This window comes from Nocardia sp. BMG51109 (assembly GCF_000526215.1).
Lineage (GTDB): Bacteria > Actinomycetota > Actinomycetes > Mycobacteriales > Mycobacteriaceae > Nocardia.
Genome location: NZ_JAFQ01000004.1, coordinates 8262430 through 8320100, shown reverse-complemented (window position 1 = coordinate 8320100; position 57671 = coordinate 8262430). Strand labels below are relative to the sequence as shown.

The 57671-nt window shown below is 67.9% G+C and carries 36 protein-coding genes, 1 tRNA gene and 7 pseudogenes; 36 read left to right on the top strand and 8 right to left on the bottom strand.

The features are described 5' to 3' along the window. Window positions 1–30: 30 nt before the first annotated feature. Both D892_RS49930 and D892_RS0138900 read left to right on the top strand, forming a co-directional pair. Window positions 31–243, top strand: a pseudogene (locus tag D892_RS49930) (transposase); the annotation flags it as partial. Window positions 244–265: 22 nt separating this feature from the next. Continuing rightward, entirely contained in the window at window positions 266–859 is a 594-nt protein-coding gene (locus tag D892_RS0138900; RefSeq protein WP_156959891.1) for an IS3 family transposase, read from the top strand. Between the two features lie 102 nt (window positions 860–961). On the opposite strand, the pseudogene D892_RS49925 reads toward D892_RS0138900, so the two are convergent. Then, a pseudogene (locus D892_RS49925) lies at window positions 962–1162 on the bottom strand (nucleotidyl transferase AbiEii/AbiGii toxin family protein); the annotation flags it as partial. A gap of 7 nt (window positions 1163–1169) precedes the next feature. Then, a complete protein-coding gene (locus D892_RS0138890; protein ID WP_024806428.1) occupies window positions 1170–1481 on the bottom strand; it encodes a hypothetical protein in 312 nt (103 codons plus the stop codon). Between the two features lie 144 nt (window positions 1482–1625). On the opposite strand from D892_RS0138890, the pseudogene D892_RS0138885 reads away from it, so the two are divergent. From D892_RS0138885 to D892_RS47445, 5 genes and pseudogenes are all read left to right on the top strand, one after another. Continuing rightward, window positions 1626–2192: pseudogene (locus D892_RS0138885) on the top strand (radical SAM protein); the annotation flags it as partial. A gap of 979 nt (window positions 2193–3171) precedes the next feature. Beyond that, the gene (locus tag D892_RS0138880; protein ID WP_156959889.1) at window positions 3172–3813 is read left to right on the top strand and encodes a hypothetical protein; all 642 of its coding nucleotides are present in this window, start codon (window positions 3172–3174) and stop codon (window positions 3811–3813) included. A 56-nt stretch (window positions 3814–3869) separates the two neighbouring features. Continuing rightward, window positions 3870–4646 carry a hypothetical protein gene (locus D892_RS0138875; protein WP_024806425.1) on the top strand — a complete coding sequence of 259 codons (777 nt, stop codon included), beginning with the start codon at window positions 3870–3872 and terminating at the stop codon, window positions 4644–4646. Further along, window positions 4643–6478: a DEAD/DEAH box helicase gene (locus D892_RS0138870; RefSeq protein WP_198037112.1), complete on the top strand. Its 1836-nt coding sequence runs from the start codon at window positions 4643–4645 to the stop codon at window positions 6476–6478. The genes D892_RS0138875 and D892_RS0138870 overlap by 4 nt, the downstream gene beginning before the upstream one ends. Before the next feature lie 174 nt (window positions 6479–6652). Further along, entirely contained in the window at window positions 6653–6829 is a 177-nt protein-coding gene (locus D892_RS47445) for a hypothetical protein (RefSeq protein WP_156959888.1), read from the top strand. Between the two features lie 36 nt (window positions 6830–6865). On the opposite strand, the gene D892_RS0138865 is transcribed toward D892_RS47445, so the two are convergent. After that, window positions 6866–8155 carry a DUF234 domain-containing protein gene (locus tag D892_RS0138865; RefSeq protein ID WP_232236271.1) on the bottom strand — a complete coding sequence of 430 codons (1290 nt, stop codon included), beginning with the start codon at window positions 8153–8155 and terminating at the stop codon, window positions 6866–6868. A 291-nt stretch (window positions 8156–8446) separates the two neighbouring features. On the opposite strand from D892_RS0138865, the pseudogene D892_RS43225 reads away from it, so the two are divergent. The 23 genes and pseudogenes from D892_RS43225 to D892_RS0138755 form a co-directional block, all read left to right on the top strand. Then, window positions 8447–9010, top strand: a pseudogene (locus tag D892_RS43225) (radical SAM protein); the annotation flags it as partial. Window positions 9011–9016: 6 nt separating this feature from the next. Then, a pseudogene (locus D892_RS43220) lies at window positions 9017–9493 on the top strand (transposase); the annotation flags it as partial. Between the two features lie 38 nt (window positions 9494–9531). Next, entirely contained in the window at window positions 9532–9678 is a 147-nt protein-coding gene (locus D892_RS47440) for a hypothetical protein (RefSeq protein ID WP_156959887.1), read from the top strand. A 47-nt stretch (window positions 9679–9725) separates the two neighbouring features. Beyond that, complete coding sequence (locus D892_RS0138845) at window positions 9726–10199, top strand: hypothetical protein (protein WP_024806420.1); 474 nt, start codon at window positions 9726–9728, stop codon at window positions 10197–10199. Window positions 10200–10893: 694 nt separating this feature from the next. Continuing rightward, a complete protein-coding gene (locus D892_RS0138840) occupies window positions 10894–11766 on the top strand; it encodes a ParB/RepB/Spo0J family partition protein (protein WP_198037111.1) in 873 nt (290 codons plus the stop codon). A 92-nt stretch (window positions 11767–11858) separates the two neighbouring features. Further along, window positions 11859–12338 carry a hypothetical protein gene (locus tag D892_RS0138835; RefSeq protein ID WP_024806418.1) on the top strand — a complete coding sequence of 160 codons (480 nt, stop codon included), beginning with the start codon at window positions 11859–11861 and terminating at the stop codon, window positions 12336–12338. A 19-nt stretch (window positions 12339–12357) separates the two neighbouring features. After that, on the top strand, window positions 12358–13749 hold the full coding sequence (locus D892_RS0138830) for a cytochrome P450 (RefSeq protein ID WP_024806417.1): 1392 nt from the start codon (window positions 12358–12360) through the stop codon (window positions 13747–13749). 76 nt (window positions 13750–13825) lie between these two features. Beyond that, entirely contained in the window at window positions 13826–15415 is a 1590-nt protein-coding gene (locus D892_RS0138825) for an aldehyde dehydrogenase (RefSeq protein ID WP_024806416.1), read from the top strand. Window positions 15416–15477: 62 nt separating this feature from the next. Then, entirely contained in the window at window positions 15478–16605 is a 1128-nt protein-coding gene (locus D892_RS0138820; protein WP_024806415.1) for an acyl-CoA dehydrogenase family protein, read from the top strand. A 12-nt stretch (window positions 16606–16617) separates the two neighbouring features. Next, a complete protein-coding gene (locus D892_RS0138815; protein WP_024806414.1) occupies window positions 16618–17928 on the top strand; it encodes an aspartate aminotransferase family protein in 1311 nt (436 codons plus the stop codon). A 12-nt stretch (window positions 17929–17940) separates the two neighbouring features. Continuing rightward, complete coding sequence (locus D892_RS0138810) at window positions 17941–18393, top strand: type II toxin-antitoxin system RatA family toxin (RefSeq protein WP_024806413.1); 453 nt, start codon at window positions 17941–17943, stop codon at window positions 18391–18393. A 51-nt stretch (window positions 18394–18444) separates the two neighbouring features. After that, window positions 18445–21315, top strand: coding sequence for a type I polyketide synthase (locus D892_RS0138805; RefSeq protein ID WP_051499393.1), 2871 nt, complete (start codon window positions 18445–18447; stop codon window positions 21313–21315). Then, window positions 21312–22307 (top strand): bifunctional lysylphosphatidylglycerol flippase/synthetase MprF, encoded by a 996-nt coding sequence (locus D892_RS0138800; protein ID WP_024806411.1) that lies wholly within the window; start codon window positions 21312–21314, stop codon window positions 22305–22307. The genes D892_RS0138805 and D892_RS0138800 overlap by 4 nt, the downstream gene beginning before the upstream one ends. Window positions 22308–22316: 9 nt before the next feature. Next, window positions 22317–22401: transfer RNA gene (locus tag D892_RS47435), tRNA-Arg, on the top strand. 41 nt (window positions 22402–22442) lie between these two features. After that, window positions 22443–23384, top strand: a complete 942-nt coding sequence (locus D892_RS0138795) for a diacylglycerol kinase family protein (RefSeq protein ID WP_024806410.1) — start codon at window positions 22443–22445, stop codon at window positions 23382–23384. A gap of 2 nt (window positions 23385–23386) precedes the next feature. Continuing rightward, the gene (locus tag D892_RS0138790; protein ID WP_024806409.1) at window positions 23387–24898 is read left to right on the top strand and encodes an NAD(P)/FAD-dependent oxidoreductase; all 1512 of its coding nucleotides are present in this window, start codon (window positions 23387–23389) and stop codon (window positions 24896–24898) included. Next, complete coding sequence (locus D892_RS47430) at window positions 24895–38301, top strand: type I polyketide synthase (RefSeq protein WP_051499391.1); 13407 nt, start codon at window positions 24895–24897, stop codon at window positions 38299–38301. The genes D892_RS0138790 and D892_RS47430 overlap by 4 nt, the downstream gene beginning before the upstream one ends. A 2-nt stretch (window positions 38302–38303) precedes the next feature. Beyond that, window positions 38304–39824: an MmgE/PrpD family protein gene (locus tag D892_RS0138780; RefSeq protein ID WP_051499390.1), complete on the top strand. Its 1521-nt coding sequence runs from the start codon at window positions 38304–38306 to the stop codon at window positions 39822–39824. Between the two features lie 40 nt (window positions 39825–39864). Next, complete coding sequence (locus D892_RS0138775; protein WP_036567806.1) at window positions 39865–40242, top strand: VOC family protein; 378 nt, start codon at window positions 39865–39867, stop codon at window positions 40240–40242. A 37-nt stretch (window positions 40243–40279) separates the two neighbouring features. Beyond that, window positions 40280–40960 carry an SGNH/GDSL hydrolase family protein gene (locus D892_RS0138770; protein WP_024806405.1) on the top strand — a complete coding sequence of 227 codons (681 nt, stop codon included), beginning with the start codon at window positions 40280–40282 and terminating at the stop codon, window positions 40958–40960. Next, on the top strand, window positions 40961–42592 hold the full coding sequence (locus tag D892_RS0138765) for an AMP-binding protein (protein ID WP_369801799.1): 1632 nt from the start codon (window positions 40961–40963) through the stop codon (window positions 42590–42592). A gap of 51 nt (window positions 42593–42643) precedes the next feature. After that, entirely contained in the window at window positions 42644–45823 is a 3180-nt protein-coding gene (locus D892_RS43215) for a non-ribosomal peptide synthetase (protein ID WP_024806403.1), read from the top strand. Between the two features lie 78 nt (window positions 45824–45901). Further along, entirely contained in the window at window positions 45902–47146 is a 1245-nt protein-coding gene (locus D892_RS0138755) for a cytochrome P450 (RefSeq protein ID WP_024806402.1), read from the top strand. A 19-nt stretch (window positions 47147–47165) separates the two neighbouring features. Here D892_RS0138755 and D892_RS0138750 read toward each other — a convergent pair whose 3' ends face one another. Continuing rightward, a complete protein-coding gene (locus D892_RS0138750; protein WP_024806401.1) occupies window positions 47166–48368 on the bottom strand; it encodes a cytochrome P450 in 1203 nt (400 codons plus the stop codon). Between the two features lie 90 nt (window positions 48369–48458). Then, window positions 48459–49886 carry a DHA2 family efflux MFS transporter permease subunit gene (locus D892_RS0138745; RefSeq protein ID WP_036567804.1) on the bottom strand — a complete coding sequence of 476 codons (1428 nt, stop codon included), beginning with the start codon at window positions 49884–49886 and terminating at the stop codon, window positions 48459–48461. A 114-nt stretch (window positions 49887–50000) separates the two neighbouring features. Between D892_RS0138745 and D892_RS49920 the strand changes: the two genes are divergently transcribed. After that, window positions 50001–50495 (top strand): hypothetical protein, encoded by a 495-nt coding sequence (locus tag D892_RS49920; protein WP_369801798.1) that lies wholly within the window; start codon window positions 50001–50003, stop codon window positions 50493–50495. A gap of 116 nt (window positions 50496–50611) precedes the next feature. Then, window positions 50612–51178 (top strand): annotated as a pseudogene (locus tag D892_RS46050) (23S rRNA (adenine(2503)-C(2))-methyltransferase RlmN); the annotation flags it as partial. A 261-nt stretch (window positions 51179–51439) separates the two neighbouring features. Here the strand turns inward: D892_RS46050 and D892_RS0138735 are convergent. Beyond that, complete coding sequence (locus D892_RS0138735; protein ID WP_198037110.1) at window positions 51440–52657, bottom strand: hypothetical protein; 1218 nt, start codon at window positions 52655–52657, stop codon at window positions 51440–51442. Window positions 52658–52766: 109 nt separating this feature from the next. Between D892_RS0138735 and D892_RS47425 the strand changes: the two are divergent. Then, window positions 52767–52968: pseudogene (locus D892_RS47425) on the top strand (23S rRNA (adenine(2503)-C(2))-methyltransferase RlmN); the annotation flags it as partial. Between the two features lie 491 nt (window positions 52969–53459). On the opposite strand, the gene D892_RS49325 reads toward D892_RS47425, so the two are convergent. Beyond that, a complete protein-coding gene (locus D892_RS49325) occupies window positions 53460–53585 on the bottom strand; it encodes a hypothetical protein (protein ID WP_255360284.1) in 126 nt (41 codons plus the stop codon). Window positions 53586–53812: 227 nt separating this feature from the next. On the opposite strand from D892_RS49325, the gene D892_RS0138725 reads away from it, so the two are divergent. From D892_RS0138725 to D892_RS0138710, 3 genes are all read left to right on the top strand, one after another. Beyond that, a complete protein-coding gene (locus D892_RS0138725; protein WP_198037109.1) occupies window positions 53813–55309 on the top strand; it encodes an MFS transporter in 1497 nt (498 codons plus the stop codon). Window positions 55310–55742: 433 nt separating this feature from the next. Then, window positions 55743–56327, top strand: a complete 585-nt coding sequence (locus tag D892_RS0138715) for a hypothetical protein (RefSeq protein WP_024806396.1) — start codon at window positions 55743–55745, stop codon at window positions 56325–56327. A gap of 99 nt (window positions 56328–56426) precedes the next feature. Beyond that, window positions 56427–57194 (top strand): LysR family substrate-binding domain-containing protein, encoded by a 768-nt coding sequence (locus D892_RS0138710; protein ID WP_024806395.1) that lies wholly within the window; start codon window positions 56427–56429, stop codon window positions 57192–57194. 61 nt (window positions 57195–57255) lie between these two features. Here D892_RS0138710 and D892_RS0138705 read toward each other — a convergent pair whose 3' ends face one another. Then, window positions 57256–57537 carry a DUF2631 domain-containing protein gene (locus D892_RS0138705; protein WP_024806394.1) on the bottom strand — a complete coding sequence of 94 codons (282 nt, stop codon included), beginning with the start codon at window positions 57535–57537 and terminating at the stop codon, window positions 57256–57258. Window positions 57538–57671 lie beyond the last annotated feature (134 nt).

The following is a 57671-nucleotide window of genomic DNA, read 5'->3' as shown; positions in this document are numbered from 1 at the left end:
GCACCGCCGACGGTCGAGTTCAGGAGTTGGATTCGATGGAAGTTATCGATTCCGGATAGATCAACGCCGCCCCTAGATACGGGAACGTCTCCGGATCGAGCAACTCGCCGTGGAACTTCAAACGGCGGTAGCCGCCACGGCGCAGCGCATCGGGTGATCGATTCCGGTCGCACTATCGCCGAAGTCGCCCGGGAACTGGGTCTTAACGACGGCCTGTTGAGCAATTGGGTGAAAAGACGAGCGGCGCAGGGTCGCCGCGGCCGAGGTGCACGGCGAGAAGCCCTCGGATGCCGCCGAGATGGCCGAATTGCTCAGGGTCCGAAGACAAGTCAACGAGATGAAGAAGGACCACGCCTTCCTCTCGAAAGCTTCGTCGTACTTTGCCGCGATGCAGAAGAACCGGCCCGGTTCGATCTGTCTGATGGTGAAGTACGCCGGCCTCGACGACATCACCGAGGCTGCAAGCACCGGTTCGCCCGAGGGGCAACGGTTCTCGATCACCCGGATGGCGCGGTTGCTGAAGGTGTCGACTTCCGGTTACTACCAGCACGTGAAACGCAGGGCAGCAACGGTTATCACACTACGTCAGCAGTGGTGCGCGGACTTGACGGTGAAAATCCTGGACGTACACGCCGACTCCGGCGGCACCCACGGCTCCCCGCGGATCACCGACGAACTACGCGAGCGCGGCGACACGGTCAACTACAAAACCGTTGCGAAGATCATGGCCGAGACCGGAATTGAGGGCATCGGCCCGCGCACGTTCAAAGTCCGCACGGCGGTCGTCGACCCCGAGGCGTCGTTCCCGCCTGATCTGGTGTCCCGCGCGTTCGATAGGGTGTGCTCGCCAGTCGCCTGACAGTTCCAGCTTGTCCGCGGCGGCGTCGGGCTCGGTGGGGGGCGAGACCAGTAGGCGAGCGAAGATCTCGCCGCTCATCGTGGTGTTGACAATGTATCCGTCTCGTTCGAGGGCGGCGATGACGGCCTCAACCGCTCCGGGGAAGTCGGCTCGGCGGTGCCAGTCGGTGAACAGGTCGACGTCGCCGCTGGGGCGGTCGCCCATACCGTGGGCGCGGATGGCGTAGCCGCCGGCGAGGGCGAATCCTTGGTCGCCTGCTACAGCGAGGGCGATTTCTGCCAGCTTGCGATGGCGAGGTTCCACGGGATGCCTATGCCGAGGCCAGTCGGCTGAGCTGCGCGAGTTCGGGAAACCGGCTTTCCCAGGCGCGCCTGATCTGGAAGGGAAGCCAGATGTAGGACCACAGCTGTTTGAGAACTGTTTCGTTGAGGTAGGAGTGCAGGTCGGTCGGGCTTGCCGCTTCGTTGATCACTGTGCGGTAGAGGTCGACGATCCTGCCTGGCCGGTCGAGGTCGTACTCGGCGTGACCGGACCAGTCGAGATGTGTCGGGAGATTGACGATGCCGCTGGTCGGGCCCGTGAGCAGGTGCAGGTCCTCGGGTACCGCGCAGGCTTGTGACATCTCTGCTGGTTGTGAACCGGTTCCGGCATCTTCCCTCCTCTCCGGGACGTTGCTTCCCGGTCAGTTTACCGTCGGCATAGGACGGGCGGCGTTGGGCAACACGTACCTATTTTCGCAGTTCAACGGGTTTGTATGAGGGTAGTTATCGGTGAACCGCTGGCCAACTACAAGCGCGTGGTGAACGCGGTGCGGCGTATCACCTCCCCCGCACCGGACGGGCTGGGCATTTCGCAGCGGAATGTGGTGGTGTCGACGGTGGGTTTGGCGCCCGCGATCCGCAAGCTGGCGGATGAGGGTCTGTCGGTGACTTTGACTGTGTCGCTGCATACTCCGGATGATGAGCTGCGGGATACGTTGGTGCCGGTGAACAATCGTTGGTCGGTGGCCGAAGTCCTCGATGCCGCAAGGTATTACGCGGACAGGTCGGGTCGTCGAGTATCGATCGAGTACGCCCTGATTCGCGATATCAACGATCATCCGTGGCGTGCGGACATGCTGGGTTCGAAGCTGCACAGGGCCCTCGGTTCCCGTGTGCATGTGAACCTGATCCCGCTGAACCCGACCCCGGGTTCGAAGTGGGATGCGTCCCCGAAACCTGTTGAGCGGGAGTTTGTTCGGCGTGTTGAGGCGCAGGGGGTGCCGTGTACGGTGCGGGATACGCGGGGGCAGGAGATCGCTGCGGCGTGTGGGCAGCTGGCCGCCGACGGCTGACGCAGTAGGCGTTCGGAGCAGGCTCGCGAGAAGTGCTCGGCCAGGCCGAACGCCACCGCCGTCGCAGTGTCGATTGAGCGTTCCGGCCGCGGTGTCACCGAGCCAAGAAGGTGACGATCACAGTGGACACCGTCGTAGTAATCGGGGTCAGTGTGACAATCCATAACCGGATCTGTTCTCCGCGAGACTGAAATTCGTGTCTCGGGGTACGAGCCTCGGAGGCTCCGGCAGCGTCGGATGGCTCTCCGGGGTATTCCGGCTGACCTGTGGTGCCGTTCGCGTCGTCCATGCGAACCCCCCTTTATGGTGGTCTCTCCACCGCGTCGGGACGGGGTAGCGCGGCAGAACAGCTTGCGTCGGCTTCCATCCGGTAGGAGTCTTCGGTCGCTGCTCGCAGGGTGGAGGATCGGCCTCGCACGCCACGCTGACACGAACCTAGGGTTTGTTATTTAGGTTGTCAACAAACTTTTGGTATGTTTTTCGGGGGAGGTTCTGTAGTTCCCCTCGTTCCTGTGGCCATCCTCCGTAGGGATGCAGTCCCGACTGTCCAGGCGAAGAGTGGCGGTCCTGAAAGCGCAGCCGGACCACTTGTTCGATGGGACGTCCCGAGGTCGGGCTCGGTGAGATCGGGTGCGAGATTGTCCCAGACTCGTTTGCTCACAGGTAAATTCAGGTCGACGTGGCGGCCGCACAGTCGACGAACGGTGGATGCAAAGCCGTGGAGGGCCAGCCGATTCGACCGGTCTCCACCGCCGGGTGTGGACGGTCACTGACCGAAAAGTCTTCAACAGCAAGGAGGCTCACCGCATCGAGTGTTCTGCGGGAGAGTGCGTCCTGGGTGCACGGCACAGTGCGGTGGCACGCCCGAATGGTCCGTATGTGTCAGCGGTTCAGTGTGTTTCGCCGGGCAGGCTGCGCTGCTCCAGATTTCTGTCGTACGCTCGAGGTACTGACCGGGGAGAGCGACGGGGGGGCGGGCATGCCCGCAGTGCGCAACGAACGTCGACGCCGCGCGGCGGTCGTCCGCTACTGGCGGGCTGTGGAGCTGTTCAGTCCGCAGCAGATCGACTCGGTGGATGCGCAGAAGAACATGTATCCGGCCGATTACGGCAAGCCACTGTCATGGGAGCCCGGCCATGCGATCGAACGGAAACCCCTCGAGCGCGGAAAGGTGTGGCAGCACACCGTTTACGCGGGTGTGTTCGACATTGCCAAAATGCGTGAAGTCGTGCGGCAGGTCTTCGGGATCGATGAAACCGACGAGAACTACGACGGTCGCCACGCAGGCCATACGGCGCTACTGGCTTTTACTGTGAATCAGAGCGGCCAGTTGATCCGGGACAGTCCGGTACTCTCCTCGTGCGCATGGGCCGTGGGTCGGGCGTTGTCACCTGGCCCGGACGACAGCGGCTGGCTGGACGGATTCGAGGACGATCAGGCCCACTGCCTCTCGACGCTCATGCAACTCGCCGACGGTCGACTGCCGGTGATCGAGCTGTCCGGCGAATCAGCCATCGCTCGAAGCACACTGACCGCGATAGCGGGAGTGGCAGCGAACGTCGTTCTGGGCGCCGCTACCGGCGGGATCGGAGCGCTGTCGACAAGGCCGAACAGGCTGTAGTCGACAAGATTTCGGGAACGACCCGGGTAGAGGCCGCTGACGAGACAGCTGCGCCGGTGCTCGGCGAGACGCCGTTGGACATTCGAGCTCTCGCCGCAGTGGTCCGCTGGGTGGCCGAACGTCTGGGCGTTGGCTCGGCCCTCGTCCCGGATGCCGTCCGTATCCAGAGCTACCAGGTCCGGGCCGATCGGGCGGATGAGAGCGTGCAGCAAGACTTCCTCAATAGCTTTATCGCAGAGGATCTCGACCGCGTCGCGGACTCTCTGACGCACAGCGACTGTGGGCCGGCGTTGCGGGAGTATTTGCGACCGAACGCATTGCTGGACGAAAAGTCGCGCATCGATGTCCGCCGTCGAACCAGCGTGCTTCTCGACGGCGTGCAACCGGTGGCAACACCGAGCGGCCGATGGCCGGAGGACCCGGAGAAACCGCTGGCACTGAGTCAGCAGTTCGCAGTCAACACTGCGCTGGCCCAGCTCGGCGGTACTGACGAGGCAGCCGGGGTTTATGCGGTGAACGGTCCGCCCGGTACCGGAAAGACCACCATGCTGCGGGATTTCGTCGCCGCGCTCGTCGTGCGGCGGGCCGAGCGGCTCGCGGAGCTTCCTACCGCCCGAGCCGCTTTCGGCACTCCGGTGAGATGGTCGGTTGATGGGCGTACCCACACCGTGTACCCGCCGGTGCCGGCCCTGACCGGGTTCGAGATGGTCATCGCCTCCGCATGGCCGCACAGCGGCAGGAGCTGTCGGACGTCAGGGAACGCCTCGGGAGAGCAACCGCAGTACTGGACGCCGCTCGGGATGAAATCAGAACTACCAGTGGCCTTCTCGTGACCGAGCGGGAGGCACTCGAATCTGCGCGGACAGCACTTGCGGACGCACGGACCACGTTCGAGGCAATAGACGAGGACAAGCGCACGGTCGAAGCGGATGTCGCTCGTCTGAACGACGAGTCCGATCTCTACCGAGACTTGTGTCGGACAGCTCAGAGAGAACTCGAGAACTTCGACAATGAGCGTGGCGCTGGGTGGTGGGGCAGGATCTTCGACCGAGGCGCCGGCGAACGCCAGTTCTCCGAGCGTAATGACCTGGTCGCCGAGATGCGGCAACGCGAGCGTGCCTGGGAAATCTGCAAGCAGAAACGTGATCAAGTGCGAAATGCACAGCTCGGTCCCCTTCTGGATCGGCACCGTGCCGCGGCAGCGGAACTGAAGGACGCGAAGGAAGCTGTAGGAGAACGGGAACGACGCATCAGCGATGCCGATGCCTCTGTTGCTCGGGCCCACGGCCGTTTGACACGTCAGCTGAAGAGTCGGGATACCGACCGGGACGTTCTGGAACGGGCACGTATGCAATGGGGCTCGGCCGTCCCCGGTGCCGAATGGTACGCCACACCGGATGATCAGCCAGCCGCCGAGGTGCGGGAGCTCTCGTCGCCGTGGATGGATGCGGAGTACGCCGAGGCACGCAGCGAGCTCTTCCTGGCGGCCCTCGACCTGCATCGGGCGCTACTCGCTGCCGAGCCATGGCTCGTACGCACGAGCATGCGCTCGGCCATCGAGGTGATCAGTGGTGGTCCTGCCAAAGATATGAAGCCACACCAGATTCAGGCGATATGGCAGCTGCTGTTCCTCATCGTGCCCGTCGTGTCCACAACCTTCGCGTCCCTCGGTCGGATGTTCAAGGGCTTGGAATCAGAATCGTTGGGATGGCTGTTCGTGGATGAGGCCGGTCAGGCCGCGCCGCAGCAGGTTGTCGGGGCACTATGGCGGGCACAACGTGCCGTTGTGGTCGGCGACCCGCTCCAGCTCGAGCCGGTGGTCACGCTTCCGTGGACCGCCCAGCAACGACTCTGCAGGCACTTCTCGGTCTCCACCGAGTGGGCTCCCGGGCGCACCTCGGTTCAACGTCTGGTAGATCGGCTCACCACCTTCGGTACCGCATTGCCGAGCCAGGACGGTGCTCCGGTGTGGGTCGGCTCGCCGTTACGAGTCCATCGGCGATGCGACAGCCCGATGTTCGAGGTCAGCAATACGATCGCTTACGACGGCATGATGGTGTTCGGCACCGGTGAGCGGGCCCGGTATCCTCTCGTCACCAAGAACGCCTGGATGGACGTCCGATCCGTGGAGGCGCAGGACAAGTGGATCCCGGCGGAGGGGCGCGTCCTGGCAAAATCACTCGATCTGATCGAGGCTCGGCTGCGTGGTGATCTCCACCAGGAACGTGCCGCCGAAGTCCCGCCCGAGTGGGCGACGCTGCGGGGACATGACGGACAGGAGGATCCGTTGGAAACCGAATTACGCTCTCGGATGGCCCAGTCCGTCTTCGTCATCAGTCCATTCCGCGATGTCAAATCGGGCTTACTACGGGTCACCAGGGGACGGCTACCCTACAGTCGAGTCGGCACCGTCCATACCACCCAAGGCAAGGAAGCCGACATCGTCATACTTGTCTTGGGGACTCGGGACAAGCAGCGCGGATCTCGCGATTGGGCGTCATCGTCCCCCAACCTCCTCAACGTTGCGGTCAGCCGTGCCCGCCGACGCCTTATCGTGATCGGCAACCGGGAAGCATGGTCGCGACACCGGTACTTCGCGGATCTGGCCGGTCATCCGGACTTCGGATCGACGGAGCCTCCTGCGGGATGGATCGCGCCCGAGTGATCTTGGGAACGACGTGGCTGGGCGGTGACAAGAGCCATTTTGTCGGCTCGGACAACGTTGCCCGGGCGCCGGGTAGGTCGGTCGGCGGTCGGCGGCCTTGGCCTGTGCCGAGCGCTCCCTCCCTCCGGTGAGGCGGTGCCGCGATCGTCGATGCCTGTGGTTCCCAGTTATCCGATGCTGCGGTTGCTGGCAGTGATGGCTTGCGGCACCCGCACCGTCGTCGATGTCGTGTCCGGTTCGTTGCGGGTGGCCGAAACGGTCTATGCGCCACGTCTTTTCGGGTGCCTGCGTCGAGGCATGCTCCTGGCCACCGACAAACCCAGGTCAGCATTTCATATCCTGCCCGGTTGACAAGCGGGCAGGAACCCAAACTGGGCGGCCTTGGTACTAAATCTCCTGGTCTGATCCTCTGCGGGACTGCCAGGCGCCGAGTAACTCCTCCGGAGTGAATACGGCATCGAGGTGTCCTGTGGTCACTCCCGACCTGGTTACGGCGATCAAGGGGATCGGTTCATCCGTGACGCGGTGCCGGTGGTGCTGGAGTTCGGACAGGTCGTGGCTGTCGAAGGGGGAATTTTCCAGCCACTTGATAGATCCGAAGAACGCCAAGTCGCGCGCGACGGGTTCGCGGTCGGCGCCCACGATGTCGATTTCGACGTCGTTGCTGCGTGTCCAGTAGCCGCCGACGGCGGGAACTGCCGGGATTCCGTGGCTGGGCAGTACGCGGGCCAGTGCTTCCCGGATGAGGGGTTCCACGGCGCGGCCCCGCCAGCTGGTCCATCGTCGGCAAATTCGTTCGAGGGTGAGGTCGGGTCGCATACGATCGAGCTCGGTGAGGTGCGGGCCGAGGAACGTCAGCCAGAATCGGAGGTACGGGTCGGTGATCCGGTAACGGCGTTCCTTCGACGGTGTCAGGCTGATCGGCAGCTCCGCGGCGACGATGCCCTTGTCCGTCAACAGCTCTGTAGCGCGTGACAGTGTCGAGTGCGCGATTCCGCCGGCCGCCCGGGCTATGTTGGTGAAGGTTCGTTCGCCGCTGCCGATCGCAGCCAATACCTGGCGGGCTTGGGTTTGGTCCGGGAATTCGGCGGCCAGTGTGAGTTGTGCGGAAACGACGAGGGGACTGACCGGATCTGCCAGTTCGCGGGAAAGGAATGCTCGAACACTGTCGCCCGTGTGCCAGCGCGCGGTGATGATGGGTAGTCCTCCCGTGATCAGTGTGGCGTCGAAGGCGGCTGCTGGTTCGAGTCCGGTCATTGCCGCTACGTCGCCAGGGTCGAGTGGTCCGAGCCGCATCTCGGTGCCGCGTTGATGGAACGGCCGCCCGTACGAGGTGAGTATGTGCATCATGGCGAGATCGGAGCCGATGAGGATCAGCAGCACCGGCTTACGTGAGAGTTCGCGATCCCAGGCTCGCTGCAGCACGCTCTCGAAGGCGCCGGCGGGGTCCATCAGATAGGGCAGCTCGTCGAGCACTACGACACTCGGCTGGTCTTCGGGCAGGATGCCGGCGAGCTGGCGCAATGCTGCTGTCCAGTTGCCGGGCAGTGCCTCGGCGAAGATGTCGGCGTCCGGCAGCGACGAGCCGCGCACCGCGTCGACAAACTCGCCGAGTGGGTCGGAGCCGAAGCCGATTTCGCTGGTGTAGAAGACATTCGGCACTCGGTTCCGGTCCACGAACTCCTCTACGAGCGCGGACTTGCCGATCCTGCGTCGTCCGCGCAGGACTATGCAACGTCCCGGTCTTGCTGTTCCGATTTCCTCCTGTAGCCCGGACAACATGGCCGCAAGCGCGTTCAGTTCACGCTGTCTTCCGATGAAGTCGACCAATGCGCCCCCTAGATTCGAAGTAAATACTTCTGCGTTAAATACTATCGAGTACGATACTATCTTATATGGAAGGCTTCTAGATGTCGCGCCTGGCTGGTGTATGCGCTGGTGAGGGAGGGTTGCAAGACGGTCGCGAGCGGCGAGCCGCTGGCCAACTACAAGCGGGTGGTTGCGGCGGTTCGTCGTACTACGTCGTCTGCGCCGGATGGTTTGGGTGTTTCGCAGCGGAATGTGGTGGTGTCCACTGTTGGCGTGGCTCCTGCGGTCCGCAAGTTGGCCGATGAGGGTTTGTCGGTGACTTTGGCTGTGTCGCTGCGTACTCCGGATGGTGAGTTGCGGGATACGTTGGTGTCGGTGAACAATCGGTGGTCGGTGGACGAGGTTCTTGATGCGGCAAGGTATTACGCCGATAGGACCGGGCGCCGGGTGTCGATCGAGTATGCGCTCGTTCGTGATATCGATGATCATCCGTGGCGTGCGGATATGTTGGGTTCGAAGCTGCACAAGGTTCTCGGTTCGCGTGTGCATGTGAATCTGATTCCGCTCAATCCCACTCCGGGTAGTAAGTGGGGTGCCAGCCCGAAACCTGTTGAGTGGGAGTTCGTTCGGTGGGTGGTGGCGCAGGGTGTTCCGTGTACGGTGCGGGATACGCGTGGTCAGGAGATTGCGGCGGCGTGTGGGCAGCTGGCTGCCGAGGAATGAGGCGCCGGCCATCGTCAAATCCCCGGCTTCCTGGGCCTGCAAGTCACGTCCGGTGAGGACGGAGCCGGGTGGCTGGCGTTCTTCTTCCGTGACTTGGTCGCCCGCGGCCTGTCCGGAGTCGCGCTGGTCTCCAGCGACGCCCACGTCGGCCTGGTCGCTGCGACCGGCGCGACCTTATCGGGCGCGTCCTGGCAGCGGTGCCGCACTACACGGTCAACCTCATGGCGGTCACGCCGAAGCGTCGTGGCCGTGGGTGCGCACCCTGCTGCACTCGGTGTTCGACCAGGCGACGCCGGAAACCGTTGCCGCCCAGTATGACCGGATGCTGGACGCGCTGGCCGAGAAACTGCCCCGAGTACACGACCATCTCGATGCCGCCCGCGCCGACCTGCTCGCGTTCATCGGCTGCCCCAAACAATCTGGAAACAGATTTGGAGCAGCAATCCGCAGGAACGGCTGAACAAGGAAATCCGCAGGCGCACAACGGAAGCGTTCGGTCCCGAGATCGAGGAACGCTATCGGTGGCTGTTCGACTTCGACGCACCCCGACCGGGCACGAACTCAGCGAGCTGATCACCAAGGACGAACTGACCATGGCGGTCACGACCAGCAATCCTGCCGGGCGGGGCCGCAACCTGTTCGTCTTCACCGAGACCGCGGGGCAATAGAAGATATTGGCTTCGATCCACGACTGGCGTGAGCCAGCCGGTCAGGGATGAGCACGAGTTTGCCGGGGGCGGTCCGGCGCCCGATCCGCGACGAGGACGTCCGCGGCAGCATGAAGGCCCAGCACCGGCGCCAGCGCCGCGCCCGCATGCACCAGCGCACCCGTACCCTGGCTCCGCTGCTGTTGCCCGACCTCGTCGCCAGCGTCGAGCATCACCATGAGCACATGGAGGAACTGCTTGCCGCCGCGTCGGCCGCGGTGGTCGACGACACCTTCAGCGTCGACGGTGTCGAGTTCCGCCGGGTTCAGGTCGCCGCCGACACCCGCTCGGGCAACCAGCAAGAGGCGCGTCGGAGGCCTGGCCGCGCGGGTGATCGCGGATCTCGGAGCGCTTGCGCTGACGACCGCTGGACCGATCCCGCCGGAGCCGAGGACTTCGGCGTCGCGGCGCGGCTGGCGCTCGACGAGATGCGGGCCGTCGTCGAGGCCGAGGCCCCGGCTCGGTGCGGATACGCCGGATAGAAATCGGTTCTGCGGCAGCGTATTTCGATGTGCACGCGAATAGTGCCCGCAAAGTCGCGGGCTGTAAAATCGGCCATTCGACACTGTCGTGATCAGGTCAGCGAGCGGTTTCGGACCGTCGCCTCGCCGTGCGGACTGCCCGAGCGTGCATACGGTGACAAATCTCACTTTCGAAATCCCGGTGTCCGGCGAGCTATGACTCCGCTCGAAACGCGTGTCCAGTTAGGCGCGTCGAGCCGGGGAGGCGCGGAAGTTTGCGGCAAAGATCTGGCATCGGCCCGGGTCGGCGACGGAAGTGGGCCGCCGGGCTTTCGCATAGATGAGAAGTGTGGTTAATATTTGCTATTTTGCCTGAAATCATTCGTGGGATTCGATCGGCTCGAGTGTAGTCATATTCGCCGGGTCCGTGATGTGGTATTTTGCCTTGGCGGAGAGAGAGTTGCCAGAAGGGTCTCGGCTGCACATTTATGTGCTCGTCAGCAATGGGGTGACTGGGAGGGGATTCGTGAGTAATGGGGAGGGATCTGTGAGCAATCCGGTCAGTGCTGATTCATTGCCGCGGCGTATCGCTTCCGCGACGGCTGTCATCCGAGAACAGCTGCCGGATTCGGCCGTGGTGGACATTGCGATATCCGACGTATCACTGCCGGACTCGCCCCTGCGGGCCGCGGGGGTGAGCGCGAGTCACGTTCGTATGCTGGCTGAATCGGCGGCGGCATTTCCGCCGATCGTGGTCCATCGGTCCACGATGCAGCTCATCGACGGATGGCACCGGCTGCGGGCCGCCGAACAGCGCGGCGATTCGACGGTCGCGGCGGTGTTCTTCGACGGGAGTCCGGCGGAGGTGTTCGTGCTCGCAGTGAAACTCAATGCCGCGCACGGATTGCCGCTGTCGCTTGCCGACAGGAAGGCCGCCGCTCTCCGCATTCTGTCGATGCACCCCAGCTGGTCCGATCGCTCGATCGCCGCTCTCGCCGGGATCTCGCACAAGACCGTGGGCGCGATCCGGGAGCGGTCGACTGGGGAAATTCCCCAGCCGACCAGTCGGATGGCGAGCAACGGCGTGATGCACCGGGTCGACGGCCGGCAGCGGCGCCAGCATGCCGCGGAGCTGTTCACTGCGGATCCCGGCGCCTCGGTGCGGAAGGTCGCGCTCGAGGCCGGGATCTCGGTGACGACGGCCAAGGACGTGCGAAAACAACTGAAGCGCGCGGGTGGCCCGGAAGTGGGCCGCGGCGATACCGGGGGTTCGGCCGGCATCACGGAACTCGGTGCTCGGCTGGTTCCCCCCGCCGTTCCCGGTGCCGGCGCGCCGACACCCGCGACCGAGGAACTGGCGCGTCAACTGCGCAAGGATCCGTCCCTGCGCTTCACCGAGGTCGGCCGGAAACTGCTGCATTGGCTGGAGTTCCCGCTCGACGGCGTCGCCGATTGGGATTCCGTCATCAGCAGCATTCCGAGTCATTGTCTCCCGCGTGTCGCCGAGCTCGCCAGGCGCCGCGCACGAGATTGGGAGCAACTGACCACCGCTCTCGACAGATATACGCAGACTCGGAGATGCGGTTGATCCGTTGCGGGCCTTTGACAGGACCGTAGGGCTGTTTTACTGTGTGACAACAGTAATTCCGTAGCTGATTCGGCGCATTTCTCGGGGGGTACGTGGACACGAAGAATTGGTTTTTCACTCGAGCGACCAGGAATCATATCCGGGCGGAATACCTGCTCGCACTCGGTTGCCTGATCGTGGCCCTCGTATATCATTATTCTGAGGTCAACTGGATCGCCGCAGTGGTTCTCTACCAGTACATCGACACCGTGGGACTATATCCCGGCGCGATCGCGCTCCGGAGAACCGATACCGGGCAGATCGGCAAGATCTACTACGTTCTCTACAACGTGTGCCACAGCGCGGTGGTGCAAGGCATTCTGATAATCGTCCTGTGGCTGATATTCGGCTGGCGCTGGGAATTCCTCGCCGTTCCGATACACTTGTGCGCGGATCGCGGATTCTTCAACAACTTTCCGAAACCTTTCGGTTTTGCGTTCGATCCGGTCGAACTTCCCGCTTTCGTGGAGCTGAGAGAGCGATACGCGAGAGAATCACCGGCCGGTGCGCCCGCCGAATATACCCAGGCCTGAGATCTGTCGAGGTGGTGAGATGGCCGTCCGGACACACTCGTCGCGAGACCACTCCATTCCGCATCCCCGCTGGCGGGTGCCCGTACTGGGCGACCTGACCACCGTGAATCTGACCACGCCCACGCAGGCGACGATGGCCCTGGGTCGCCGGCTGGGCCCGGTCTTCGAGCGCAAGTTGCTGGGGCTGCGCTTCGTGTTCGTCTACGGAGCCGACATCGTCGCCGAACTCTCCGACGAATCACGGTTCGCGAAAAAGGAGCTCCCGTTCCTGCGCGGGATCGGGGGCGACGGATTGTTCACCGCGCTCAACGAGGAGCCGAATTGGCGCCGGGCGCACAATCTGCTGCGCCCGGCCTTCACCCAGGCCGCGATGCGTCGATACCACTGGACGATGCTCGAGGTCACCTCCGAACTGATCGACCGGTGGGACCGTGGCGCTGGCGGGGAGACCGTCGACGTGTCGGGAGATATGACGAAGCTGACGCTGGAAACCATCGCGCGCACCGGATTCAGCTATTCCTTCGACGCCCTGCGGCGGGACGAACCGCACCCGTTCGTCACCGCCATGATCGACTCGCTGTTCTACGCCCCTATCCGCACGATGCTGTCCCTGCCGGTGGTCGGCGATCCGATGATGCGCCGTTTCGACGAGAAGGAGCAGGCGCGCCGCGACTACATGTTCGGCGTCGTGGACAAGGTCGTCGACGAACGCCTCGCCGGCGGCCCCACCGCGCACGACGACCTGCTCGAACTGATGATGCGCGCCGCTCGCGAGGGCGACCCGAACAAGCTGGACGAGCGCAATATCCGCTACCAGATCGTCACATTCCTGGTCGCGGGGCACGAAACGACCGCCGGCGCACTGTCTTTCGCGCTCTACTACCTTTCGCAGCACCCCGAGGTGCAGGCCCGGGCCCGGGCCGAGATCGAGGAGGTCTGGGGGCGCTCCGACACCGTCTCGTTCGAGCAGGTCGCGAAACTACGGTACGTGCGCCGAGTGATCGACGAGTCGCTGCGGCTCTGGCCGACCGCGCCCGTCTACTCCCGACAGGCCCGGCACGACACCGTCGTCGGCGGCAGGTATCGAATGGCCGCGGGCGACAGCATGACCGTCCTCATCCCGCTGCTGCACCGCGACCCGCTATGGGGCCCGGACCCGGAGCGATTCGATCCCGATCGCTTCGCCCCCGAGGTGGCGCGCGACCGGGCACCACACATCTACAAGCCGTTCGGCACCGGTGAACGGGGCTGCATCGGACGGCAATTCGCGATCCACGAGTCAATTCTCGTACTCGGCTCGATCCTGCGGCGGTACGACATCGCCGCCGACCCCGGCTACACCTTGCGTGTCGCCGAACGACTCACCTTCATGCCCAGGGACTTTCGCCTGCGACTGCGGCACCGGAACTGATCTCCGATTCCGGCGCCATACCCTGCCGGACTCGAACAATCGGATTCCATTCGGGATCCGGGGGGAGGAAATACGTATGCTGAGCTATCCGGCACTGATCGGCGGGGTCGACGCAGACCACACGCAGTGGATCCACACCATTCGTGCGAGCGCGCTGCTGCGGGACGAAATGTCCGCCCTCCGGCTCAAGCGCCGACTCGACAGGGGATCGATCGAGACCACCGACGACCCGCGGATCGTCGGCCGTGTCGGCGTCTGTGATCGGGACCAGATAGCGGAGGCCGGTGCGGCGGCCGCGCGGGCGCAACCGGGCTGGTCGGCCATGGGCATGGAGACCAGGCTGGAATTCGCGCGGCAAGTGGGCAAGGTGATACACGCCAACGCCGACCGATTCGTCGAGATCCTCACGGCGGAAGGGCATCCCAAGCGGCTCGCGGAATGGGAGGTCTCCGGAGCCGTCAGCATGACCAGCGACGAGAGTCTCGATTTGTACCGTCGCCAGATGCGACAGACCTCGCGCATCGGCGACCGCGAGATCCAGCTCGTGCGCAAGCCCGACGGTGTGGTGTGCGTCCATCCGCCATACAACGCGCCCACCGCCAACTCGATCGTGTCACTGGGCGCGCTGATCGTCGGCAACACGATCGTTGTCAAGGCACCGCGCAGTTCCGCCTTCGGCACGGCGTGGTTCTGGCGCGAGCTCGTGGCGCCGACGCTCGACGGTATGGGCGCTCCCGCCGGCACGATCAATGTGATCTGCGCGGCCCCCAACGAGGCCCTCGACATCTGGCTCGACAGCGACCACGTCGACGATCTGATGTTCTTCGGCGACTCCGAGCGCGGCATCGAGATCGGGCGCCGCTGGTCGGCGCGCGGAAAGAAGGCCGTGCTGGAACTCGGCGGAAACGACGGGGTGCTGGTTTGGCGCGACGCCGACGCGGACCTCGCGGCCCGGGCACTCGCCGAATGCTTCTACGGTTCCGCGCAGGTGTGCATCGTGCCGAAGTACGCGATCGTGCATCCGGAGATCGCGCCCGCGGTGCTGGCCCGGCTGGTGGAGCTCGCCCGGGACATCCGGCCGGGGTACCCCGAGGACGACGACGCCCTGCTCTCGCCGGTGCTCAAGGCGGAGGACTTCACCACGGTGCTCGCCGACGCGCTCGCGCATGGCGCCGAACTGGTTTGCGGCGGAAACCGACTGGAGGTGACCGGAGAGGTCAGCGAGTTCGGATACTTCGTGGAACCGACGGTCGTCACCGTGCACGGCTTCGAGGTGGCGGAGCGCCTCGACGCGGTACGGCAGGAGACCTTCTTTCCGTTGCTGCCGATCATCGTGCCCTCGCCGGACTCGGACGCTCGCCTGCTGAGCGACTGCATCGACTTCATCAACGCCAACCCCTACGGCCTTCGGAACTCGCTGTGGGCGGGCGACACCGAGGTGATCGCCGCGTTCTGCGAACGGGTGCACAACGGGGGCCTGCTCAAGGTCAACGACAGCCACATCGGATTCGTGGTCGGACTGCCGAGTCAGGGCGGCGCCGGGCTCTCCGGCGGGCCCTATGGCGAGGGAAACTTCCCCATCCTCAGGACTTCCCGGCTCCAGGGCATCAGCGTCGCGTCGGATGTCGTTCCGCGCGAAGCGATCTTCGACTCGAGCGTGTCATGAGCCACGCCGACCGGTATGCGGCCGAACCGATATCGGCTGACGCAATGAAGGAGCGATGACTCGTGATTCTCGACGACGATGCCTGGCAGACCACCGAGAAACTGGCTCCCGGACTGCTCGCGGGCCTCGGCGCGCATCCCCTGCTGGAACTCGAGGAGAACCCGAAGATCGGATTCGACGCTCTGCGCCGGGCGAAGGCGCCGGGCCTGCTCGTTCCCGGCCTGCACGGCGGCAAGGGCGCCTCCGCCGTCGAGGCCCTGCATCTCACGGTCGGCCTCGGCGCGGTGGCGCCGTCGCTCGCCGTCGCGGCCACGATGCACAACTTCACGGTCGCGTCGATGTGCGCCTTCGAGGGCAAATTCCACGGCATGGAGTGGGTGATCCTGGACGCGATCGCCCACGAATCACTGCTCGTGTCCAGCGCCGGCGCGGAGGGCCGTTCCGGTGAGGGCCAGCTCACCCCGAAGACCACCGCGCATCGCCGGGGCGACGAATGGATTCTCAACGGCTCGAAGAAGCCGTGCAGCCTGGCGTCGTCGATGGATCTGTTGTCGGCGAGCGTTCAGCTGATCGAAGCGGACCGGCCGCCCCGGCTGGGAATGGTTCTGGTTCCGGCGAAGGCCGACGGGATCGAGGTGCGCCGCTTCTGGGATTCGCCCGTACTGCGCGGCGCGGAGAGCGACGAGGTCGTCCTGACGGACGTCACCGTCCCGGATCAGCTTGTGATGAAAATCGAAGAGGGAGACCGCATCTCGTTCGACGAGGTGCAGAAGGTCGGCCTGACCTGGTTCACGCTGCTGGTGTCCGGGACGTACCTGGGCATGGCGAGCACGTTGGTCGACATGCTGTTCCGGCACGGCAAGGGGTCGGCCCATACCCGCGCGGAGACGGCGGGCGAACTCCGGGCAGGACTGCTGGCGCTGGAGCGCGTGGCGACGACGCTGGGCGGCCTGCCGAAGCCGCGCATGCTGCTCGACGCGCTGGTCGTGCGATACGCGCTGCAGAACTCGGTGCAGCGATGCGTGGCGCGGACCATCGAAGTGCTCGGCGGCATGGCGTTCATCAAGGATCCCGTCGTCGGCTATCTCGGCTCGGCGACGCAGGCCCTGGCCTTCCATCCGCCGACGCGCAATTCGATGGGCGACGCGGTGGATGAGGCGTTCCGGGGCAGCGAGCTGCGGATCGTATAGCAGGGGAGAGGCGTGACAATCGTGAACCACATCGCAGATCAGGACGACATACTCGAACTCTGCTCCCGCCATCTCGGGCGCCGGCTGGCCGGCATCTCCCGGCTGCTCGGCGGGAAGGTCGAGGCCGAATCCCACGGCGCCCGCCTGACCACCACGGACGGCAGCTCCTACGTCAACTGCGCGGGTTCGGGCGTCTTCCTGCTCGGGGCGCGCAACGAGATGGTGGTCGACGCGGTCGTCGATCAGATCCGGCGGCACCCCTTGTCGGCCCGCACGCTGATCGACGACGTCAGCCCGCGAGCGGCCGCCGCCCTAGCCGCGATCTGCCCGGACGGAATCGACAAGGTGCACTTCGTGAGCTCCGGCACCGAGGCGACGGAGGCGGCGATCAAACTGGCCCGAGCCAACGGATTCCGCCGCCTCATTTCCACCGTGAACGGCTATCACGGCAAGACCATGGGCGCGCTCAGCGTGACGGCGCGTGCGATGTACCAGGACACGTTCCGGCCGCTCGTTCCCGACGTCGTTGAGGTTCCCTACGACGACCTCGACGCGCTCCGGCGCGTGCTGTCGGACGGTGTGCCGTCCTGTTTCATCGTCGAGCCTGTGCAGGGCGAGGGCGGGGTCGTGGTCCCGAGCGAGGGCTATCTGCCCGGAGTGTCGGCGCTCTGCGAGGAGTTCGGCGCATTCCTGGTCGTCGACGAGATCCAGACCGGCCTCGGCCGGGTCGGAAAGCTTTGGGGTATCGACGATCTGGGCGTCGAGCCGGATGCGCTGCTGGTCGGGAAGATCCTCTCCGGCGGTGTCGTGCCGGTCTCGGCGATCGCCTGCACGTCGAAGGCCTACGCGCCGTTCGAGAAGGATCCCCTGCTGCACACCTCCACCTACAGCGGCGCGCCGATCGCGGCGGCCGCGGTGCTGGGCACGATTCGCGCGCTGGCGGAGCAGGACATCGTCGCGCGCTCCCGAACCATAGGCAAGCGTCTGCTGTCGGCGTTCCGGGCCGCGGCCTCGGCCGCGCCGGCGGGCACCGTGCGCGAGGTTCGCGGCCGGGGCCTGCTGATCGGTATCGAATTCACCGATCCGGGATTCGCCGGCGAGATGCTACTCGGTCTCATCGAAAACGATGTGCTGGCAAATCATTCCATGAACAACTCCGCCGTCGTGCGATTCACGCCGCCGGCGATCATCTCCGGGGACGATCTGCGAATCGTCGAGTCGGCAGTGTCGCGTGCCTTCGCCGGAATTTCCACCGACGACGGCGTGCCGGGTGCGGAGAGTGCTGGCCGAAACGACCGCGACTCGGCCCCGGCGATCGGCTGACGGGAGAGCGACATGAAGAACGTACGCATCGAATGCCTGGTGAAAGGCTATCCGCGCCAGGAGGTTTACGAGACGCTGAAGGATGCCGAGGTGTATCGCCGCAATGCCCCGGACCGGGTCAAGCACGTGGAAACCGTGGCCTCGCCCGACGGCCGCGGGGCCGTCACGAATTGGGATGTGTATTTCCGCAACGGTCTGCTGAGCTGGTCCGAGCGTGACTTCTACGACGACGACAATTACCTGCTGACGTTCGAGCAGATCGATGGGGACTTCGACACGTTCGAGGGCAGCTGGAGCACCCGCGAGGGAGACGAGGCCGGCGAGGTGCGGTTGCTGTTCGAGGCCGCCTTCGATTTCGGCGTGCCGAGCCTGGAATCGATCGTCGCTCCGGTCGCAGTCCGGGTACTGACCCAGACGATGTCGAACATTGTGCTGCAGGTGTTCCCCGGCTCCTCGATTCTCTGACGGGCCGGGACGGATTTCATTGCTACATCGAACTTTTGGGGTTGGACAGATATGACCACCGTGAGCCATGACTCCGAGTCAGTGGTGGACGCGCTCAGAAAGGCGCTGACCGAGCGCGAATCGTGGAAGCGCCGCGCCGAGCAGCTGGAACGGCGGGCCGCCGAACCCGTGGCGATCGTGGGCGTGGGCTGCCGCTTTCCGGGTGGGGTGTCCTCGCCGGAGGAGTTCTGGGATGTGGTGTCGGGCGAGCGGGACGTGATCTCGGAATTCCCCTCGGACCGGGACTGGGATGTGGACGGCGTGTTCGACCCGGTCCCGGGGATGCCGGGACGGTCGTATGTGCGCGAAGGTGGTTTCGTCGCGTACGCGGGCGAATTCGATGCGGAATTCTTCGGGTTGAGTCCGCGCGAGGCGGTGGCGATGGATCCGCAGCAGCGGCTGCTGCTGGAGGTGTCGTGGGAGGCACTGGAATCGGCGGGAATCGATCCGCGATCGCTGCGGGGCACCGACGCCGGCGTCTACACCGGCCTGACCTATCAAGGCTACGGCGCGCAGGGCTTCCATCAGGCCGCCGAGCCCATGGGTGGGCTCCTGGCCACGGGCGGCACGGCGAGTGTGGCGTCCGGTCGCGTGGCGTATGTGCTGGGTCTGGAGGGACCCGCGATGTCGGTGGATACGGCGTGTTCGTCGTCGCTGGTGGCGCTGCACCTGGGGATACAGGGATTGCGCGCGGGGGAGTGCTCGCTGGCGCTGGTGAGTGGCGTGACGGTGATGGCGACGCCCTCGGGGTTCGTCGAATTCTCGCAGTTGCGCGCGCTGTCGGGGGATGCCCGGTGCAAGGCGTTCGGAGAGGGCGCGGACGGGTTCGTGCCGTCGGAGGGTGTGGGCGTGGTCGTGGCGGAACGGTTGTCGGACGCGATACGGCTGGGTCATCGGGTATGGGGCGTGGTGCGTGGTTCCGCGGTGAATCAGGACGGCGCGAGCAACGGATTGTCCGCGCCCAGCGGTGCGGCGCAGCAACGGGTGATTCGCACGGCGCTGGCGAGAGCGGGAATCGCGCCCGGTGATGTCGACGTCGTCGAGGGGCAGGGCACGGGGACGCCGCTGGGGGACCAGATCGAGGCGAACGCGCTGATTGAGACCTACGGCCGGGACCGCCCGGCGGATCGGCCACTGTGGCTGGGATCGGTGAAATCCAATGTCGGACACACCCAATCGGCCGCGGGGGCAGCGGGCCTGATCAAGGCCCTGCTGGCGTTGCGGCACGAGGCGTTGCCCGCGACGCTGCACGCGAAGCGGCCGTCGTCTGAGGTCGAGTGGGCCGGGAGCGGGGTGGAACTGCTCGCGTCGAGCAGGCCGTGGCCGCGCGACGCCGACCGGGTGCGCCGCGCCGGGGTGTCGGCGTTCGGGATCAGCGGGACCAACGCCCACGTGATCGTCGAAGAGGCCCCGGTGGACGTCGCGGAGTGGCGCGAGGTGGCGGTCGATTCGCGGGTCGTGGCTGCGCCGGTGGTCGGTGTAGTGCCGTGGGTGGTGTCGGGCCGGAGCGCGAATGTCGTTGCGCGGCAGGCCGAACGGCTGGCGGCGCGTGTGGCCGGTGATCCGGCGCTGCCGCCGGTCGATGTGGGTGCGACGCTGGCGGGCCGGTCGGCGTTCGAGCATCGCGCGGTCGTGGTGGGCGCCGAGCGCGCGGACCTGCTGGCCGGCTCCAGAGGCGTCGCCGAGGGGGTCGCCGGTCGTGAGGTGGTGGCCGGTCGAGCGAGGGTCGCCGGCGGGACCGTCCTGGTCTTCCCGAGCGAGGGGGCGCGGTGGCCGGGAATGGGTGTGGCGCTGCTGGATTCCTCACCGGTGTTCGCCGAGTACCTGAACCGCTGCGAACAGGCGCTGGCTCGATTCGTCGAGTGGCGATTGACCGACGTCCTGCGAGGTGCGGATGGCGCGCCGGAGCTGGATCGGGCGGATGTCGTTCGGCCGGTGCTGTTCTCGGTGCTGGTGTCGCTGGCGCGGGTGTGGGAGTCGCTGGGCGTCTCGCCGGACGGGGTGATCGGTCACTCACGGGGTGAGATCGCGGCGGCGCACATCGCGGGCGCGCTGTCGCTCGACGACGCCCTGCGGATCATCACGCGGCCGAGCGAAACAGATTCGGCGAGAACGAAGTCCGATCGATCGGCCGTGAGTGTCTACTCCCCGGCGGCGGGCGGGCTGCTCGATACCGCCGGTATGGACGAGGAATACTGGCGCCGGGCTCCGGACGAGACAGCGGGCTTCGACGCCGCGGTGCGGGCCGCGTACGCCGACGGCGCGCGCTGTTTCATCGAGGTCGGCCCCCGGCCGATCCTGACGGAAGCCCTCGAGGAGATTCTCGACGCCGCACCGGACCGAGAGCCGGTCTACATCGGGGAGACGTTGCGGCGCGACGACGGCGGAGCCGATCGCCTGCTGCTGTCCGCCGCGGGCGTGTTCTGCGCGGGCGGACACGTCGACTGGTCCCGATGCTTCCCCGGCGCCCGGCGCGTGGATCTTCCGGCATATGCGTTCGAGCGCCAGCGGTACTGGCTGGAGGCGCGGCTCGCACCCGCCGACACCGGCCACCCACCGGCGTCGCTGTCCACTTTGCACCCCGACTACGAGATCGCCGAGAAGATCAAACGACTCGCGCCCGCCGACCGCTATGCCGCACTGCTCGACATCATCTGCGACGAGATCAACGAGACGCTCCGCGGCAGCGGCCACGAACCGGTCACCGCCGAGACCGACTTCACGGACATCGGCCTCGACTCCATCTCCGCAGCAGAACTCCGGAACGGACTGACCGCGATGACAGGACTACGACTACCCACCGGCATCGTGACCCGGCACCCGACGCCGGCCGCGCTGACCGGATATCTCCTCGAACTGCTGCTGAAGGAGTCGGCGGCATGACCATCGATCTCGTCACCGCCCCCGACAGCCGCGGCGTCACGGCGCTGCGGAAATGGTCGCACAACCCCAGCGGATTCCTGGCACTCAATCAGGGGAACAAGCAATTCCAGGTGCCGGACATCGATGGCGCGATCTTCTACCGCGAGGTGGGCCGATACCTCATCCAGCTCGGCGGGCCGTTCACCGAATCGACCGCGAAACCGGCGCTGCTCCAGGCATTCGTGGCCTTCGCCGAGAACCGCAAGAAACATCTCGCCGCCATGCAGCTGCTACCCGACGACGCACCCGTCTACGCGGCCGGCGGCTACCATGTAAACCAATTCGGATCCTCCTACGCTGTCGACCTGAACGGTTACACGCTGGGCGGCAAGAAATTCGTCAAACTTCGCAACAAGATATCGCGAGCGATCCGGGCCGGGCTAGAGATCCGCGAAGTGAAACATTCCGAAGTGCAGGACGATATCGACGAGATCGACAGGAGGTGGCTCCGGCTCAAGGGGCGGTTCGCCCGCGAGATGGAATTCATGGTGGGCGAGGTCGGCGGCGAAGTCCAAGACCTGCGAAGACTGTTCGTCGGAACGATAGGCGGCGAAGTTGTCGGATACGTGTCGTACTCTCCGGTGTACGGGGCGCAGAGCGGCTGGCTGCACGATCTGAGCAGACGGGTCGAACTTGCCCCGCCGGGAGCGATGGAGGCCATCAACTGGCATGCCGTCAAGCAGTTCTCCGAGGAGGGCTGCGGTTTCCTGCATTTCGGTCTGACGCCGTTCACGGGAATGTCCGCGGACACCTTCGATACCCGTAATCGGACCCTGGCTTTTCTGCTCGCCAAACTCTATGATCACGGCAGCCGGATTTATCCGGCAGAGACTCAGCTTCAATACAAGCTGAAATGGAATCCGGCGCTCGTCATCCCGGATTATCTGGCATATCGGGGCCGGCTGACACCCGGGAAAATCTCAGGTTTGCTTCGCGCCATCAACATGATCTGAACAATTCAGGGAGGGGTACCCAAAGTGGCCGATCGGGAGTCGACTCGTTCGATTGGGCTGCACGCCCACGCAGGTTCGAATCCTGCCCCCTCCGCAACCGACCCCGGCGCCGCGCCGACCGCGCGGCGGATCCGGGTGGCCGCGATCACCAACGCGCTCGCGGGCGGCAGCCCCGCGGACATCGTCGCCGTCCTCCGCGAGCAGGACGACGTCGTGCTCGACGAATCGGTCACCCGATCCGCCGACGACGCGGAGGTCCTGGCCCACGAGCTCGCCGCCGGCGGCGACGTGGACGTCATCGTGGCGATCGGGGGAGACGGCACCGCGGGCGAGGTGGCCCGCGGAATGTACCGGGCCGCAACGCAGTCGGCGGGCGCTCGCCCCGCGCTGCTCGTCGCGCCCGGCGGCACCGGAAACTCTAACTACCGCTGTCTGTGGGACGACGAGCCGTGGCGGCAGGTCGTCCGCGACGTCTTCCACACGGGCGATCACCTGCGTAAGCAGATGGACCTGGCCCTGATCACGAGCCTGGGCACGCCCGTCCTGCTCGGCATCTCGGCGGGCCTGCTGCCGGAGGCGCTCACGATCTCGCACACCCTCAGGTCGGACGGGCGGGAGAAGCTGGCGGAGGCGGCATTGCTGGCCTTGCGGTCCTACCGGGCCTACCCGGGCCGGGTGATCGTCGACGGAGAGCTGTTCGCGGAGACGGACATTCTCGCGGTGCTGATCGGCGGGAGCCGCTATCGCGGCGGATTCCTCGAACTGCTGCCGAGATCCGTCCTCGACGACGGACTGCTCGACATCTGCGTCGTGAGCGCCACCATGTCGCGAGAGGACTTCGCGACCTCGTGCGTGAACGGCACCCTGGACACCGCCGCGGGCAGTAGCTACCGCACAGGAAAGACCGTGCGCATCGAGCGCACCGACGGACACCCGCTGAAGATCGACCACGACGGCGAACTGGCCGCGGACGACGCGGTGTCGGTCGAGGTGGAGATATTGCCCTCGGCAATCGACGTTCTCGCGTCGCCGCGCACCCGAGTCTGGTCGGACCAGCGAATCGAAGCGATCGGATGAAGATGAGCACTGAAACCAGTCACCCGGATCGAGTACACGTTCTGATCGTCGGGGCGGGACTGTCGGGGATCTGCGTCGCGCTGAGGCTGCTGAAGGCGGGCATCACCGACTTCCGGATCCTCGAGAAGGCCTCGGGCGCCGGCGGTGTGTGGCGATATAACACCTACCCCGGCAGCGCGTGCGACGTGAAGGCGTACACGTACTCGTTCTCCTTCGCGCTCAACCGCAATTGGACGCAGATGTACGCGACGCAGCGGGAGATCCTGGCGTACGCGGAGGGCCTCTGCCGCGACCACGACCTCTACTCGAAGATGATCTTCGACACCGAGGTGCGGAGCTACGACTACGACGACACCGAGGCCGCATGGACGGTGACCGCGGCCGACGCCGCCTACACCGCCGACATCCTGGTCGACGCGACCGGTGTGCTGCACCGGCCGAAGGTGCCCGACATCGCCGGGCGGTCCCGATTCACCGGCGCCGCATTCCATTCCGCGGAGTGGGACCATTCGGTGGATCTGCGCGGCAAGCGGGTCGCGGTGGTCGGCACCGGCGCCAGCGCCGTCCAGATCCTGCCGGAGATCTCGAAATACGCGGCGCGCGTGGACGTCTTCCAGCGCACGCCGCAATGGGTGCTGCCGCGGGCGAACCGACCACTGCTGTCCGTGGAGCGCGCCCTCTACCGCTGGTTCCCGGCCACCCAGAAGATCCAGCGCTACCTCAACTACTGGATGCACGAACTCGTCGTCGTCGCGTTCTTGCATCCGGCGCTCATGACCGTGTTCGGCGCGGTGTCCAAACGGTTTCTTGCGCGGCAGGTTTCCGATCCGCAGCTACGCGCCGCGCTCACTCCCGACTACCGGCCTGGCTGCAAGCGTTTCCTGATCACCAGCGAGTTCTATCCCGCCCTGCAGCGGCCCAACGTCCGGCTGGTGACCGACCACATCACCGAGTTCGTCGAATCGGGCCTGCGCACGGCCGACGGCGCGGTGCACGAACTCGACGCGGTGGTGTACTGCACGGGCTTCCGCACCGACGAGCGCATCGCCCTGGACCATGTCGCGGGCCGGGAGGGGACGCTGCTCTCCGAGGTCTGGCGCGACGGAATGGAAGCGCATCTGGGCACCAGCGTCAGCGGATTCCCGAACTTCTTCCTCATGATGGGGCCCAATTCCGGGAGCGGTCACCAGTCGATCCTGTTCGCCATCGAGGTGCAGGCGAGCTACATCGTCAAATGCATCCAGCACATGCGCCGCAGGCGCTGGCGGCGGATCGAGGTTGAGGCGGGCGCGCAGAAGACCTTCAACGAATTCGTCGGATCGCGGTTGTCGGGATCGGTGTGGAACAGCGGCGGATGCACCAGCTGGTTCCTCGACAAGGCGGGCAAGAACCGTCAGGTGTGGCCGGGCTGGAGCGTCGCCTACTGGTGGCGCCTGCGCCGGCCGGTGGACAAGCATTTCGTGGCGGCGTCGCAGCAAAGCCCCACAGCCGAGTTGCTGGGAAGTGAACGATGACGACCGACCCGACCTACCTCGACGTCCTGCTGGAACGATGCGAGACACTCGCCGACGAGGTCGTCTACCGTTTCCTGCGAACCGGAGACGCGGACGGCCCGGCCGACGTCCTGACCTACCGTGAGCTCGGCCTGCGGGTGCGCGCCATCGCAGCCCATCTGCAGGAGCACGGGTATCAGGGGAAGAAGGCGTTGCTGGTCTACGCCCCCGGCCTCGAGTTCATCGAGAGCTTCCTCGGCTGCGTCGCGGCGGGAGTCGTGGCGGTGCCGGTGCCGCTGCCGTATTCCACCGATTTCGATCGCGCGATCCGACGGCTCGGGCAGATCGTGCGGGACGCGGACGTCTCGGTCGTGCTCACCAGCCGCGGCGTGCTGGATCTCTTGCGCTCGGCGGGAAGCACTTTCGCCGACCTGGGGCTGCGCAACCCCGCGGTCGCCACCGACGACATCCCGACGGACCGGTCGACCGCCTGGCGGGCACCGGACCTCTCCGGCGACTCCGTGCTCTTTCTGCAATACACCTCGGGTTCGACCTCGGCGCCGAAGGGCGTGATGGTCACCCACGGCAACCTGCTGCACAACCAGTCGTCCATCGGCGCGGCGATGGGACACGACGACCGCGGCAACAGCACGGTCGCGGTGAGCTGGCTGCCCATGTACCACGACATGGGACTCATCGGTCCCGTGCTGGGCACGATCTACTCGCGCGGTACCGCGGTGCTGCTCTCGCCGTTGCACTTCGTCCAGCGGCCCGAACGCTGGGTCGACGCGATCTCGCGTTTCCGGGCGACCAACAGCGGCGGCCCGAACTTCGCCTACGAGATCACGGCCCGGCGCGCGACCGCCGAACTGATCGAACGGCTCGACCTGTCGAGCTGGCGCGTCGCGTTCTGCGGCGCGGAACCGGTCCGGGCCGCCACGGTGCGCCGGTTCGGCGATACCTTCGCCGAATCCGGTTTCCGGCGTACGGCTTTCCAGCCCGTCTACGGTCTCGCCGAGGCCACCCTGATCGTCAGCGCCGCTCCACTCGGGCTCGAGCCGACGATCGAGACCATTCCCGCCGCGCCCGGCGCGGGCGCGGACCGGGAGATCGTCGGCGCAGGCCGGCCGGTCCCGGGCACCACCGTGGTCGTCGCCGACGCGGCGACGGGCGCCGCATGCGACGACGGGCGGGAAGGCGAGATCTGGGTGTCCGGCGGGTCGGTCTCGCCCGGCTATGTCGGTGGCCCGGACGCCGACGCCGGGGTGTTCGGATCTACCCTGGCCGACGGCCGGACCGGCTTCCTGCGCACGGGCGATCTCGGCCTGTTCCGCGACGGCGAATTGTTCGTCACCGGAAGACTCAAGGATCTGCTGATCGTCGACGGCCGGAACTTGCATCCGCAGGATCTGGAACAGTCGGTGGAGCTGGCGCACGACAACATCCGCCGCGGCGGGGTCGCGGCCTTCTCGGTCGACGCCGGTGGGACCGAGGGCATCGTCATCGTCGCCGAGGTCCGGGCGGCGAACCCGGAGGCGCTCGAGGCCGCCGCACACGCTGTGCGGCAGCGTATTTCGACCGACCACGCCGTGCGCCTGCACGACATCGTGCTCATCGCCGCGCGGTCGATCTTCAAGACCAGCAGCGGCAAGATTCAGCGGCAGGCGTGCCGCAGCGCGTACCTCGAGGGCACGCTGCCCGATGTGCTTGCGGTGGAGAGCGATTCGGTCCCGGCCGCGGCCGACGATCGGGCTCCCGGACAATCATCGCATGTCGCGCGGCGTTCCGCGGGAGCGGCCGATATGGAACTGCTGCTGCGGGACATCGTCGCGACGCAGTGCGGCCTCGCCGAATCCGAGGTGACACCCGACCGGCCGCTGGCCGAGCTGGGGCTGGGCTCGCGACGCCTCGTCGAAATCATCGGGGCGGTGTCCGAGCGGCTCAGCAGACCCCTGGACCCGGGCCTGATCTTCGAGCACTCGACGATACGGTCGCTGGCCGAGGCGCTCGCGGGCGACCGGATCGAGCCTGCCGATCCTGTCGGCGGTCGCGGCGGCGACGAGCCGATCGCCGTGCTGTCCATGGCCTGCCGCTTCCCCGGCGATACCGTGACACCGGAACAGTTCTGGCAGTTGCTGGCCGAGGGCCGTGATGTCGTCGGCGAGGTGCCGGCCGACCGCTGGGACCTCGCGCCGGAAGGCCTGCGCGGCGGCTTCCTGTCCGACGTCAAGACCTTCGATGCCGCGTTCTTCGGCATCAGCCCGCGCGAGGCCGAAGCGATGGATCCGCATCAGCGGCTGCTGCTGCAGCTCGGCTGGGAGGCCATGGAGCGGGCGGGCATCGTCCCGAAAGACTTGGAAGGCACCAGAACCGGCGTCTACATCGGCATGTTCGGCGGCCAGTACCTCGCAGGTCTCGAGCTCGACCGGCTCGACGGCTACGTCGCCACCGGCACCGCCACCAGCGTCGCCTCCGGGCGTCTCGCCTACACCTTCGGCCTCCACGGCCCGGCCCTCACAGTCGACACGGCCTGCTCCTCCGCGCTGGTTTCGCTGCACTTGGCCGTACAGGCGCTGCGCCGCGGCGAGTGCGACGCGGCCCTGGTCGGCAGCGCGACCCTGCTGCTGACGGCGGGCGCCCACGTCGAATTCGGCCAACTGGGCGTGCTCTCGCCGACCGGGCGATGCGCCCCCTTCGCCGCCGACGCCGACGGCGCGGTGTGGTCCGAGGGCTGCGGCATGATCCTGCTTAAGCGTCTCGACGACGCGGTGCGCGACGGCGACCCGGTGCTGGCGGTGATCCGCGGGTCGGCCGTCAACCAGGACGGCCGCAGCCAGGGGCTGAGCGCGCCGAACGGCCGCGCCCAGGACGAGGTGATCGCCGCGGCCCTGCGGGACGCCGGGCTCGAACACTCGGACGTGGACTACGTGGAGGCGCACGGCACGGCGACTACGCTGGGCGACCGGATCGAGGCCCGATCGCTGGATCGCGTCTTCGGCGACCGCGACCGCGGCGCACCCGGCCTGCGCATCGGGTCGGTGAAATCCAACATCGGTCACACCCAGGCCTCCGCGGGCATGGCGGGACTGATCAAGTCGATCCTCGCGCTGCGGCACGACACCATTCCCGCGTCGGTGCACGCCGAACGACCCGCCGACGACCTCGAAGGCGCCGGTCTCGAGCTGATCGCGGCCGCGCGGCCGTGGCAGCGGGATCCGCGCCGCGTACGCACGGCCGGGGTGTCGGCATTCGGACTCTCGGGCACGAATGCCCATGTGGTACTGCAAGAGTCACCCATCACCGCCGACATCGCGACGGCACCGCAGGACGGTTCCCGGCCGCATCTGCCGATCCCGCTGTCGGCGCGAAGCGCGCCGTCCCTGCGGGCGCTCGCGGCGAAGATGCGCGACCACCTGACAGAGCAGCCCGAACTGGACATCCGCGACGTAGCCACCACGCTCGCCTCACATCGCGCCCACCTCGAGGAACGCGCCGTCGTCATCGCGCGGGATCGTGCCGAACTCCTCGGCGGTCTCACCGCGCTGGCCGACTCAGGCACCGCGAGCCATGTCGCGCGCGCCTCCGATGTGCGCGCCGCGTCCGGTCGGATCGCCTTCGTCTTCCCGGGGCAGGGGAGTCAATGGTCCGGAATGGCTCGTGACATGTACGAACGTTCCGAGGTCTTCCGGCGCGAATTCGATCGGTGCGACACCGCCTTTCACCGATATCTGGGTTGGTCGGTCGCCGACCGCCTGACCGCCGCCGAGGACCGGGACATGTTCCAGCGGGACGAGGTCGTGCAGCCGCTGCTGTTCTGCGTCATGGTGTCCCTCGCCGCGGTGTGGCGGCACAACGGGATTCACCCGGACGCCGTCATAGGTCATTCCCAGGGCGAGATCGCCGCCGCGTATGTGGCGGGAGTGCTGACCCTGTCCGACGCCGCGTGCATCGTCGCTCGCCGGTCGTCCGCGCTGTCGCTGGTTCCCGCGGACGGGCGGATGCTGCTGGTCGGCGCGCCGCTCGACGACATCGAGGCGAGGATCGAGGAGATCGGCGCCGACCGGATATCGATCGCGGCGGTCAACAGCGTGCGATCGATCGTGCTGTCCGGCGAGGCCGGCGCGCTGGATGATCTGGCTGCCCGGTTCGAGCGCGACGGCGTCTTCGTCAGGAAACTGCCGGTGCGCTACGCCTCCCACTCCCGGTTCATGGATCCGCTCGAGGAGGTGCTCCGGCGCGATCTGGCCGATATCCGACCCGGCGCCGGTGACGTCGAAATCGCTTGGTACTCCACGGTTTCGGGAGAGCCGATGGCCGGTGGCAGCGCCACCGCCGACTACTGGTTCCGGAACATCCGCGCCACCGTGCGATTCGCCGCCGGTGTCGAGCGGATGATCGCGGACGGCGTCCGCTTCTTCGTCGAGGTCGGTCCGCATCCGGTGCTGTCGGCGGACCTCGAGTCCCTCGGCGACGTGTTCGATACCGCGCCCGTGGTACGGCATTCCCTGCGCCGCGACGAGGACGGGATGCGCTGCATGGCGGAGTCCCTGGCCGGTCTGCATCTGGCCGGAATTCCGGTCGACTGGTCCCGGGCGCTTCCCCGCGGTCGGCGCGTCGACCTGCCGACCTACGCGTTCGAGGGCAGGCGATACTGGCTGGAGGTCCGCGGCGAATCCTCGGTGCGCAGACACGGATTGGGCGTCTCCGATCATCCGCTGGTGAGTGTCGTTATTCCGCAACCGTCCGGCGGCGTGGTGCTGGCGGGTCGCGTGTCGGTCGCGGACCATCCGTGGTTGGCCGACCACGCCCTCGCCGGTGTCGTGCTGGTCCCGGGCGCGGGGATGGTGGAAATGACGCTGCGCGCGGGCGCGGAGGTGGAGTGCTCCGCGGTCCGCGAGGTGATCCTGCAGGCTCCGATGATCGTGCCGGACGGCGGCGCGCTGCAGGTACAGGTCGAGGTGAGCGGACCGCGCGCCGACGGCAGCCGCGAGGCGACGATCCATTCTCGTCGCGAGAACGATCCCGGGCAGTGGATCTGCCACGCGCGCGCCGAACTGGGCCCCGGCGCGTCCCTCCGTGCGGCGGGCACACCGGAACCGTGGCCGCCCGCCGCGGCTACCGCCGTGGATGTGGACGAGTTCTATCGGCAGCTCGCCGCCCGCGGGTACGAGTACGGCCCGGCGCTGCGCCGGGTGCGGCGCTTGTGGCGGTTGGGCGAGCGCGTCTTCTCCGAGGTGGCGCTCGACGAATCAGCCCGGGACGCAGACGGTTACCGCCTGCATCCCACCCTGCTGGACGCCGTCGTCCAGACCATCGGCGCGACCGGTATCGAGACCGCCGACGGCGTGGTGCCGCTGCCCTTCGCCTGGACCGGGGTCTCGGCCGCGCCCGCCGGCGCGACGACCTGGCGAGCGGAGGTGACGCCGACCGGATCCGGCGAGTACGGGATTCGTATCGCCGATGCGGACGGCCATGAGTTCGCCGTCATCGACGTGCTACGGCTGCACGACGCCTCACTGGACGACCTTGCCCGCACCGCCGGTACGGCCAGGCAGGCGCTTTACTCCCTAGATTGGGAGCCTGCCCCCGCGCCGTCGCACACCGGCGAGGTCGCGTGGGTGGAAGTCGTTACCCCCGAGGACACCTCGTCCGCCGGCGACGAGCAGCCCGTCCTCATCCTGCGGCACGCGGGCGTGACCGAGGACAGGACATGGCCTGCCCGCCTGCGGGCGGAGACGATGCGGGCGGCGGCGTGCGTGCAAAGCTGGTTGGCCCGCGAATCGTCCCGGCGGCTCGTCGTCGTGACCTGCCGGGCGACCGCCGCCGGCCCCAGAGACGACGTGGACGATCTGCTGCACGCTCCGCTGTGGGGTCTGCTGCGCTCCGCGCAGAACGAGAACCCGGGCCGAATCGTTCTCGTGGACATCGACGACACGGCTCAGCTGGACCGGGCGATCGCCGCGGCCACGACGTCGGCGGCCGCGCATCTCGCGATCCGGCGCGACCGCGTTCTGACGCAGCGACTGACGGCGGAGGCCCCCGCACCGATCACCGGGTCCGAACGGGTCCTCGACGCCGACTGGGAACTGACGATCGGTGACCGCGGTACCTTGGACGGTGAGAATTTCGTCGCGACCTCCCGCTCCGGATCGCGAACGGCCCTGTCGCCGGGGCAGGTTCGCGTCGCGGTCCGGGCCACGGGTGTGAACTTCCGCGACGTCGTCACGACGCTGGGCATGGTGAGCGACCAGGCTGCGCTCATCGGCAGCGAAGGCGCGGGCGTCGTCGTCGAGGTGGCCGAGGATGTGCGCGAGTTCGCCATCGGCGACCGAGTGCTCGGCGTGATCCCCGCCGTCGGATCGATTGCGGTGACCGATCATCGCCTGCTCGTACCCGTGCCCGAATCCTGGTCTTTCGCCCAGGCAGCGAGTGTCCCGGTGGCCTTCCTGACGGCATGGTATGCACTGGCCCGGCTCGCCGATCTCCGACCCGGCCAGAAGCTGTTGGTACACGCGGCGTCCGGCGGCGTCGGCATGGCGGCCGTGCAGATCGGGCAGCTGCTGGGCGCGGAGGTCTTCGCCACCGCGAGCACCGGGAAATGGGCGGCCGTGCGCGAATGGGGACTGACCGACGACCGGATCGCCGATTCGCGAACGCTCGACTTCGAAGCGAAGTTCTCCCGTGACGTCGACGGTCGCGCCATGGATGTCGTCCTCGGATCGCTGTCCGGCGAATTCGTCGACGCCTCACTGCGTCTCGCGTCACCCGGGGGGCTCTACATCGAGATGGGGAAGACCGACATCCGGGAATCCGCTGGCGCGGGCTATACCGCCTTCACGCTCGGCGCGGTCGACCCCGCGGTGATCGCGGAGATGCTGGCCGACGTCATGACCCGCTTCGCCACGGGCGAACTGCGCTTGATCCCGACCGTCGCCACCGACGTCCGGCAGATACCCGCGGTCTTCCGGGACATGCGCCAGGCCAAGCACATCGGGAAGAACGTTCTCACGATCCCTGTACCGATCGACCGGGCGAGCACGGCCCTCATCGTCGGCGGCACCGGGCAGATCGGCAGACTGCTGGCCCGGCATCTCGTGACCCGGTACGGACTGCGTCACATCCTGCTGCTGAGCCGCACCGGCGGCACCGCCGCGGGCACGGATTCACTCCGGTCCGAACTCGCGGAGCTCGGTGCCACGGTGGACATTCGGCGCTGCGATGCGGCAGACCGGGAGCAACTGGCCGAGGCGATCGCGAGCGTGCCCGCCGAGCATCCGCTGACCACCGTCGTCCACGCGGCGGGCGCGCTCGACGACGTCACCTTCACCGCCCTGGAGCCACGGCATCTCGACGCGGTCTTCGGGTCGAAGGTCGACGTGGCGTGGAATCTCCACGAACTGACCGCCGACCTCGATCTCGCCCTGTTCGTCGTATTCTCCTCGGTTGCAGGCAAATTCGGCTCGCCCGGACAGGCCAACTACGCGGCCGCGAACGCGTTCGTCGACGCGCTGATCCAGTACCGGTCCGTCCGCGGCCTGCCGGGCACCGCCATCGCCTGGGGGCTCTGGGCGCTGGACGGCGGAATGACCGGGCATCTCACCGAATCGGATCGGAAGCGCCTGCGCCGCGCCGGGATCGTCGCCCTCTCCGCGGACGAGGGGCTGGACCTGTTCGACGCCGCCGTGGCCGCGGCCCAGTCCGCGCCGATCGCGGCACGCCTCGACCTCCAGCACGCCGCGCCGTCGGACACGCGCACGCGGCCGCCGGCGCATCGAACCGAGACCTCCGAGGCCGGTGCGCCGTCGGGCGCCGACCTGGCCCGGGCGCTGTCGGGATCGGACGCCGCGGCTCGCCGGGCGACTGTTCTCTCCGTCGTGACGACCCAGGCCGCGGCGACGCTCGGCTACAGCGTGAGCGACGAGGTGCGGGTGACGAGCACATTCCGGGATCTGGGCTTCGACTCGCTCAGCGCGGTCGACTTCCGCAACCGGCTCCAGAACGCCACCGGCGTCCGGCTCCCGGTCACCGTCGTCTTCGACTATCCGACGCCGCAGGATCTCGCCGAATATCTCTGCGAGACACTGGCTCCCGAGTCCGCTTCTCCCGCTGTCGCCTCCTCGGCGGCGCCCGCCGGTCCCGACTCCGATCTCGTCGCGATCGTGGGTGTCGGTTGCCGTTTCCCGGGCGGGGTGAGCTCGCCGGAGGAATTCTGGGACGTCGTCGCGGGGGAGCGGGACGTGATCTCGGAATTCCCGTCGGACCGAGGCTGGGACGTGGACGGCGTGTTCGATCCGGTTCCCGGCACGCCGGGCCGCTCGTACGTGCGGGAAGGCGGATTCGTCGACGGCGCGGGCGAATTCGACGCGGGATTCTTCGGGATCAGTCCCCGCGAGGCGCTCGCGATGGATCCGCAGCAGCGGCTGCTGCTCGAAGTGTCGTGGGAGGCACTGGAATCCGCCGGAATCGATCCGCGGTCACTGAAGGGCACCGACACGGGCGTCTACACCGGGGTGCTCGGAACGAGCAACTACTCGGCCGACGGCACCGCGCCCACCCCCGACATGGACGGATATCGGCTGACCGGCAACACGATCAGCGTAGTGTCCGGTCGCGTCGCCTACACGCTCGGGTTGGAAGGTCCCGCCGTGTCGGTGGACACGGCGTGCTCGTCGTCGTTGGTGGCGTTGCATCTCGGCGCACAGGGGCTGCGTTCGGGGGAGTGCTCGCTGGCGTTGGTGGGCGGTGTGACGGTGATGGCGACCCCGTCCGGGTTCGTGGAGTTCTCCCAGCTGCGCGGGCTGGCGGCGGACGCCCGCTCGAAGGTTTTCGGTGACGACGCGGACGGCTTCGTGCCCTCGGAAGGGGCGGGCGTCCTCGTCGTCGAGCGGTTGTCGGACGCGCTGCGGCTGGGTCACCGGGTGTGGGGTGTGGTGCGCGGCTCCGCCGTGAATCAGGACGGCGCGAGCAACGGGCTGTCCGCGCCCAGCGGTGTGGCGCAGCAGCGCGTGATCCGGGCGGCGCTGGCGAAGGCCGGCGTGGCCGCGGAGGACGTCGATGCCGTCGAGGCGCACGGCACCGGCACCCGGCTGGGCGACCCCATCGAGGTCCACGCCCTGCAGGCCACCTACGGTCGAAACCGTTCGGAGCCGCTGTGGCTCGGGTCGGTGAAGTCGAACATGGGCCACGCGTCCGCTGCCGCCGGTGTGGCCGGCGTCATCAAGATGGTGATGGCGTTGCGGCACGATACGCTGCCGGCGACACTGCACGCCGATCGGCCGTCCGCACAAGTCGACTGGGCGGAAGGCGGCGTGGAGGTCCTGACGTCGAGCCGGCCGTGGCCGCGCGCGGCCGGGCGGGTGCGGCGCGCCGGGGTGTCGGGATTCGGGATCAGCGGCACCAACGCGCATGTGATTGTGGAGGAGGCGCCGGACGCGCTCACCCCAGAGCGCGAACCGGCTGCGGCGGGACCTATCCCCGTGGTGGGCGCGGTGCCGTGGATGGTGTCGGGACGCAGCGCGAATGTGGTCGCGCGGCAAGCGGAGCGCTGGGTGGCGCGGATCGCGGGCGACCCAGCGCCGAGACCGGTCGATGTCGGTGTGTCCGTGGCGGCGCGGTCGGTGTTCGAGCATCGAGCGGTCGTGGTGGGTGCCGACCGTGCGGCGTTGACGGCGGGTCTGCGCGCGCTCGCCGAGGGCGGTCGCTCCGACAATGTCGTCTCCGGTCGTGCGGGGGTGGCGGGCAAGACGGTGCTCGTCTTCCCGGGCCAGGGGTCACAGTGGGCGCGGATGGGTGTGGAGCTGTTGGATTCCTCGCCGGTGTTCGCCGAATATCTGGGCCGGTGTGAGCAGGCGCTGGCCGGGCTGGTCGACTGGCGGCTGACCGATGTGCTGCGGGGTGCGGCGGGTGCGCCGGGGCTGGATCGGGTGGATGTCGTTCAGCCGGCGCTGTTCTCGGTGCTGGTGTCGCTGGCGCGGGTGTGGGAGTCGTTGGGTGTCACGGCGGACGGGGTGATCGGTCACTCGCAGGGGGAGATCGCGGCGGCGCACATCGCGGGCGCGCTGTCCCTGGACGACGCCCTCCGCATCGTCACCTACCGCAGCAGCGCCATCACCCGCATCGCCGGACAGGGCGCCATGGCCACCATCGCCCTTGCGGCCGAGACCATTCGGGACAGGATCACCGAACGCGGCGACGACATCGACATCGCCGCCACGAACAGCCCCGTCTCCACCGTCATCGCGGGCGGTGTCGACGCGGTCACCGCGCTGGTCGCCGACTACGAGGCGGCCGGGGTGCGAGCACGAATCATCCCCGTCGACTACGCGTCCCATTCCCGCTCGGTGGAAAGCCTGCGTCGCGAGCTGAATGCCTTGTCGGAGAACCGATCCGGCGCGTCTGCGGTCACGTTCTATTCCTCGACCGTCGGCGGTGCGGTCGACACCGCCGGCTTCGACGACCAGTACTGGTATCGGAACCTGCGGGAGACGGTGCGTTTCGACGCCGCCGTCCGGGCCGCGTTCGCCGACGGCGCCCGCTACTTCGTGGAGGTCAGCCCCCACCCGGTCCTGACAGTCGCGTTGGAGGAGATCTTCGACGCCGCGGGAGAGCGGGAATCCGTCTACATCGGGGAGACCCTGCGCCGCGACGACGGCGGGGGCGCGCGGGTGCTGCTGTCCGCCGCGGGCGTGTTCTGCGCCGGCGGGCCGGTCGACTGGTCGCGGTGTTTCGCCGGGACGGACGCCCGGCCGATCGACCTGCCGACGTATGCTTTCGAGCGCCAACGGTATTGGCTGGAGGCCCGCGGCACGGCATCGGCCCGCCGGCACGGTCTCGACGCCGCCGACCATCCCTTGGTGACCGCGGTGATCCCGCAACCGGTCAGTGGTGGCGTGACGTTGTCCGGACGGATCTCCCTCGGGGAGCATCCGTGGCTGGCCGACCATGCCGTCGCCGGTACCGCGCTGCTGCCCGGCACGGCGCTGCTCGAGTTGGCGCTGCGCGCGGGCGCGGAGGTTGGATGCCCGGCGGTGCGGGAGCTGATCCTGCGGGCGCCGATGGTAATTCCGGATCGGGCGGCCCTCCAGCTCCAGGTGGTGGTCGAGGGCTCCGGCGGCGACCGGAGCGCGTCCATCTACTCCCGGCGCGAGGGCGACGACGGCGGATGGGTCCTGCACGCGCAGGCCGAACTGGCTGCGGCCGTGGACATTCCGGCCCAGGCCGAGCCGGAGAAGTGGCCACCGCGGGGCGTGGAGCCGGTGGACATCGACGAATTCTACGGGCAGCTGGCGGACCGGGGCATCGAGTACGGTCCCGCGTTCCGCCGGGTGCGCGGGCTGTGGCGGCGCGGCGAGCAGGTCTATTCCGAGATCGGCCCCGAATCGGGCGCGGCCGAGAGCGGCTACGAACTGGATCCAGTGCTGCTGGACGCCGTCGTCCAGACGATCGGGGCCAGCGGATTCGAGGTCCCCGCCGGTTCGGTCCCGCAGCCGTTCGCCTGGGAGGGCGTCTCCGCCCGGCCCGCCGCCACCGCCGTCTGGCGGGCCACCGTGAAACCGATCGGGACAAGCGAATTCGACATCCGGATCGCCGACGACGGCGGCTCCGAATTCGCCGCGATCACCGCGCTCCGGCTGCACACCGCGTCCCTGGAGGACATCGCGCGAGCCACCGGCGCGTCCGACCGTCTCCTGCACACCCTCGACTGGGAGCCGCTCGGTCACCGACCGGCGCCGCGGCCGGATACCGAATTCGACATCGTGCGCATCGACCACGCCACGGGCTACGCGCCACACATCTTCGGCGACGACACCACACGAGCGGTGATTGTGGACATCGCGATCGAGGCGGATCCGGGCGTTGATCTGGTGCACACCCTGGCCGAGAGTGTCCTGACCACCATCCGGAGCCGGCCCGCCGAGCAGTCGCGCCTCACGATCCTCACCCGCGGCGCGGTCCTCGTGCCCGGCGACGACACGATCGAACCGGCCGCCGCCGCGCTCTGGGGTCTGGTCCGCGCCGCGCAGAACGAGAGCCCCGGGCGCTTTACCTTGCTCGACACCGACGGCTCCCTCGATCCCGCCCAGGTCGCGCGGTACGCGGAACCGCTGGTCGCGGTCCGGCGCGGCCGAATCCACGTGCCCCGGATCCAGCGGCTCGACGTACCCCGATCGCCGTTGCCCTGGGGCGACGATCACGGCACCGTGCTGATCGTCGGCGGCACGGGCGGTCTCGGCGCGGTGGTCGCGCGGCACATGGTCGCCGAACACGGTGTCCGCCGACTGATTCTGGCGAGCCGATCGGGTCCGTCCGCGTCGGGCGCGGACCGGCTCGAAGCCGAACTGCGCGAGAGCGGCGCCGCGGTGCGCATCGTGGCCTGCGACGCCGCGGACCGTGACGAACTCGCCCAGCTGATCGACTCCATCCCGGCCGAGACCCCGCTGACCGCGGTCGTCAGCGCGGCCGGGCAGGTCGCGGACGGCACGGTCGACACCTTGACGCCCGAGCAACTTCACACCGTGCTGCGCGCGAAGGTCGACGTCGCCTGGAATCTCCACACCCTGACCGAGCGCCTCGGGGTGAAGACGTTCATCCTGTTCTCCTCCGCCGCAGGCACATTGGGCTCGCCCGGACAGGCGAACTACGCCGCCGCAAACGCGTATCTCGACGCCTTCGCCCAGTACCGGCGGCACCGCGGCTTGCCCGGGCTGTCGGTGGCCTGGGGGATCTGGGCGCAGGACACCGGCGGCATGTCGGGCCGTCTGTCCGGCGCGAACGTCTCGCGGATCGGCCGCAGCGGGCTGTCACAGCTGCCGCGCGAGGTCGGGCTGGACATCTTCGACCGGGTGGCCGGATCGGACCGGCCGTTCCTGCTGGCCGCCTCGTTCGACGCCGACCACATCGCGCGGGTGACCGATACGCCCGGCCTGTTCGACCGGCTGGTGCGGCGCGATCGGCGCGCCGCCGCGGCGAGCGCGGCGACGGGCTCCGATCTGCTGGAACGGCTCGCCGCCATGGACCTTCAGCATCAGCAGGACGCCCTGCTCGCCGAGATCCAGACCCACGCCGCGGAGATCCTCGGATACGAGAGCCGGCTCGCCGTCGTGCCGGACACGGCGTTCAAGGACCTCGGATTCGACTCGCTGACCGCGGTCGAGTTCCGCAATCGCCTGCAGGCGATCGTCGATCTCCGCCTGCCCGTCTCGACGATCTTCGACCATCCGAGCCCGCTGCGGCTGGCCCAGCACGTGATGAGCGTGCTGCGCGACCGGTATCCCGAGAAGTACGGCCGCAACGAGAACGAGGAGGCGCCGCAGGAACCCGGCAGATCCGGCGCGGCTCCCGCCGACGGGGCGTCGGCCGTGACCGCGGAGGAGATAGCCGACATGGAACTGGACGCTCTGATCAACCTGGCCGAACGGGGATAGTGATGAACGCTGCGCACACGCCGGGCCCCAGTCTGACTGCCCGCCTGGCAAATTGGGCTCGATCGCTGACCTTCGACGACATTCCGCCGCACACCGTGGCACTGGCCTGCAGCCAGATCATCTCCGACATCGCCGCGGTGCGCGCGTCGCTCGCGCATCCGCTCGGGCGGTCCCTCGTCGACGCCTTCGGGTCGCCGCTGGAACCGCCGAGCAAGCAGTCGGCGTTCGTCCTGTCGGCGCTGTCCATGAGCTTCGAATACGACGAGGTCGCCTATTCCGGGCATCTGTCGGCGTCCTGCGTCAACGTGCCGCTCGCCTACCAGCGGGAACTCGGGCGCGACGGCAGGGACCTCGTCACCGCCGTCGTCGCGGCCAACGAGTGCGCGGCCCGATTCCAGGCCGCCGTCATCTTCGGACCCATCTTCCGCGGGCAGAGTTCGACCTATCCGCACATCGTGGGGGCGGTCGTCGCGCGGTTCCACGGGCTCGGGCTCACGGAGGCGGACTGGACGAACGCCCTCGGACTGGGCTTCGGCATCCTGCCCGTTCCGCACGAGCGGTCCTTTCTGACCTCCGACGCGAAGGCGTTCGTGGCCGCGCTGCCGATCCGCTCCGCGCTCGACGCCTGCGACGCGGCCGTTCACGGATTGCGGGGCGCCGCAGATGTTCTCGAGGGACCGGACGGGGTGCTGGCCGCGCTCGCCGAGAGCCCGCTGGAAGACGCCGTGACCAGCCGGTTGGGGGAGCGCTGGCACACCGACACCCTGTCGTTCAAGCCTTATCCCGGCAGTTTCTACCTGCAGGCCGCGTTCGAATGCGCGGAGCGCTTGTACGCGGCGATCGAGGAGAGGGAACTGGACGACGTCGCGGAGATCGTAGTGCACGCCTCGCTGCTCACCGTGCTGCTGGACGGCAAGGTGCGGCCGCATCTGCGTCGCCGGAAATCGTCGGTTTCCGCGCTGACCTTCTCCGTGGGATACGGAATCGCCGCAATTCTGACGAGCGGCCGGCTCGAGACCGCGAGCTTCGACGACGACCACACCGGCGACGAGCGGCTGTGGGCGCTGGCCGACAAGGTCCGGGTGGTGGAGGACAGGGCGCTGACCGAAGCCATGGTGACCGCGACGGTGCCGCTCGGTGAACTGCTGCGGCAGGCGGGCGACCGGATGGAAAGCCTGCCGATCATTCGAGACCTGCCCGAATCCGACCTCGAGCTGCTGCGCAGCAGGCTGGGACCGCCGGAGAGCACCTTCGACTCCGCCACGATGTCCATCGGGGCACGCGTGGAGATTGTTTTCGCGGATGGGCGGAGCGTCTCGAGAAGCTGTGAGCGCGGTATAGGCATGACCGGACCGGACACCCGGCGAAACCATCGGGCCATCGCCCGGCGCAAATACCTGCGCACCGGAGGTTCGAATGCGGCACTGGCACGTCTGGAAAACCTGGCGGACCTGAACACCGGAGAAGTCGCCGAGGCGCTCCAGGGGGCGCTGGCTCCGGTGGCCGCGACCGTGAGTTCTTGATATATTGACCGTATTTCCGTAATTCGTTGGACGAGAGGGGATGACAGTGGCGGTGGCTCGATTGGCGGCAATTGCGCTCGACAGTGACGATACTCTGCGGCTCGGCCGTTTCTATCGAGATCTGCTCGACCTCGCGGTGGTTCACGAATCAGAAGAACTGGTAGTATTACGCGCCGACGGCGTGATGATCACGGTCGAGCGCGTGGTGAATCATCAGCCGCCCGATTGGCCCGCCGATTCCATTCCCAAACAGCTGCATCTCGATTTGTTCGTCGACGATCTGGACGAGGCCGAAGCGGCCGCTCTGGCCCTCGGGGCCCGGAAACCCGATACGCAGCCGGCGCCGGACAAATGGCGCGTGCTGCTCGATCCCGCGGGCCACCCCTTCTGCGTCACCCTTCCGCCGACCGGGCGATGACACCGGCCGATATCCGACAGGCAGGAGTTCCGAGGACATGACGGTCACCGAAGCCGCAGACGAGTACGTGCTCTCCGCGGAGGCGGCCCGGGCGCTGCTCGCCGGGGCGCCATGGAAACGCATGGTCACCCTGGGAGACAGTGTCGCGGAAGGCATCCGGGAAGCGGTCACCGGATACCAGGACCTGTCGTGGGCCGACCGGATCGAGCGGACCCTGCGCGAGATACACCCCGACCTGGTCGCGCTGAATCTCGGCAAGCGGGATCTGGTCACCGCGGAAGTGCGGGAAACCCAGCTCGCCGACGCGCTCGCATTCGAACCCGACCTGGCATTCGTCATCTGCGGCGGCAACGACTTCCTGCGCCCGGGTTTCGACTTGGACGCCGTGCGGCGCGACCTGACGGCGATCGTGTCCGCGCTCCGCGACCAGAGATCCGACGTCGTGACCTTCGGAATGTTCGATATCGCCGAGGCCGGACTGGTGCCGGAGAAATACGCGAAATCGGTCAGCGCCGCCACCCGGGCGCTCGCGCGGCTCACCGAGGAAATCGCGCGAGAATACGGCGCCGTCTATGTGCATTTCACCGATCATCCGCTCGGTTCCGATCTGAGCATCTACAGCAGCGACCGGCTGCATCTCAATGCGCGAGGGCATGCCTTCGCGGCCAGCGAGAAAGTGAAGGCGCTGGGCCGGCATCTGGAAAACAAACAGAACTGAATGCCGAGCGCGCGTCGACCACCGCGCCGCGAGAAAAGAAAAAGGGGGGACCTGATGAGCGCAGAAGAGCGCTGGTGGGCGGCTGTCGGCGGCAGTGTTGCCGCGGTATTGAACGCCCTGTGGGAAAATCCCGGAAAAATCGTTTTTCATTACCGCGACGCGCGAATTTCCGGCCTCGAGCACATTCGTTCCGTGGCAGGCCTGTACGACGCGTTGAAAAACGCGGGAGCCGGGCCCGGCGGCGTGGTCGCGGTGCTCACGGCGCCGAACAGCCCCGACATGATCGCGGTGCGGCACGCGGCCTTCCTGCTCGGTGCGGCCGTCTGCTATCTGCGTTCGACCAATCCGGGATCGAACGCGGTCATGCAGTCCGTCGCCGACCAGACCGCGATCCTGCGTGAGACCGGCGCGGCCGTGCTGTACACCGACCGCGACAGTGCCACGCGCGCAACCGAACTCGCGCGGCACACCCGGATCGCGGTCGTGGGCACTGACATTCCCGGCGCGATCGCGCCGGCCCCGGCGGACCGTCCCGACTCCGGTGATCCCGCGCCGGTCGCGGCCGAGGACCTCGCGATCATCTGGTTCACCAGCGGCAGCACCGGCCGCCCCAAAGGCATCAGGAAATCGCGCTGGTCGTGGGACGCGTGGGTGGACAGCACCATCGGCCTCGGGCCCGAGGCCGAGAACGTCGTCTCCCTCGTCAGCACCTCGCTGGAACAGACGGCCGGGCCCATGGCGGACGGGACCCTGATCGTCGGCGGGACCCTCGTGCTGATGGAGGACTTCGACACCGAGCAGTGGGCACGGGCCGTCGCCGAACACCAGGTGACGCGCGGTTTCATCGCCACCACCCACCTGTATCGGCTGCTCGACCATCTGCGCGGCCTGGGCTACGAGGACGCCGCCGCGGCGGGCTGGACGAGCCTGCGCCGGTTGGTCTACTCCGGAAGCGCGGCCGCCCCCGCGCGCATCGCCGAGGCGCTGCGCGTGATCGGCCCGGTCTTGTCCCAGGCCTACGGCACCTCCGAGGGCGGACCGGCCACGCTGCTCACCCCCGACGAGCAGAGGGATCCGCACCTCGTGGTCACCGTCGGACGACCGCTGCCGGGCGTCGAACTCGACATCCGCGATCCGGAGACCGGCGAAGCCCTGCCCGCCGATCGGATCGGGGAGGTCTGGACCGGCTCCCGGCACAACATGGACGGCTACCTGGACGCCGATCTCACGGCCGCGGTGCTGCGCGACGGCTGGTGCCGCACCGGCGATATCGGATATCTCGACGCACAGGGCTATCTGCATCTTCTGGATCGGGTGGCGGACGTCGTCAAGATCAACGGCGCGAAGATCTATCCGGCGGTTGTGGAACGGGAGATACTCACCGTCCCGGGAATCGCGGAGGCGGTCGTCTACGGCGTCCGCGACGCGGAGGGTACCGACCACTTGCACGCGGCGATCGCGCCCGTGGCGGGCGTCACCGTGAACATCGACGACATTCGTGCCCGCGTCGGCGAGAAATTCTCGCCCGCCCATGCGCCGGAGCACGTGCTGATCGTGGATCGGATACCGCTGAACGCCGGCGGCAAGCCCGACAGGACACGACTGCGTGCGCAGCGCACGCACCCGGGCTGACCTCGCCCGTCCCTCGCCTCGTCCGCACCGCGCACGACCATAGGATCGACCATGACACTTTCGGCCCTGACGGTTTCTCCCGCGCAGCGGGGGATTCTGCTCCACGTGCTGAGCCGGGTGTCCGAGCCGGGCCCGGACCCCTACCGCGTCAGCTTCACCTTCGACCTCGCCGGAGCGCTCGATGTCACGGCGATGCGGGCGGCGGTGGACGCGTTGCTGCGCCGGCGGCCCGAATTGCTATGCGGCTTCCGCCTTTCCGACGCCGGGACCGCGGAACGAGTTGTCGGGCAGGATGTTCCGCTGCCCTGGCGATACGTCGATCTTCGGGAGCTGGACCCCGGCGCGCGGGCGGCCGCCTACGCCGAACTGGTGGCGGAGGACGAGGGGGCCGCGTTCGACGTGGCCGTCCCGCCGTTGCTGCGGGTGCTGCTCGTCCGGTTGGGCGACGAGGACAGTCGGCTGATCCTGACGCACCATCACATCCTCGTGGACGGGTGGTCCTACTCCGCGCTGATCGACGAGTTGTTCGCCCTGTACCGGCAGGCCGAACTCCCCGAGGCCGTTCCCTTCGGTGACCACGCCGACGCCTCGCCCGGACCGGACATCGCCGCATCCGAGGCCGCCTGGGCGCGCGCCCTCGATGGTCTCGACGGCCCCACCCTGCTCGCATCCCACGCCTCGGGTGTCGGTGAACGCGTCCCGGGTGTTGGTGAGCGGGCCTCGGGTGTTGGTGAGCGGGCCCCGGGTGGCGGTGAGCGCGCCCCCGGCATCGGTGAGCGCGTACCGGAACGGCTGGCGTTCACGATGTCCGAGGCGGTCACGGCTCGGCTGGGTCGATATCTGGACGGTCGTGGGTTGACGCTCGACAGCGCGGTGCAGGCGGCATGGGGGGTGGTGCTGGGTCATCTCACCGGGCGGCGGGAGGTCGTGTTCGGATCGACCGTGGCCGCTGCCCCGTCGGCATCCGCCGAGGGTGGGAGCGCGTCCCTCAACATCCTGCCGATTCGGATCGCGTTGCGCTATCAGGAGTCGCTGGACGGGTTGCTCGGGCGGGTGCGGGAGCGAGCGGAGGCGTTGCGGCCGTACCAGAAACTTTGTCTCGCCGAGGTTTTCGAGGCTGCGGGCGCCGGCGTGCTCTTCGACACGCTCGCGGTCGTGGAACAGTGGCCCGTCCGGCCCGATCCGGTGTGGCACGCGCCCGACGGGATGCGGGTGGTCGGTGTGACCGGTCGCGACGGCAATCACTATCCAGTGAGTGTCACCGTCATACCGGAACGGTCGCTGGAACTTCGGCTCGGCTATCGGCCGGACCTCTTCGAGCGCGCCTGGGGCGAACGGGTATTGCGGCAGGTTGCCGAGGTGCTCACCGCCGTGGCGGATCGGCCCGAGCTGCCGGTGGGCCGACTCGATCTGCTCGACCCCGGCGAGCGGCGGCGCCTGCTGGTGGACCGGAACGTGACCGTGTCGGACGCCGAGCCGAGCACGCTGTCGGCATTGTTCCGCCGGACCGTCCTGGCACACCCCGGCGCGGTCGCGCTGGAGGACGGCGACCGCAGCCTCACCTACGCCGACCTGAACGGCCGGGCCAACCGGCTCGCGCGGCTGCTGATCGCCCGGGGCGCCGGGCCGGAAATCGTTGTCGCCCTGCTGTTGCCGCGCTCCGTCGACATGGCGATCGCGGAGATCGCCGTGGCCAAGGCCGGGGCCGCCTACCTGCCGATCGACCCGGGCTACCCGCCGGACCGCATCCGGTTCATCCTCGCCGACGCTCGGCCCGCGCTGCTCATCGCCACCGGCGACCAGGACCGCGGCGAGGCGGCGGTCGAGACGATACGGCTGGACGACGCCGCGACGCGGCGCGAGTTGAATGCTTTCTCGGACAACGAGATCGCCGACGGTGAGTTGACGAGCCGCCCGTCGGTCCACAACCCGGCCTACGTCATCTACACCTCCGGCTCCACTGGGCAGCCCAAAGGTGTCGTGGTGTCGCACCACGGGTTGTCCGCGCTCGCGCGGGAGGAGGTCAAGCGCTTCGCGGTCGACCGGAACAGCCGGGTGCTGCAATTCTCCTCGCCGAGCTTCGACGCGGCGGTGCTCGAACTGCTCATGGCGGTCGGCGCCGGAGCCCGTCTGATCACGCCGCCGCCGCGGCCACTGGTCGGCGACGCCCTCGTGGAAGTGGCTCGGGCACACGGTGTCACGCACGCGCTGATCCCCCCGGCCGCGCTCACGACCGTAGCCGCCGAGGACCTGCCGGGCCTTCGGACGCTGGTCGTCGGGGGTGACAGCTGCCCGGCGGCGCTGGCGGAGCTGTGGTCACGGGGACGCCGCATGATCAACGCCTACGGGCCGACCGAGGTGACCGTGGCGGCGACGATGAGCCGCCCGATCTCGGGCGCGGCGGCGCCACCCATCGGGACGCCCGTGCGCGGCAGCAGGGTGTACGTCCTGGGGCCGGATCTGCGTCCGGTGCCCGACGGCGCCGCGGGTGAGTTGTACGTCGCGGGCGGCGGACTGGCCCGCGGTTACCTCCACCGATCCGCCTTGACCGCGGGCAGATTCGTCGCGAACCCGTTCGACGGGCCGGGCGCGCGCCTGTACCGCACGGGCGATCTCGCACGGTGGAGCGCGGACGGTGAGCTGGTGTTCCTCGGCCGGGTGGACGAGCAGGTGAAGGTTCGCGGCCATCGCGTCGAACTCGGGGAGATCGAGGCGGCGCTCGCCGGTCACCCGTCCGTCGAACAGGCCGCGGTGGTGGCCGCCGACGGGGCGCACGCGACCGACAGACGTCTCGTCGCGTACGCTGTACTCGCGGCGGGCCGCGCCCGCGCCGACGCCGCCGAGCTGCGGGAGTTTCTGCGGGCGTCGCTGCCCGAGTACATGATTCCGGCGGCCTGCGTTGTGCTCGGCGAACTGCCCACGACGGCCCACGGCAAACTCGATCGGCGGGCGCTCGCAGCCCGCGATGTCACCCCGGACACCGTCGGCGGCCCTGGCGCCGAGGTGCGGACGTCGGTGGAAACCCTGCTCAGCGAGCTGTTCGCCGACGTGCTCGGGCTGTCGAGCGTGCCGGTCGACGGCGACTTCTTCCAGCTGGGCGGGGACAGCATCCTGTCGACGAAACTGATCGGCCGAGCCCGGCAGGCGGGTCTGCGCATCGCGCCCCGCGACCTGATCGACAAACGGACGGTCGCCGCCCTCGCGGCGGGGGCCGACGCCGGTGGCCACTGAAAGTGACTGTGCCAGGGGCTAATTCGCTCGCCTACGCGCGAAGGAACTCCTGGTCTCGAGGAACGAGGGGTAGCGGATATGCATGCTCGCGAGATCGTCCCGGCCGACGCCGTGGCGGATCTGGACCTGGCGAGTCCCGCCCTGCACGCGGAGTACGACCTGTCGGCGGTGTGGGACCGGCTGCGAGTCGACGAACCCGTCCACTGGCATCCGGCCCGCGACGGCCGGCCCGGCTTCTGGGTGCTCACCCGGTATCGCGATGTGCAGGAGATCTTCCGGGACGCGAAGCGGTTCAGCTCCGAGCGCGGGAACGTCCTGGACACCCTGCTCGACGGCGGGGACACCGCGGCGGGGCGGATGCTCGCGGTGACCGACGGCCGTCGCCACGCGGATCTGCGTCGGGTGCTGATGAAGGCGTTCTCGCCGCGGGCGCTCGAGGCCGTGACGACCGGGGTGCGGTGGGGAGCGCGGCAGCTGCTCGAGAACGCGGTGCGGCGGGGCGACTGCGACTTCGCCCGCGACGTCGCCGCCAACATCCCGCTGACCGCGATCTGCGAACTGCTGGGCGTGCCCGAGCGGGACCGGGCGGACATCCTCGAATGGACGTCGTCCGCGCTGAGCTCGGACCGATCGACGGCCACCCCGGACGACGGCTGGGTGGCGAAGAACGAAATCCTGCTCTACTTCGCCGATCTCGCGCGCGAGCGGCGCGACACCCCGATGAACGACATCCTCAGCGTGCTCGCGTCGGCGACCGTCGAGGGCGAGCCCCTGAGCTACGAGGAGATCATCTTCAACTGCTACAGCCTGATCCTCGGCGGCGACGAGACCACCCGGCTGTCCATGATCGGCGGCGTCCAGGCGCTGGCCGAGCATCCCGCCCAATGGCGGGCCCTCAAGGACGGCTCGGTGTCGGTGGAGTCGGCGGTCGAGGAGGTCCTCCGCTGGACGACGCCCGCCCTGCACGCCGGGCGCACCGCCACCGAGGACGTCGAACTGCACGGCCGGTCGATCGCGGCCGGACAGCTGGTCACCATCTGGATGGTGTCCGCGAACCACGACGCCGACGAGTTCGCCCGCCCCGCGGTCTTCGATCTGAACCGAACTCCCAACCGGCACTTGACCTTCGCCTACGGAGCCCACTTCTGCCTGGGGGCCTATCTGGCCCGGGTGGAGATCGGCTCGGTCCTCGGCGGGCTGCGCGACATGGCGGAGAGCATCGAACTCACCGGCGCGCCCAGACGCATCTATTCGAATTTCCTCAGCGGCATGAGCAGCCTGCCGGTGTCGCTGCGGCTGGCGGCCACCAGCCGGACGGCGTGAGCGGGACGGCCCGGAACCCTCACCAGCGCACGGGCAGAGCCTCCGGGCCGCGCAGCGCCAGGCCGGATTTCCAGCGCACCTCGTCGGCCGGAATCGCGAGCCGCAGGCGCGGAAAGCGGTGCAGCAGTGCGCCGATCGCGACGCGGAGCTCGAGCCGGGCGAGCTGGGCGCCGAGGCAGTGGTGGGCGCCGTGGCCGAAGGCCAGGTGCGCGTTGTGCCCCCGGGTCAGGTCCAGGGTGTCGGGGTCGTCGAAGGCGGTCTCGTCGCGGTTGGCGACATAGGGGTGGACCAGGACCGCGTCGCCGGCGCGGATGGTCACGCCGCCGAGCGCCACGTCCTCCAGCGCCACCCGGGGGCCGATCGCGCCCGCGCTGAGCTGGGTGTAGCGCAGCAGCTCCTCGATCGCGGCGGGGAGCGAATCCGGTTGCGCCGCCAGGGATTCCCAGCGTTCCGGGCGCTCGAGCAGGAGATAGGTGAAGTTGGCGATCTGGTTGGCCGTGGTGTCGTGCCCGGCGACCAGCAGGCCGATGCCCAGATTCACGAGTTCGGCCTCGCTGAGGCGATCGTCGTCGTCGCGGGCGGCGACCAGCGCGCCCATCAGGTCGTCGGTGGGGTGCGCGCGGCGCCGGGCCGCCAGCTCGGTCAGGTAGTTCCGCAATTCCGCGTGCGCGGCGGCGATCTGGTCCATCGTGTACGCGGTGGTGGACATCTGGCTGTCGGAGAAGTCGCGGAACCGGTGTTGATCCTCGGGCGGGACGCCGAGCATCTCGCAGATCACGACGACCGGGAGCGGCAGGGCCACGGCCGCCACGAGATCGGCCGGGGGACCGGACTTCTCGATCTCGTCGAGCTGTTCGCCGACGATCTTCCACAGGCGGGGGAGCAGGTGTTGCACCCGGTTGGCGGTGAAGGCCTTGGCGACCAGTCGGCGCAGCCGGGTGTGCTCCGGCGGATCCATGCTGAGGATCGCGTCCGGCGGCGATGGTTGCGGGCGCACGCGCGCCACGTCCTCACGTCCCACGGTGGCGGCCCGGCTGAAGCGCTGATCGGCGAGCACCTGTCTGACGTCGGTGTAGCGGGTGACGAGCCAGCCCTCGCCGCCGTGGCGCAATCGCACGCGCGACACGGGTTCCTCGTGCTGGAGCGTCCGGTACAGCGGGTCCATGTCCAGGCGGGTGAAGACGCCGAAGGGGTAATCGCGTACTGCGCGTTCGGTACTCACGTGCACTCCTCGTCGGACGGTCTGCGGATCAAGCCGGGCGCGGTGTCCGAGGGCACCGGCCGCAACTCGGAGCCGGGCGTGACCGGTTGCTCAGGTGCCGGTCTGCGCGGGGGCCGATTCGGCCGGCCGTGATTCCCGCGCGGCCGCCGTGGACCGGGGCCTGAGCAGCAGCGCGGTGAACACCGCGCTGAGCACGGTGACCAGGCCGGCGGCCACGAAGGCGGTCTGCAGGCCGGTTTCGAGCGTCGCCCCGTGGTCCTGCCGGATGCGTACAACGGCGCCCAGCACCGCCACGCCCAGGACCGCGCCGATCTGGCGGGTCGTGTTGCTGATGCCGGAGGCCAGCCCGCCCTCGTGCGGAGTGACCGAGGAGATCGCGGCGCCCGTCAGCGGGGACATGGTGAGGCCGAAGCCGATTCCGATGATCAGCAGGCGCCACCACATGTCGGTGTAGGCGGTGTCGTGGTGCACCGCGCCCCAGGCCAGCAGCCCGGCCCCGGCCAGCGCCAGCCCCACGGTGACCACGGTCCGGAAGCCGAACCGGGCCGCGATCCGCGCGGCGAACGGGCTCACGATCACCATCGCGATCGTGCACGGCAGGTTCTCGATGCCGGCCCGCAGCACCGAGGTGCCCTGCACGAACACGAAGAACTGGGAGAAGAAGAAGCCGGATCCCATCAGGCCGAAACCGACGACCACCATCGCGGTGTTCGACACCGAGAACAGCCGGTGCCTGAACATGCGCAGCGGCACCATCGGTGCCTCGCTGCGCGCCTCGGTGGCGAGGAAGCCGCCGAGCAGGACGACGGCGGCGGCGAAGCTGCCGAGGATGATCGGCGACGCCCAGCCCAGGTCGGCGCCCTCGATGAGCCCGAAGGTCAGCGCGCCGACGCCGAGGACCGACAGCAACTGTCCCGGAACGTCGAAGGGCGCCACCGACGGATTGCGCGATTCGGTCAGGATGCGCGCACCCACCAGCAGCAGCACCACCCCGATCGGGACATTGACCAGGAAGATGGCGCGCCAATCGGAGAGATCGACGAGGACGCCGCCGACGACGGGACCGGCCGCGAGCCCGATCCCGCTGAAGCCGGCCCACAGGCCGATCGCCCGGATGCGTTCCTGCGCAACGGGATAGGCCGAGGCCAGCAGCGCCAGGGAGGCGGGGCTCAGGGTCGCGCCGCCGATGCCCTGCAATGCGCGGCCGACGATCAGCCATTCCAGCGACGGAGCGAGCGCGCACAGCAGCGATGCCGCGGTGAAAATGCCGACGCCCAGCAGAAATACGCGTCTGCGCCCGAATCGGTCCGCGAAGACGCCGCCGGTCAGCAGCAGCATCGCGGCCAGCATGACGTAGGCGTTCACAATCCATTGCAGACCGGTCAGCGTCGTGTCCAGTTTCTGCTGAATATTCGGTAGCGCAGCGCCCACTATGGTGCCGTCGAGCAGCGCCATGAACTGCCCCACGCAGGTCACCGTGAGCAAAGCGACCCGGTTCGACCGAACTGTGTCGGTCATGGCCGATCACCCCCTCGGAATCAGGTTCCGACGATACCATCATGATCGGCGGCCGACATTCGGTGGCCCGACGGCGGAGGGCGGCATCACCTCGCTGCGCGGTGCCGAGGGTCCTTGTGGCGGACGGGGATTCGCAGGGGGGAGTCACTCGCCGACCCGTCGTCATTCGATTTCGAAGAAAAGCTTTCCGCCGCTTATCCGGATGCGACTCATCCTGCCGTTCGAACCATTCCTACGGCATTGCCGACAGGCATGTCTCGCCGGGGTGAATTTCTTTCATCGCTCCTCGCCGCGAGGCTGTACCAGCGGCAGGAACAATGTATTCACGATTTCCTCCAGCACCCGATCTGGGACCGGGCTGAAGGTCATCATGAATTCCTGGCGCAGCAGATCGAACGGCAGCGTTTTCATGCGCCATGTTATTCCCTCCGGCCGGACCTCGCCGCGCTCGGCGACGCGGGCGAAGATGGTGTCGATGCTCTGGGGTCGGCCGCCGACGAGGACGGCGCGGAGGTGGCGGGGCTGGTGCCGGTCTCTGTCAAATCTGACGTCACGGTCATGCTTGACATCCAGCTGCGGCTGGTTCGGATCGCACGCGCAGCGGCATAGCGCTCACTCTGCTCGACTATGGCCGGTAGTTGGGGTTAGTGCACAAACCAGGCGGCAAGCGGCCCGGGCCGTGACTGTATCCGCCGGTCGTGGTCAGCATGTTGTAAAGGGTGGTGATCGGTGAGCCGCTGGCCAATTACAAGCGGGTGGTTGCGGCGGTTCGTCGTATTACGTCGTCTGCGCCGGATGGTTTGGGTGTTTCGCAGCGGAATGTGGTGGTGTCCACTGTTGGCGTGGCTCCTGCGGTCCGCAAGTTGGCCGATGAGGGTTTGTCGGTGACTTTGGCTGTGTCGCTGCGTACTCCGGATGGTGAGTTGCGGGATACGTTGGTGCCGGTGAACAATCGGTGGTCGGTGGACGAGGTTCTTGATGCGGCAAGGTATTACGCCGATAGGACCGGGCGCCGGGTGTCGATCGAGTATGCGCTCGTTCGTGATATCGATGATCATCCGTGGCGTGCGGATATGTTGGGTTCGAAGCTGCACAAGGTTCTCGGTTCGCGTGTGCATGTGAATCTGATTCCGCTCAATCCCACTCCGGGTAGTAAGTGGGGTGCCAGCCCGAAACCTGTTGAGTGGGAGTTCGTTCGGCGGGTGGTGGCGCAGGGGGTTCCGTGTACGGTGCGCGATACGCGTGGTCAGGAGATTGTGGCGGCGTGTGGGCAGCTGGCTGCCGAGGGGTAGGTGTTCGGCTGGTGTCGGTGTGTGTGCGTGCGGTGTCGCTGATGCGGTTGCGCGGCCGGGCGGTGGCCACTTGGTGTCGACCGCCGGTCGAAGTTCGCTCGGGGTCGGAACGCGCGATTTGCGGCATGAGCAGACAGAACCCGCGCCGGATTCCAGTCGGCGACTGTGAGCAGGCGTTCTTGTGCCTTCGCGGCAAGTTCGGTCGGCGAGCGGTTCAGCTCGGACGCTGCCATCACCACACTGACGCGTTCGATTGAGAACCTAGGGAACCGGGACCATTTCCGGGTGCAGCAAGGTGGCCGGAGCTTGGACGAGATTGTCGTATCTACCGAGTGTCGTGTCGAAGAAGGTGCGCAGGTAGCCGCGCTGCAGCTCGAGTGAATCGCGCGGATCGATGGTGCCGACCAGCCGGGAGGCAACCGCGGAGGGGGCGCCGGCCGCGGTGGCGAGCGCGGGCACGATCAGCTGGTTGTCGCAGAACGCAAGGTGCTGCGCACCGTTCAACCGGAAATCCAGTTTCGGTCCGTGATCGCCGGCTCGGAACTGCTGCCAACTCGGGATGTTGTCACGGCCGCGGTTTCCAGCGCCCACGAGCATGAACGGCCGGTTCAGCCCGTCGGTGACCACCGAACCCCACAGGTCGCCATCCAGATTCGCGCCCGCCAAGATCCTCGGGTCGTCGTGCATCGACTGGGCCGCGGTGGCGCCGCCCAGGGAATGCCCGAACATCGCTACCTTCGACACGTCGAGTATTCGGGCGAGGTTCTGCGGTAGGGGATGACCGTCGGCATCCGGTTCGGCGCCTGCGGCGATATCGGCAAGCCGATCGAGCGCAAACCGTGTGTCGGCAACCCGGATCGATAACGCGGCAGCGACCTGAGCCGTGGCCTCCGCGCGGTCGGCTGTCGGCGACAGGACACTCTTCTCGATCCGCCCGCCGGGGAATTGGGTCGCGAAAGACTCGTACGTGTGGCTGAGGGCGACCACGACGAAACCGTGGCTGGCAAGGTCTTCGGCTTGTGCGCTGCTCAGCTCACGTGGCATGCCCAGACCGGGCGAGAACAACACCACCGGGCGAGCGCCCCCGGCCACGTCCGCGGGCGCATCGACATGGCCGTGACCGGGTGCCAGCGTCGCGGGAGCCGCCGGCGAAATACCGTAGGGGATGAGGCCCTGGACATACATTCGAGCAATGTCGGGAGCGAGCCATGGCCGCACCTGCACTTCCGCGACGTCGGTGGCGGGGTACCAGATGCTGATCATCAATTCGCGTGCACGAGCAGGGATATACGGATCGGGGCGGGCCGGATCGACCAGATGCAGATCCGCCACGCCGACCGCATCGGCACCGGTCGGCTCCGGCAGAGTCACGACCACCGACGCCGGTTGCGGCGGCACCGGCTCGGCTCGGGCAACGACATCGACCGCGGCCAACGCCAGCAGCACCACCGACAGACACCGCAATACTCTGCCGAACAAGATAATTCCCCCTGGTCTCGACAATGATCGTCGACGATCGACTCACCCTAGCCCAAATCCGTGGATCGGCGACGACGTGTGGGCGCTCGATGGTGCCTCGATCCAAAGTACGTCGCCTGCGCCGGATGGTTCGGTATTTCGCAGCGGAATGTGTCCACCGTCGGCCTGGCTCCTGAGATCCGCAAACTCGTCTACGAATCCTGTCGGTGACTTCGGCTGTGTCCCTGCATATTCCGAACGACAAGCGGCGAGATATGTTGGTACCGTTCAATAATCGCTGGCCGCTATCCGAAGTCCTCGACGCGGCAAGGTGATACGCGGCGAACCTTCTCCAGACACCGACCCCCTCAGCGCAGTCACCGTTGCGTTGGTAAGCAGCGCTTCCCAGGGCGCGTCAACGAGAGGGCGACCGTTTGAACCAGCATCTGTTAGGCCCTGAGGAGGTACTGGGCGCCGGTTGTTCCTTATCACCGTCATAGCAACGTTAAGTCGTGCTCTGTGTGAAAATGCCCAGCTCAGGGTGAAGCCGCAATCCGTTGTCGGTGCTATGGCAACGATAGTGCCGTGTGCTGCGGCACCGCCGATGAGATCGCGGCTCCGATCGTTGCGGTTGCAACGTCGGGATTGGACCGTTTCCGCCGGTCCATGGCTGGAGGCGGTTTCGAGTCAGGGTGTCGGTAGTGGACGGGCGTACCAGTCGTCGGTGTCTGTGAGGCCGGGGAGGACGAAGAAATAGCCGCCGCCGAAGGGGTGGACGTAGTCGGTTAGGGGTTCGGCGGTGAGGCGGCGCGGTGCGCCGCATTCAGAAGATCATGGCGGTGACGAGGCCGACGGCCAGAATGCTCAGTACACCGCCGACGATCTCCTGCGTCGAGTGGGACATCACGCCCGTGGAGTAGGTCGGCACCGCGGCGAAGCTGCCTGCCACCGGCACCGCCCCGGTCCACACGGCGCGGGGGACAGTGGGCGCTGCGGTGTGGACGCCTTGCGCACGGCTGCCGGCAGGATGGTGACGACGAGTCCGGGCGTCGGCTTGGTTACCGATCCGCAACAACCCGTCGCGCCTCGCCGGGGTCGGGGTGGCGGCTGGGCAGGATGTCCGCGACCGGATCGACGAGGCTGGGAAGGACGGCGTTGACGGCGAGCGATACTCCGATGGGACAGGTATGGCCGCGGTGGGTGGCGGGGAGGCGGGACCGGCGGCGGCTCGCGCTGTGCGGGGTGGCGGTGTTGTCGAGCCTGCCGGGTGTCGACGCGGCGGTGCAGGTGGCCGCGGTGCCGCAGGCTCGGCAGACGTTCGAGTCGGCCGGCTGGATCTGTGCGATCGGATACCTGGTGACGGTGGCCTGCCTGCCGGCGGCGGGCGCTCTCGGCGACCGCGCCGGGCGGCGGCGGATGCTGGTGATCGGTGGCCTGGGGGTCGCGATCGGTTGTCTGACAACGGCTGTCGCCGACGGCGTGGTGATGTTCGCGGTCGGACGGGCGGTCACCGGTGTGGCCGTGGCGGCGGTCGCGGTGACGGCACTGGCCGTATTGCCGGGCCTGTTCTTCCGCGCGGAGCTACCGGCCGTGGTCGGCATGTGGCTGGCGGTGCAGTCGGCGGCGGTGCTCGCCGGCGGCGTATTCGGTGCCGCCTTGGCCACCGGAACCGGTTGGCGCGTAGGGAATTTGCTGACCGTGGTGCTGGCCGTGGCGGCGGTGCTGATCGGGTGTGTCGTGGTTCCCGACACCGAGGCCGCGCGCGATCGGCGATTCGACGGCATCGGTGTCTCGGCCGCCGGAGTGGTGGCGGCGGTCCTGTGCGGTGTGATCTCCGGGGCGGGCGAGTTCGGCCGACTGGACCGGTCCCTGCTCGATGCCGTGCCGATCGCGGCCGTAGCGGCCGTGGGGTGCCTGGTGGTTCTCGTTGCGGCACTGCTCATTCGGCGGGCTTGTCGCCGGCCGGACTCGGTGCTCCCGGTGCGTGTGTTCCGGGCGACGCCGTTCACGGCGGGTTGTTCGGCGGCCGTCGCCGGCGATCTGGCCGTCGCCGCGTACACGCTGCCGGTTGCCCGGCTACTCGGCGGCGAACCGACCGAGCACACCGTCGTCGCGCTGATCCTGGCGGTCCCGATGTCCTTGGGCATGGTCATCGGGTCGGTGGCCTCCGGGTCGGCGCAGGAACGCGGTGTGCCGCTGCGGGTCGTGCTCGTCTCGGGTCTGTTGTGCACCGGGCTCGGTGTGCTGCTCGGTGCGCTCGTCGACGTGCGGGCGGATGCCTGGCTGTACGCGACCGTCGGAACGGTCGTGGGATTCGGCGCGGCGTGGACGCGGAACGCGCAGACCTCGGTGGTCGTGGGATCGGTCGAGCCGGAGCGGGCGGGTTCGGCCGCGGCGGTGACGGTCGCGGCCGGGCGGCTCGGTGGTGTCCTGGGCCCCGCGGTCCTGGTGCCGGTCACCGCCGCGACCGGCGCCGCGGCGTTCTACGACGGATTCGCCACCGGCCTGCGGGTGGTCGTACTGGTGTTGTGCGCGGTCGCCGTCGCGATCGGCGTCCTGCTGTACGGACAGCGGGCCCGGACCACGGTCGAGGCGATGGCCTACGGCCGCTACCGGGCCGGGCAGGGTCACCGTGCCGGAAATCGTTCGGCGGCTGTACGTTTCGCCTCGTAGCACGGTCTGCGGCCGGTCCGTGACGATGTGGTGCACGCCGTGTGGCAACGGAATACGTTGCGGCGGTGTGAGTCCGTCCTCGCTACTTGCCCGCCCGTTCCGGAGATCATGAGGGACCGCTTCCCGTCCGGCCGATGGCCGCGGTGGATACCTTCGTCGACGCGCTCACCACGATCGTCACCGTGTAGATCGGCATCCGCGCGGTGGAACTGCTGCGCTCGGAGGGCGACAGCCTGCATTCCCGGAAGCTGCGCACGTTCAACGAGCCACCGTTCCGCTGACCGTGACAGATCGGGCCGGGGCGCCGACACACCGGTGACGAGGGACGAGGGCCGTTCCGCGGGCAGATGAGTGCGAATTGATGCGGCGAATCGCTGTGAGATATACATCACAGCAATAACATCTTCCTATGTCAGCCCTGCGGAACGGATCAATGACGATCGAGGGCCGCGTGGAGCGTGCGACGACGGACTCGCCCACGGTGACCTTCCGGAACGAAGCGGGGGAGCTGCTGGCCGTGGCCGCGCGCGGACCGGGTGTGAGAGCCGGTGGGAGACCGGCGGATCCGCTCGGCGCGCGCGGGCGCGGCCGTTATCGGATCGACTATCCGGACGGCTCCGCGGTGTGGGTCGAGTCCCGGCGGTCCGAGTCGGTGGTGCGGCGTGGCGACGGGACGGTCGTGGCCACGCTTCTTCGCGCCGGGACGGTCACGGCAGTGGCCGCGACCGGCGGCACCCTGTTTCATTTCGTCCCCGATCCGGGTGCTCCCCGGACGACCGATCCGGCGCGCCTGCTACTCCTCGATCGCATGGGCGGTGAGATCGGCTGTCTGGCGGTGTGCCTTGCCGATGCGGACGCGGGTATCTCGGTGCGGCCCAGCCGGATTGCGATTCGGGGCATCCGGCTGTCCGTGGCGTATACACCCGACCGGACGGAACGCGACGTCCTGTTCGGCGCCTGCGTGGACCTGGCCGCCGATCCGCGGCCCTACGCGCCCGGCGGCAGCGACGGCATCTGAGAGGCGGCCCGGGGCCGGTCGTCCGCTCCGCGCCGAACCGGGGCGGATGATGTCTCGGCGGTGCCGGGGAACCGCCGCCGACCGGATACCCTTACCGGAATGAGTGGGTTTGCTCCCGGTGCGCTGCGGGTCGGTTATGTGCCCGGCGTGACGGTGTCGAAGTGGGCGCGCCGCTGGGATGAGCGTTTCCCGGACAGCCCGCTGGACATGCTCGAGGTGCCGCAGGCCGAGCAGCAGGCGGTGCTGCGCGACGGCCGCGTCGACATGTGTTTCATGCGGCTACCGATCGATCGCGAAGGCCTGCACGCCATTCCGCTGTACCGCGAGCTGCCGGTCGTGGTGGTGCCGAAGGATCATCCGATCTCGCTGTTCGACGAGGTGGCCGCCGCGGACCTGGCCGACGAGCGCATGCAGGACGCGAGCGATATCGATGCGCTGGCGGGGACTGTCGAACTCGTGGCCGCCGTCGGCGGCGCCGCGGTGATGCCGCATTCGCTGGCCCGGCTGCATCACCGCCGCGATCTCGTCTTCCGCACGGTCACCGATCTGCCGGAGACGGAGATCGCCCTGGTGTGGCCGATCGAGCAGACCACCGAGACGGTGGAGGAATTCGTGGGTGTCGTGCGCGGCCGCACCGAGCGTAGTTCGCGGTCGCCGTCCAATCGCGCGAAAGACGTTGCGGCCGAAGAGAAGTCCCAGTCGAAACAGAAGGCTGGGCCGAAGCAGTCGGCTGGGTCGAAACAGTCGGCGGGATCGAAGCGGCAGGCCGGGGACAAGAGCCCGCGCAAGCGAGTGTCCGGCGGTCGCGGGACCGCCGGACACCGGAATTCGACGAGAGGAAAGCCGACCCGCCGCCGGGGACGGTAGCGACCGTCGGTGTAGCAGGGATGGTAGCGACCGTCGGTGTAGCTAGGGACGGTAGCGACCGTCAGCGCGGCTTGTTCTTCAGGAACGAGTCACGGATCAGCACGCCGGCCAGCCCGGCGGCGCACAGAATCAGGAACAGGTAACCGATGTTGCCGGTGCCCGACGAGGCGCCCTGCGGCCCCTCGAACAGCATGCCCAGCAGGATCACCACGACCACCCAGCCGGCCGCGCGGAAGGTGCGCCGCGACTCGCCGCTCCAGCCCCAGGCCGCCGACGGAACCTCGGCGGGATCGACCTTGGTGACAACGGTGCTCTTGGTGGGTTCCAATTCCGTGTCGGCCACGTTCGCTCCCATCGGTTCGGTCGGTGCCCGCAGCGGGCTTGCTGCACAACGGGTGTGCGCTCTCGCCACTATGTTGGCATACGACTGTCCGTCGTAGCCAGCGGGGTCGCCGGTGCCGGGGCCGGTTCGTCGGC

Excerpts from the sequence above, each read along its gene's own strand:
- D892_RS0138890 (WP_024806428.1), bottom strand. The coding sequence starts at position 1,481 with ATGTCACAAGCCTGCGCGGTACCCGAGGACCTGCACCTGCTCACGGGC.
- D892_RS0138880 (WP_156959889.1), top strand. The coding sequence starts at position 3,172 with ATGCCCGCAGTGCGCAACGAACGTCGACGCCGCGCGGCGGTCGTCCGC.
- D892_RS47445 (WP_156959888.1), top strand. The coding sequence starts at position 6,653 with ATGCTGCGGTTGCTGGCAGTGATGGCTTGCGGCACCCGCACCGTCGTC.
- D892_RS0138845 (WP_024806420.1), top strand. The coding sequence starts at position 9,726 with ATGAGCACGAGTTTGCCGGGGGCGGTCCGGCGCCCGATCCGCGACGAG.
- D892_RS0138840 (WP_198037111.1), top strand. The coding sequence starts at position 10,894 with ATGCTGGCTGAATCGGCGGCGGCATTTCCGCCGATCGTGGTCCATCGG.
- D892_RS0138830 (WP_024806417.1), top strand. The coding sequence starts at position 12,358 with ATGGCCGTCCGGACACACTCGTCGCGAGACCACTCCATTCCGCATCCC.
- D892_RS0138825 (WP_024806416.1), top strand. The coding sequence starts at position 13,826 with ATGCTGAGCTATCCGGCACTGATCGGCGGGGTCGACGCAGACCACACG.
- D892_RS0138810 (WP_024806413.1), top strand. The coding sequence starts at position 17,941 with ATGAAGAACGTACGCATCGAATGCCTGGTGAAAGGCTATCCGCGCCAG.
- D892_RS0138805 (WP_051499393.1), top strand. The coding sequence starts at position 18,445 with ATGACCACCGTGAGCCATGACTCCGAGTCAGTGGTGGACGCGCTCAGA.
- D892_RS0138800 (WP_024806411.1), top strand. The coding sequence starts at position 21,312 with ATGACCATCGATCTCGTCACCGCCCCCGACAGCCGCGGCGTCACGGCG.
- D892_RS0138790 (WP_024806409.1), top strand. The coding sequence starts at position 23,387 with ATGAGCACTGAAACCAGTCACCCGGATCGAGTACACGTTCTGATCGTC.
- D892_RS47430 (WP_051499391.1), top strand. The coding sequence starts at position 24,895 with ATGACGACCGACCCGACCTACCTCGACGTCCTGCTGGAACGATGCGAG.
- D892_RS0138780 (WP_051499390.1), top strand. The coding sequence starts at position 38,304 with ATGAACGCTGCGCACACGCCGGGCCCCAGTCTGACTGCCCGCCTGGCA.
- D892_RS0138775 (WP_036567806.1), top strand. The coding sequence starts at position 39,865 with ATGACAGTGGCGGTGGCTCGATTGGCGGCAATTGCGCTCGACAGTGAC.
- D892_RS0138770 (WP_024806405.1), top strand. The coding sequence starts at position 40,280 with ATGACGGTCACCGAAGCCGCAGACGAGTACGTGCTCTCCGCGGAGGCG.
- D892_RS0138765 (WP_369801799.1), top strand. The coding sequence starts at position 40,961 with ATGCCGAGCGCGCGTCGACCACCGCGCCGCGAGAAAAGAAAAAGGGGG.
- D892_RS43215 (WP_024806403.1), top strand. The coding sequence starts at position 42,644 with ATGACACTTTCGGCCCTGACGGTTTCTCCCGCGCAGCGGGGGATTCTG.
- D892_RS0138755 (WP_024806402.1), top strand. The coding sequence starts at position 45,902 with ATGCATGCTCGCGAGATCGTCCCGGCCGACGCCGTGGCGGATCTGGAC.
- D892_RS0138745 (WP_036567804.1), bottom strand. The coding sequence starts at position 49,886 with ATGACCGACACAGTTCGGTCGAACCGGGTCGCTTTGCTCACGGTGACC.
- D892_RS0138725 (WP_198037109.1), top strand. The coding sequence starts at position 53,813 with ATGGGACAGGTATGGCCGCGGTGGGTGGCGGGGAGGCGGGACCGGCGG.
- D892_RS0138715 (WP_024806396.1), top strand. The coding sequence starts at position 55,743 with ATGACGATCGAGGGCCGCGTGGAGCGTGCGACGACGGACTCGCCCACG.
- D892_RS0138710 (WP_024806395.1), top strand. The coding sequence starts at position 56,427 with ATGAGTGGGTTTGCTCCCGGTGCGCTGCGGGTCGGTTATGTGCCCGGC.